Raw genomic sequence first — 55,598 nt, forward strand, 5'->3', positions numbered from 1 at the left:
CTCCACCACCAGCAGGGGTACGCCGGCCGGTGCCCGGTCCGCGCCCGCCGGATCGGTCAGCACCGCGACCGCGCCGGCGGCGACCGCCTGGTCCGCGAAGTCGATCCCGTGGGCGCGCGCGCCCGGCAGGGCGGCGTACAGGTCACCGGGGCTGATCCGCTGGGAGCTCAGCGACACCCCCGTCACGACCGCCTCGGCCGCGGGGGCGGGCACGCCCAGGAAGGCGGCCAGGGCGGTCGTCGAGGTGCGGGGTGGGTGCAGGGGGCGTGGCAGGAGGGGGTCGGTCATGACCGCACGAGGCTATCCGGCCCGGGAGCGGACCCGGTCACCACTCGACGGGGAGCGTGGACGGTGCGGCCCCGGTGGGCGCCACGCCGTACTGGCGCAGGGCGTAGCCCATGATCTTGGCGAACGCGGGACCCGCGACCGAGCCGCCGCCGCTGCCCTTGCGGGGCTGCTGGACCACGACGTAGACCGTGAACTGCGGGTCGTCGGCCGGGGCGAACCCGGCGAAGGAGACGGTCGTGGAGCCGTCGTAGCAGGCGCACTCGTCGCCGACGCGCTGCGCGGTGCCGGTCTTGCCCGCGACGCGGTAGCCGGGCACGGCCGCCCCGGGGGCGACTCCGGCGTCGGGGTCGATGACCCGCTCCATCATCCGCGCCATCTGGTCGGCGGCGCGCTCGCTGATCACGCGCTCCTTGGTGGTCGTGTCGGTGCCGACCACGGTCCCGTCCGCCATCGTCGCCGAGCCCTTGACCATCTCGGGGTCGACCCGGACGCCGCCGTTCGCGATGGTGTTGACGGCCGCCGCCATCTGCACGGCGTTCACGGAGACGGACTGGCCGAAGCTGATCCGGTCCTCGGCCTGGCTGGTCCAGGCGCCCGGTCCGGGCAGGATGCCCCCGGTCTCGCCGAGCACGCCGATCCCCGTCTTGGCGCCCAGCCCGAAGCGCTCCAGGTACGAGCGCAGCTCGCCGTCCTCGAACTGGTCGGTGGCGAGCACGGTGCCGATGTTGGAGGACTTCGCCAGCACGCCGGCCAGGGTGAGCCGGATGGTGCCGTGGTCGAACCAGTCGCCGATCGGCCGGTCCTGGCGCTGCAGCTGGCCCGGCACGGTCATCCGCAGCCGCGGACCCACCCGGCCGGTGTCGAGCAGCGCCCCGATGGACAGGACCTTGCCCACCGAGCCGGGCTCGTACGGGTCGCTCAGCGCCCGGGAGATCCGGTTCGACCGGGGCGAGTCGGCCGGCTTGTTGGCGTTGAAGGTCGGGTAGTCGGCCACCGTCAGGAGCTCGCCGGTCCGGGAGTCCATCACGATCGCGTAGCCGGAGGAGCCGCCCGCCGACTCCACGGTCTGGCGCAGCACCCGCTGGGTGTACCACTGCAGGTCGCGGTCGATCGTGGTGGTGATGTCCTGCCCGTCGACCGCCGGCACGGTGGTGTTGTCGCCGAGCGGGATCTTGTTGCCGGCGCCGCGCTGGTACGTCGCCTCGCCGTCGGTGCCGGAGAGGATCTTGTCGAACGCGAGCTCCATGCCGGCCAGCGGCTGCTCGCCCTTGGTCGGGTCCGGGGTGCCGAGGAAGCCGATCAGGTTGGCCGCCACGTCGTCCGCGGGGTACTGGCGCACCGGGTCGCGCTCGGTCCAGAGGCCGTCGAAGTCCTCCTCCTTGGCGGCCTCGACGACCGCGGTGGCCTGGGCGGCCGGGATCTGCCGGGCGATGTACTCGTAGCGGCTGCCCTTCTCGCGCAGGCGCGGGAGGATCGTGAAGTAGTCGACGTCGAGGCGCGTGGCCAGGAACTTCGCGAGGGCCGGCGCCTTCTCGGTGGTGAGCGAGGGATCGGCGACCACCATCGCGCCGTCGACGGAGTCGGCGAGGGGCTCGCCGTTGCGGTCGAGGATGTCGCCCCGCTCGGCCGGCAGCACGACCTCGGTCAGCCCCTCGGCGGCCGCCATGGCGGCGTACCCGTTCGGGTCCAGCCCCTGCAGCTGCACCAGGCGGGCACCGAAGGCCGAGAGCACCATGGCGATCAGGATGAACCCGATCCGCAGGCGCACCTGGGGAGAGCCCCGCAGGCTCCCCCGGCCGGGGGCCGGCTGGCGGTCTCGACTCACGTTGCTCCCTCGGCCCATCAGTGTCGGCGGTTCCCGGACGTGCGCTCCCTCTGCTTATCCCCCGCGGCGTCCGCGGCGGTGGAGGACACGCCCGGGTCCGTCGAGGGGACGCGGACGACGATGGGGTCGGGGTCGACCGCCTTCGGCACCGGCGGCACCCGGTCGCCCAGCCGGAGGTTCGTGCCCTGCTCCGCCGCGCAGAGCTCGCCGGTGACCAGGCCCGAGTCCTGGTGCAGGTAGCCCGTGCAGGTCGGCAGGACCATGCCCTCGCGCTGCGCCTTGCGGCCGAGCTTCTCGGGGTCGCGCAGGTCCTCCAGCTCGGCCGTCAGCTGCTCCTCGCGCGCGGCCAGGCTGGTCGCGCGCTCCTGGTAGGTGCCCATGGTGAACGACGCCTGCTGCATCGAGGTGTTGAACATCAGCAGGCCCACCACGCCGAGCAGCAGGATCAGGCTGACGAACAGCACGAACGGCACGCGGGCGGCGCGCACCGCGCGGGTGCGCGGGACGACGGTCAGGCGGGCGCGCTCGACGGCGGCGCCGGCGATCCGCGGGACGCGGGACCGCAGCTGGGTGGCTGGGCTGCTCATGGTGCACTGCTCATGACGTGGCTCCCGGGGAAGAGGGACGGACTCGTTCGACGGCCCGCAGCCGCACGGAGGCGGCTCGGGGGTTCTGCTCTGTCTCGGTGGCGTCGGCCTTCTCGGCCCCGCGGGTGACCAGCCGCAGCGCGGGTTCGCTGCCCTCGGGCACGAAGGGCAGGTCGGGCGGGACCTCGGAGCGGGTCACGGCGGAGAACGCCTGCTTGACCAGCCGGTCCTCCAGGGAGTGGTACGACTCCACCACCACCCGGCCCCCGACCCCGATGGCCACGATCGCGGCGGGCATGGCCCGCCGGAGCACGGCCAGCTCGTCGTTGACCTCCATCCGCAGCGCCTGGAAGGTGCGCTTCGCCGGGTGTCCGCCGGTACGACGGGCCGGCGCGGGGATCTCGGCGTACAGCAGCTCGACCAGGCGGCCGGAGGTGGTGAACGGCCGGACCTCGCGCTCGCGGACCACGGCGGCGGCGATCTTGCGGGCGAACTTCTCCTCGCCGTAGTCGCGCAGCACGCGGGTCAGCTCGGCCGCGGAGTAGGAGTTGAGCACGTCGGCGGCGGTCGGGCCGGTCGTGCCGTCCATCCGCATGTCGAGCGGCGCGTCCTCGGCGTACGCGAACCCGCGCTCGCGGACGTCGAGCTGCATCGAGGAGACGCCGAGGTCGAACAGGACGGCGTCCACGTGGTCCAGGCCCTGGCCGGCGACCACGTCGGCCAGCTCGTCGTACACCGCGTGCACGCCGGTGAACCGGTCGCCGTACGGCGCGAGGCGGGCGCCCGCCAGCTCGAGGGCGGCCGGGTCGCGGTCGACGCCGATGACGCGGGCGGTCGGGATCCGCTCCAGGACCGCCTCGCTGTGACCTCCGAGGCCGAGCGTGCAGTCGACGAGGACGGCACCCTCCCGGCCCAGGGCCGGCTCGAGGAGGGCGACGACCCGGTCCAGCAGGACCGGGACGTGCTGGGGACGCGTCATGCTCCGTGCCCGCTCAGTGTCCGAGGTGGGTCAGGACGACGACGGCGAGGGCGGCTCCGACCGACACGAACGCGGAGAAGGTCATCAGCACGACGGCGTCGCGCGCCTGGTGGCGCACCCGCCGGACGTCGTCCACTGGCGTGCTGCTCATCTCGACCCCTCCCGTGAACCACTGGTGACGCTGTCTGGAAACGAATCCGCAGGGCCAGGTCCCTGCCCGCTCTCCCGGGGAAGTCGCCGTCTGGAACCGGGGAAGTGATCCCAGCTGGCGGTGAGAGAGCGGGCACGAGACCTGGCCCTGCGCGTCCGTTGTGCTGCTGTGTCGGTGCTGCGGTGGTGGAGCTAGTTGCTGCTCGGCTCCTCGTCGAGCTCGGCGAACTTCTGCTGGGCACCGGTGGAGTACTCCCGCCAGCGGGCGGGGTCCCAGATCTCGATCCGGTCCATGACGCCGATGACGACGACGTCCTTGTCGAGACCGGCGTAGTCCCGCAGGTTCGCGGGGATGCCGATCCGGCCCTGCTTGTCGAGCGCGCCCTCGTCGGCGCCCGCGAAGAGGACTCGCGCGTACTCACGCGCGCTCTTCACGGTCATCGGCGTGGCCCGTGCCCGGTTGGCCTCCTCCATGAAGACGTCCGTGGGCCACACGACCAGGCAGTTCTCCTGACCTTGCGTCACCACGATCCCCTCCGCGAGTCGGTCCCTGAACTTCGCCGGGAGGAAGAGACGGCCCTTGTCATCGAGCTTCGGCGTGTAGGTGCCCATGAAGAACATGGCGGCACCTCCACTCCCTATTCCCCCACTTCGCTCCACATTACCCCACAACTCCCCACCGTCAACCACATTGAGCGTGTCCGCGCGCCTGATTCGGGCGAATGTCGCCGGCCGCGGCTCGCTCGCTCCCTCCCCCGCCCTCACGCATCCGTGCAGGTCAGCCGCGTACGGCGCCGCGCGGCGCAGCCCCGGTGGGGCGTGGTGGGGGAAACCGGGGCTCAGGTGGAGCGCGGGTGGGGGACGACGACGAGGCGCGCCACCTGTCGGGCGTTCACCCGCGCGCCGGCGCCGTACCGCGTAAGTTGCGCGAACGTCCTACGGTTGGAGAACCGAGGTGGGGACCGACGGGGAAGGACCGCACGTGGACACTCCGAGTGGAGGAGCCGACCTGGAGACGCTGGCCCGCGTGGTCGGCCGGATCCGGGGCAACATCGAGAGGGTCATCGAGGGCAAGCCCGACGTGGTGAGCTCCGCGCTCGTCGTCCTGCTCGCCGAGGGGCACCTGCTCATCGAGGACGTGCCGGGCGTCGGCAAGACGATGCTCAGCAAGGCGCTCGCGCGCAGCATCGACTCGACGGTACGCCGGATCCAGTTCACCCCCGACCTGCTGCCCTCGGACGTCACGGGGGTCTCGGTGTTCAACCAGGACACCCGGCAGTTCGAGTTCCGCCCCGGCGGGGTGTTCGCCAACATCGTGGTCGGGGACGAGATCAACCGCGCCTCCCCCAAGACGCAGTCGGCGCTGCTGGAGTGCATGGAGGAGCGCCAGGTCACCGTCGACAACACGACGTACACGCTCGAGACGCCGTTCATGGTGATCGCGACCCAGAACCCGGTCGAGATGGAGGGCACCTACGCCCTGCCCGAGGCCCAGCGCGACCGGTTCATGTGCCGGGTCTCGGTCGGCTACCCCGTCGAGGCCGCCGAGATCGCGATGATCGCGAGCCACACCAGCGCCAACCCGCTCGACGACCTGGAGGCGGTGACCGACGCCGCCGAGATCCGCAAGCTCACCGCGATCGTCGGCCAGGTGCACGTCTCCGAAGCGGTGCAGCGCTACGTCGTCGCGCTCGCGGCGGCCACCCGGCGTACGGACGACCTGACGCTGGGCGCGTCCCCGCGTGCCACCCTGCACCTGGTCCGCGCGGCCAAGGCGTACGCCGCCATGCACGGACGCGACTACGTCCTGCCCGACGACGTGCTCAGCCTGACCAAGCCCGTGCTGGCGCACCGGCTCCTGCCCAGCGTCGAGGCGGCGATGAGCGGCCGGTCGACCGGGGCGATCCTCGACGGCATCGTGGCGAGCGTCCCGGTGCCGGACGCGCGGCCGAGCCAGGGCTGACTCGTGCGCGAGGCACTCGCCGGTCTCACCGTCCGCGGGCGGGCCTTCCTGGCCGCGGGGCTCACGGCGGTCGTGTGCGCGGTGCTCCTCGGCCAGCCCGCGCTGACCCGGGTCGGCATCCTGGTGCTGACCCTGCCTCTCGTCACCGCGTTCGTCATCGGCCGCAGCCGCTACAAGCTGGCGCTGGTGCGGACCGTCAGCCCGCAGCTGGTCACCGCCGGACAGCCCGCCCGGGTCAACCTCACCCTCACCAACGAGGGACGCAGCCCGAGCGGGGTCCTGCTGCTGGAGGACCACGTCCCGTACGTCCTCGGCACCCGGCCGCGCTTCGTGCTGGAGGGCATCGGCCACGGCTGGCGCCGGCACGTCACCTACCAGGTCCGCTCCGACGTCCGCGGCCGGTTCGAGATCGGCCCGATGACGGTGCGCGTCGCCGACCCGTTCGGGTTCGTGGAGCTCGGGCGGGCCTTCCGCACGACGGTCCCGCTGACCGTGACGCCGCGGACGGTGCCGCTGCCCGGCATCCCCCTCGGCGGGGCCTGGACCGGCTCGGGCGACAACCGTCCGCGCGCCTTCGCCACCGGCTCGGCGGAGGACGTGACCGTCCGCGAGTACCGCCGCGGCGACGACCTGCGCCGCGTGCACTGGCGCAGCTCGGCGCGGATGGGCGAGCTGATGGTGCGCCGCGAGGAGCAGCCGTGGCAGTCGCGGGCGACCCTCTTCCTCGACAACCGGCTGCGGGCGCACCGCGGCCAGGGCATCGCGTCGTCGTTCGAGGCGGCGGTCTCCGCCGCCGCCTCGATCGCCCTGCATCTGAGCCAGCGCGGGTTCACCGTCCGGCTGGTCACCGCCGCCGGTGAGGAGCGCGGCGCCACCTGGCATCTCCGCGACGCGGACCTCAACGCCGCCGCCCTGCTGGAGGCGCTCGCCGTCGTCCAGGCCGTCCACGCCCCCCAGCTCGATTCCGGCTGGCTGACCGAGCAGTCCCACGGCGGGCTCACCGTCGCCGTACTCGGCAGCATCGAGGCCGCCGACATGCCCGTGCTGCGCCGGATGCACCACCACACCGGCTCGGCCGTCGCCGTCGCGCTCGACGTCGACGCCTGGGGCTCCAGCGGCTCCACCGATGGCGGAGCCACGCCGATCCTGGCGCAGCAGGGCTGGCGGGCGGTTCCCCTCGGCCCCCGCGACCGCCTGGAGACGGCGTGGCAGGAGCTCGCCCGGCGCAGCACCCGCGCCCCGGCCCGGACGGCCTCGCGATGAGACGCGCGACGACCCGGCTCACCGGTGCCCTGCTGACCTCCGTCGTCGCCGCGGCGACGACCTGGGTCTCGATGCTCTCGTGGCGGGGCTTCACCGCCGACCCCGCCGACTTCCTCCGGCCGCTGCTGCTGCTCGCCACCGTCGTCGCCGTCACCGGCGCGGTCGCGCGCTGGCGCCGGCTCCCCGGCGCCGCCGTGTTCGCCCTGCAGCTGGTGCTCTCCGCCGCGACGGCGTGCTGGATCCTTACCGGGTCACCACTGCCGGTCGGACCGGCGTACGCCGAGCTCGTCGACGTCTTCGCCGCCGCCGGCAACAGCGCGAACCGCTACGCGCCCCCGGTGCCGGGCGGGGTGCCCCCGGTCGACCCGCTCCTGATCAGCGGCGGCCTGGCCTGCCTGCTCCTCGTCGACCTGCTCGCCTGCACCCTCCGGCGGGTGCCGCTCGCCGGGCTCCCCCTCCTCGCCGTCTACACCGTGCCGGTCTCGATGCTCGACGGCGGCCTGGCCTGGTGGATCTTCGCCCTCTCGGCGGTCGGGTTCCTGGCCCTGCTCTTCCTGCACGAGAACGAGCAGATCGCCCGCTGGGGCCGACCGCTCGGCTCCGACCCGACGCTCACCGACCCCAGCACCTTCACCGTGCGCACCGGGACCGCACGCGCCAGCGCCGGGGCGATCGGCGGGGTGGCGACCGCGCTCGCCATCACGGTCCCGCTCGCCATCCCGACCCTCGACCTGCACGTGTTCGACTTCGGACCCGGATCCGGCGGCGACGACGAGATCACCCTCGAGAACCCGATGACGGACCTGCGCCGCGACCTCAAGCGCGAGACCGACATCCCCCTCCTCCGGGTCACGACCGACGACCCGACCCCGTCGTACCTGCGGATCTCGGTGCTCAACCGGTTCAGCGACGAGGAGTGGACCTCCGGCGACCGGGCCATCCCCACCGACCAGGTGGCCGACGGGGCGATGCCCGACCTCGACGGCGTCTCCGACACGGTGCCGCGCCGGGAGTACGACTACGAGGTCTCGGTCGGATCGGCCTTCCGCTCCACCTGGCTCCCGACGCAGGCGCCGGTCAGCGCGATCAGCGCCGAGGGCGACTGGCGCTACGACGACTCGACCATGGACTTCCTCGCCGGCCGGAAGGGCCTCGACACCGCCGGACTCGACTACTCGATGACGGCGGTCGACCTCGACCTGGACCCCGAGAAGATGGCCGTCGCGCCCTCGGTGCCCACCGCGGTCGGCAGCAGCTTCATCGAGGTGCCCGACGACCTGTCGAAGCTCGCGCGCGACCTCGCCGCCGAGGTCACCGCCACCGCCTCGTCCCCCTTCGAGAAGGCCGTCGCGCTGCAGAACTGGTTCCGCGACGGCGGTGGGTTCACCTACTCCCTCGAGGTCGAGCTCGGCAACGGCTCCGACGACCTCGACGCCTTCCTGACCGACAAGGTCGGCTACTGCGAGCAGTTCGCCTCGGCCATGGCGGTGATGGCCCGCGAGGTCGGCATCCCCGCCCGGGTGGCGGTCGGGTTCCTGGCGCCGCAGCGGCTCGACGGGTCGACCTACGAGTACAGCTCCTTCGACCTGCACGCGTGGCCCGAGATCTTCATCCCCGGCTCCGGCTGGGTCGCCTTCGAGCCGACGCCCGCGGACCGGGCCAGCGGCGTGCCGTCGTACACGCGGATCGACCTGTCGGACGACGGCCCCGACAACCTCCCCTCGGCGACCGCCTCGGCCGGCGACGACCGCCCGACGCGCGGTTCGTCGGCCAGCGCGGAGCCCACCGAGACGGCCGACCCGGAGGCGGGCGCCGGGGGCGGCGGCGACGACGGCTTCCCGTGGCTGACCGTCGGCGGCGCGCTCGGCGGAGTGCTCCTGCTCGCGGGCGCGCTCGTCGTACCCCGCACGGTGCGGCGCGCGCGGCGCGAGCGCCGACTCGACGGCGATCCGGAGACCGTGTGGGCCGAGCTGCGCGACACCGCGCTCGACCTCGGGGTGCCGTGGCCGGCGCAGCGCTCGCCGCGCGAGACCCGCGAGCACCTGGTCGAGTACCTCGCCACCCCGACCGACGGCCCGCCCGTCGAACGGCCTGCCCACGGCCGGCACCTGGCCCCCGGACCGGTCCGCTCCCTGGACCGGATCGTCGTGGCCCTCGAGCAGGCGCGCTACTCCCGCGACGGCGCCGCTGACGCCTCCCCGCTGCGCGCCGACCTCGAGGACACCATCGCGGGTCTGCGCGCCGGCGCCACGCCCCGCGCCGTACGCCGCGCCGAGTGGTGGCCCCGCTCGCTGTTCCGCACCGACCCGTCGGCGTCCCGACGCACCGACGCCACCCGCCCCGCCGAGTCGGTCCACGGCGGGGTCGTCGACCGCGTCCGCTGACCGCCGAGCCGGCAGAACTTGCCCGCCGAGTCGGCAGAACTTGCCCGCCGAGTCGGCAGAACTTGCGCGCCGAGTCGGCAGACGCTCGGCGGGGCTCGGTGAGCGGCGGCCCGAGCGGGCTGCGGAACGGGTGACCGGGCGGGCGAAGGCGGCGCGCGACAGAGCCCAGCTTCGGGTGTGGAGCAGCAACTGCCCGAGGAGTGGGCAGAGCGAGCGCGCCGACTCGGCGAGTGACTTCTGCCGACTCGGCGAGCAACTACTGCCGGCTCGGCGAGCAACTACTGCCGACTGGGCGGGTGAGCTAGAAGCCGCCCTCGATGTCGCGGCGGCGGCGCCAGCGCTCCTCCATGCGGGACATGAAGGGGGCGGAGGAACGGGGGGACTTGGCACGACCGGTGCGGCCTCGGCGACCGCCCTCGATCACCGTGAACCCGCGCGACGGGTGGCCGGCGGTGCGGGCCGCGTCGGCGGCAGCGGCCGCCTGCTGACCCCGGATCGCGTTCAGTCCGATGACGGCAGAGCCCAGCATGATCACGAAGCCGACGATGCCGACGGCGATCAGGTTGGTCATGGCGCCCGACAGCAGCACTGCCATGCCCAGCACGAAGACCACGCCCGCGGCGATGGCCCGGCGACGAGCAGTTCGACGTAGCGACGTACCGCGCAACGTGGAGGCGAACTTGGGATCCTCCTCGACGAGGGCGCGCTCCATCTGCTCGAGCAGCCGCAACTCCTCTTCCGAGAGTGGCACCGGTACCTCCAAGGGGGGTCGAACTGGCCGTCCAGGCTCCCCATGCCTGGCCTGAGGCCAAGTCTAGGCAGGCCCGAGGAGACAACGGTAGCCGTGTTCGTGATTTTGCTACTGATCGGTCCGTTCCGTCTCACCGGATCGCCGGTCCGCGGCTCCTCCGGTCGTGTTTCAGCAGGCTCGCGGGCCCCACGACGGCGCTCCCGAAACGCTCGACGGCGCGGTCGACCGCGCGGTCGGCATCGGCCCAGCCGTGGGCGCGTTCGCCCAGCAGGTGCTGGTGGTGGACGCCCGTACGTGGGACCAGACCCTCGACGCGTACGCCGACCAGGCGGAGGCGCTCGCGATGGTCACCGAGGGCGTCGTACAGCGAGACGGCCGTGCCGTAGACCTCCTGGGTCACGTCGGTCGGCTCCGGCAGCGTGCGGGAGCGGTTGAGGGTGCGGAAGTCGGCGTAGCGGACGGTGATGGCCACGGTCGGCCCGACCTTGCCCGCGGCACGCATCCGGCGGCACACGCGCGCGGAGAGGCGCAGCAGCTGGCGCCGCACGAACCCCCGGTCGGCGGAGTCCCGTCCGAACGTCTCCTGTGCCCCCATCGACCGGTCGGGCTCCCCCAGCCCGAAGCCGGCGGCGTTGCGGGCCACGACCTCGCGCCGGTCCTGGCCCCACGCGAGTGCCATCAGGTGGGCACCGGAGCTGGGACCCAGGTGGTGCTGGAGTGCCGCGAGCGGCATCCGGGCCACGTCGCCCACCGTCCGCAGGCCGATCCGCTGGAGCGCGGCACGGGTGCTCGCGCCGACGCCGTACAGCTCACCGACGTCGAGGGGGTGGAGATAGTCGGCGACCGCCTCCGGCTCGATGGTGAGTACGCCGTCCGGCTTGGCGCGGCGGCTGGCGAGCTTGGCGACGGACAGCGAGGCGGCGATCCCGACCGAGCACGTGATGCCCTGCTCGTCGTGGATCCGCGAGCGCAGCTGCTCGGCGATCTCCACCGGCGGCCCGAGCCGGCGTACGGAGCCGCGGACGTCGAGGAACGCCTCGTCCAGGGAGACGACCTCGACCTGCGGCGTCACCCTGCGGAAGGTCTCCATCACCGCTCGCGAGACCGTCGAGAAGGCCTGGAAGTCCGGCGTCAGCCTCACCGCCTGCGGGCACAGCCGGCGGGCCTGGGCGCCGGGCATGCCGGAGCGGACCCCGAAGGCCCGCGCCTGGTACGACGCGGACAGCACGACGCCGCGGTGCCCGCCGCCGACGATCACCGGGACGTCCCGCAGGTCGGGCCGGTCCCGGGTCGCGACCGAGGCGTAGAACGCGTCCATGTCGACGTGCAGGATCGGCGTCGACACGGGCGACCCGGCCGTCACGGCCGGTCCCGGCGAGGATCAGCGGGTCGCGACGAGGTGCAGCTGCGTGGCGAGCGGGAGGTACTCGGGGCGCTCGGCCACCGCGTGCTCGAGGGCGACGAGCGCCGAGGTGGCGCCGGGCTCCAGGTCGAGCAGCGAGCCGGGCACGAGGTCGGCGAAGACCCGGACGCCGTGCACCTGGGGCGTGCCGAAGCCGGCGGCCGCGAGCAGCTCGACCAGCTCGACCTGGGTGAACCGCCGGCCCGACCGACCGGTGGGCGTCGGGTCGTCGAGCATGGCGAGCGCCTGCTGGAAGTGCCCGGCCATCGCCCGGGCCACCACGGCGGCGTGCCGCTGCGCGACCAGGAGGCTGAGCGTCCCGCCCGGACGCAGCACGTCGCGCAGGGCGGCCAGGGCGGCCGCGGGGTCGTCGACGACCTCCAGGACGCCGTGGCACAGCACGAGGTCGGCAGCCGCCGGACCGGTGACGTCGAGCAGGGACGAGAGGTCGCCCTGCTGGCCGACGACCTCGACGCCCTGCTCGCGAGCCCGGCGAGCCAGGGCCGCCAGGGCGTCCGGGCTCGGATCCACGACGACCACGCGGTGGCCGGACTCGGCGATCCGGACCGCGAAGCCGCCGGTGCCGCCGCCGATGTCGAGGACGTCGAGGCCGGAGTCGGAGCGAGCCAGGACCGGACGCAGCGACTCCCAGACCACGGCGGTGCGGGCGGCACCCCGCCGTTCGCTGGGTCGGTCGACGGGCCGCTCGCTCGGACGCTCGGTGGCTGGCATGCGGCCCAGCCTAGGGGGCTTCGGGGGGCCATGCGGATCGGGCGGTGTCAGCCGGCCCGGGTGACGAGCGCGCCGGAGCCGACGTGCGGCACCAGGCCGAGGGTGCGCTCGACGACACCCAGGAACCGGTCGGCGTCACGCACCAGGTCGTCGGCCTCGCGGGCGCTGACCGCCCGCGAGGAGCCCGCCTCGGCGGCGGCCCGCTTGGCGGCGCCCGCGGCGAAGAAGGCGGCCCACTCGCTGAGCTCGGGGGCGACCTCGGTCAGCAGCACCCAGGCGTTCTTCTGCGGCCGGCGGCGCGCCGGCTCCGGCCGGGCGCGGGCGGCCAGCAGGGCCGCCGCCGCTCGCAGCGCCGCCACGTGGGCGCAGGCGTAGCGGGTCGGGACGTCGGCCGCCGCCACCGCCTCGCTCAGCGACTCCGCGGCGCGGGCGAGGTAGGAGTGCGTCGTCGCCGGCAGGGCGTACGGGTTGGGAAGGGTCGGTCCGTCGTACATGCAGGTCTCCTCGCGCCACCGACCCCCGAAGGTCCGACGGGAACGGGGGTCGAGGTCGCTCCCGCCGGACCGTTCGAACATCTGTTCGAACACCGCAAAGGTACACCGCGGCACCGACAGGGCGTCAAGACCTCACTCGACGGCACTCCGCGTCGACTCGGCGTCGCGCAGGAACGCGGACGTGTCGGGGTGGTAGAGGTAGTAGACGATCGCGGCCTCGATGAGCAGCGAGACCACCGCGAAGACGAGGTAGACCGTCGGCGGCTCCGTCCGCAGCCCGGCGATCGTGCCGAGCGCGGTGCAACCGACCAGGATCACCAGGCAGATCCGCGCCCAGCCGTGCCGGGCACGCAGGAACGCCAGCAGCACCAGCGCGAGTCCGGCGACCACGATGAAGAGCACCACGGCGACCGGACCGAAGGCCGGGATGTGCACGGAGCTCTCCTTGACGGCATCCAGTCCCCCGGCCTCGAAGGTCTTGCGCACCGAGCGGTTGTGCTCGGCCCACGAGCGGATCAGCGCGTCCTCGAGGACGACCGAGAGCACGGCGGCGACCGCGCCGAGTGCCAGCAACGCACCCAGGGCCTGGGTCGCGCGGGTGACGGTGGTCGGCTGGTGCCCGGCCATGTGGGTCCTTTCCGGAGGGGGTGCCACGGGGAGTACGACGTCTGCGAAACCGGTCCCGGCACGCGCCGGGGGCTGGCTAGGGTCGCAGCATGACGCCGGAGCACCCCACGATCGCGCACTTCCGAGACGAGCACGCACGCCGCGGAGGCACCGGCGAGGTCGTCATTCTGCCGGACTCGGTCCACACGGCCGCACTGGCCGCCGAGGCGCTCGGCTGCGAGGTGGGCGCGATCGCCAACAGCCTGCTCTTCGACGCGGGCGGGCGACCGGTGCTGATCCTGACCTCCGGGGCGCACCGGGTGGACACCGCGAAGGTCGCCGCCGCGATCGGCGTGGACGCCCTGCGCCGGGCCAAGCCGGAGTTCGTCCGCGAGCACACCGGCCAGGTCATCGGCGGGGTCTCCCCCATCGGCCACCCCGCACCGGTGCCGACGTACCTCGATCCCTGGCTGCGCCGGCACGAGGTCGTCTGGGCGGCGGCGGGCCACCCCGCCGCGGTGTTCTCGACCACGGTCGAGGAGCTCCTCGCGCTGACCGGCGCGGAGGAGATCGAGGTCGAGTAGCACCCGGGACCCGGCTCGAGGGCCGGTCCCCTAGGGTCACCGCCATGGCACGCGTGGTGGTCGTCGGCGGCGGGTACGGCGGACTGGCGTCCGCGGCACGGCTCGCGAAGCTGGGCCACCAGGTCACCCTCGTCGAGCGCCTGCCCGAGCTGGGCGGCGCACTGGAACGGGTCGAGGCCGACGGTTTCGGCTGGGACGCGGGACCGACGTACACGCTGCTGCCGGCGGTGCTGCGCGACCTGTTCCGCAAGTCCGGCCGGCCGCTGGAGCGCGAGTTGGAGCTGGAGCAGCTCGAGGTGGTGCGCGAGCACCGCTTCGAGGACGACACCCGCGTGCGCGTCCCGGCGGGCACGCGCGGCGCCCAGCTCGCGGCCTTCGACGAGCTGGAGCCGGGGCTGGGTCAGCGCTGGGTCGACCACGTGGCGTCGTACACGGACGACTGGGAGGTGCTGCGCCGCGGCTACCTCGAGGAGCCGTGGACGCCGGGGGCGCTCCCCCGCGAGGTCGCCGCCCGCCTGGACAGCCGCGAGACCCTGCACAAGCGGCTGCGCCGGACGTTCCGGGACGAGCGGCTGCGGTTGGTCGCCGGCCATCCGTTCGTGGCGGACGGGCACGAGCTGCGCAACGTCCCGGCCTGGGCGGGCCTGCAGGCGTACGTCGAGCAGCGCTTCGGCGCCTGGACCGTGCCCGGTGGGATGTCGGAGCTGGCCGGAGCGCTCCGTGCACGGCTCGCCACCCGGAAGGTCGAGGTCCTGACGTCGACCACCGCTCTCGACCTGGTGCTGCGCGAGGGTCGGGCAGTGGCCGTCGCGACCGATGCCGGCGAGCTCGACGCCGACGTCGTCGTCTGTGCCGTCGACCCGCGCCGCCTGCCAGCGCTCGCGCCGTACGTCGCGCGCACCACGCCCGCGATCCCGCCCGTGGTCTGCCACGTCGGCGTCGAGGGCGACCTGCCGGCCCTCGCCGACCTGCCGCCGGAGCTGGTGCTGCACGGCGACCCCATGCTCGTGGTGCGAACCGGCGGGACCGCACCCGACGGCGCCACCGCGCTCACGGTCCACGGCCGCGGCCGGCTCGCCGAGGACATCCTGCGGGCGCTGGCCCGGCACCGGATCGACCTGCGGCACGGCCTCGTCACCCGGGTCGACCGATCCCCGCGGGACCTCGTCGAGCACTGGGGCGGCTCCCCGCTCGGCGTGCTCTGGCAGGGCCGCTCCACCGTGCGGCAGCGGCTGGGACCGCGGACCCCGGTCGAGGGCGTGTACGCCGCGGGCGCGTCGGCGACCCCCGGCAGCGGACTGCCGTTCGTGGGCCTCTCCGCCGCGCTGGTCGCGCAGGCGGTCGGCCCGGCCTGAGCCTCGCTCAGACGCCGACGTTGAGCGCCGCGAAGATCTCCAGCGTCGCCTTCGAACGGTTCAGCGTGTAGAAGTGCAGGCCGGGCGCGCCACCCGCGAGCAGGTCCTCGCACAGCTCGGCGGCCACCTTGATGCCCTCGGCCCGCAGCGCGACGGGGTCGCCGTCGTACGCCGAGATCCGGTCGACGACCTCGGACGGGACGTCGGCGCCGATCAGCTCGCCCTGGCGGCGGATCGCGTTGAGGTTCAGGATCGGCATGATGCCGGGCAGGATCGGCAGGTCGACGCCGCGGGCGCGGACCCGCTCGACCAGGGCGAAGTAGTCGGCCGCCCGGAAGAACATCTGGGTGACGGCGAACTCCGCCCCCGCCCGGGCCTTGGCGACCAGCACGTCGGCGTCGTGGTCGAGCGACTCGGCGGTCGGGTGGCCCTCCGGGAAGGCGGCCACGCCGATCCGGAAGTCCCCGCGGCGGCGTACGAGGTCGACCAGCTCGGTGGCGTACGTCAGCCCGCCCTCGGTGGGCGTCCAGGGCGCGCGCGGGCCGTCGCTCGGGTCGCCGCGCAGCGCCATCACGTGGTTGACCCCGGCGGCGGCGTACGTGTCGAGGATGCCCTCGATCTCCTGCTCGGTGTGGCCGACGCAGGTCAGGTGGGCGACCGGGAGCATCGAGGTCTCGTGGGCGATCCGGCTGGTGACGCGGACCGTGGTGTCGCGCGTGGCGCCGCCGGCGCCGTACGTCACCGAGACGAACGTGGGCCGGTAGGGCTCCAGGTCGTTGATCGCCCGCCAGAGCTGCTCCTCGCCCGCCTCGTCCTTCGGGGGGAAGAACTCGAACGAGAAGGACCGGTCGCCCTGGGCGATCAGGTCGGCCATGCTGCGTCCGCGCTCGGAGGTCATGGCGCGAAGTCTAGGTACGGCGGCCGGTCGGGGACCGAATCGTCCGGCCTCCGGGCGCCCGTCTAGGCTCGCCGGGTGACTGTGAGCGGGTGGGACGACGCCGGTTTCCGCGACCAGGTCCAGGGGGTGCTCGACGAGTTCGTCGACGAGCAGGCCGCCCGGCTCGCACCGCTCGGCGACGACGCGGCCCGGCTGCTGGCCGAGGTCCGCGAGGTCATTGCCGGAGGCAAGCGCTTCCGGGCCGCCTTCTGCTGGTGGGGCCACCGGGCGATCGCCGCGCCGTCCGACGAGAGGGCGTTGCTGCGGGCCTGCGCGGCCCTCGAGCTGCTGCACGCGAGCGCACTGGTCCACGACGACCTGATGGACGCCTCCGACACCCGCCGCGGCCGCCCCGCGACCCACCGCGGCTTCGCGACCGCGCACCGCCGCTCGCGCTGGCGCGGCGACCCGGCCCAGTACGGCGCCGCCGCCGCGATCCTGCTCGGTGACCTGCTGCTGTCCTGGTCCGACGAGCTGCTGCGCCGCTGCGGCCTCCCGCTGGCGCAGGTGGCGCCGGCGCTCGAGGTGTTCGACCTGTGCCGCTCCGAGGTGGTCGCGGGACAGTTCCTGGACGTCTCGGTGCAGGCGCGCGGCGAGGCGGACGTCGACACGGCGATGACCGTGCTGCGCTACAAGTCCGCCAAGTACTCCATCGAGCGGCCGATCCACGTCGGTGCCGCCCTGGCCGGCGCCGGTCCGGAGACCCTGGCGACCCTGTCGGCGTTCGGGCTGCCGCTGGGCGAGGCGTTCCAGCTGCGCGACGACCTTCTCGGCGTCTTCGGCGACCCCGCCACGACGGGCAAGCCCGCGGGCGACGACCTCGTCGAGGGCAAGCGCACGGTGCTGGTCGCCCTCGCTCTGGACGCGGCCCCGCCCGCGGATGCGGAGCTGCTCGACCACTCCCTCGGCAGCCCGCTGGAGGCGGACGAGGTCGCCGGGCTGCGCCGGATCATCGCCGACTCCGGCGCCCAGGCGCAGGTGGAGGCGGTCATCGAGCAGCTGGCCGAGAAGGCCGTGACCGCACTGCGTCGCGGGGACTTCGACACCGAGGCGACCCGGGTGCTCGAGGGGCTCGCCTCCGCGGCGACCCAGCGGGTGGTGTGACCTGATCTCGGCGGGGTAGTCCGTCACACCAGGGGGTCCAGCCGAGGGCGGAACCCCGCTGGTGTGACGGACTATCCCGCCAGGCGCGTCTCCGCTACAGCGCCATCGCCTGCGCGCGGCGCTTGACCTCGCTGCCGCGGTTCTCCCGCAGCGCGTCGATGGGGCGGCCCGGGTAGGCGTCGTCGGTGAACAGCCACGCGATGATCTCGCGGTCGGTGTAACGGCCGTCGTGGAGCATCGTCAGCAGGCCCGGCAGGCCCTTGACGACGAGGCCGTCCTGGATGAAGTCGGCGGGGACCTGCTGGCCGGCGCCGGGGGTGGGAACGGCCGCCGCGAGCTCATGGTCGCGGATCATCGTCTTCACCTTGGCGACGGTGACGCCCAGCTGCTTGGCGGTCGCGGCCCAGTCCAGCCAGTCGGGCACCAGCGCGGCGAGGTCGGCGTCAGCGAGTCGTTCGGTCATGGCTCCCACTGTCCCACGCAGCGACCCGGACGCCACGCCGGGGACGTGCGAACCCGGTACGGCGGCCTCTCGACCGTACGATTGGCCCGACGGATCCTTCCCCATCCGTCTCGCAGGAGGGTCGTTGTGGCGTCGGACGGGCACACCCGCGCGCCTGCCGGCGCGCCCGCGGACGCCCTGACCGGACGGCTGCTCGACGGCCGCTACCGGATCGGCGCCCGGGTGGCGCGTGGTGGCATGGCCAGCGTCTACGAGGCCACCGACCTCCGGCTCGACCGGACCGTCGCGGTCAAGGTGATGCATCCCGGGCTGGGCGACGACGAGGAGTTCGCGGCCCGGTTCGTCCGCGAGGCGCGGGCGGCGGCCCGCCTGTCGCACCCCAACGTCGTCGCGGTCTACGACCAGGGCCAGGACGACGGCGTCGTCTTCCTCGCCATGGAGCTGGTCGCCGGCCACACCCTGCGCGACACCATCGGCAAGGAGAGCCCGATGTCCCCGGCTCGGGCGCTCGCGCTGCTCGAGCCGGTGCTCTCCGCGCTCGCGTCCGCCCACCGGGCCGGGCTGGTGCACCGCGACGTGAAGCCCGAGAACGTGCTGATCGCGGACGACGGCCGGGTCAAGGTCGCCGACTTCGGCCTCGCGAAGGCCGTCAGCGCCGACACCCAGCACACGGCCACCGGCGGCGTGCTGATCGGCACCGTCTCCTACCTCGCCCCCGAACTGGTCGTCGACGGCCGCGCCGACGCGCGCGCCGACGTGTACGCCGCCGGCGTGCTGCTCTACGAGCTCCTCACCGGCCGCAAGCCGCACGAGGGCGAGTCGCCGATCCAGGTCGCCTACAAGCACGTCCACGACGACGTACCGCCCCCGAGCGCGCTCGCGCCCGGTCTGCCGGCGTACGTCGACGCGCTGGTCGCCCGCGCGACCGCCCGCGACCGGGGTCAGCGGCCCGCCGACGCGGCAGTGCTGCTGCGCCACGTGCACCGCGTCAACCAGGCCCTGGCCGCGGGCGTCCGGGAGGACGACGAGCTGACCGCCGACCTGCTCCCCCGCACGGTGGCCGGGCCCGAGCCGACCGTGATGCTGGAGCGGAGCGGGGACACCGCCCCCGAGATCTGGGACGCGGAGGAGCTCGGCCGGATCCTGGGTCCCTCGGTCAGCGACGCCACGCAGGTGCGCGCGGCCGCACCCGACGCCGCACCCGCCGGTCCGGAGACCGTGCCTCCCGCCCCGGAGTGGGCCGAGCCCGCCGAGCGTCCCGCCCGTCCCCGCCGGTCCCGCCGCGGCCTGGTCCTGCTGCTGGTGGCCGTGCTGATCGCGGGCGCCGTCGGCGCCGGCGCCTGGTGGTTCGGGTCGGGCCGCTACGTGAACGTCCCGGGCGTCGTCAGCCTCGACGAGGCCGCCGCGGTCGACAAGCTGGAGGCCGCCGGCCTGGAGGCCGAGGTCGGCGACCCGGCGTACTCCGAGTCGGTCCCCGCGGGAGTCGTGATCGCCACGGACCCGGGCGCCGGCTCGCAGGTCCTCGACGGGGGCACCGTCACGCTCACGGTCTCGCTCGGCAAGGAGCGCTACACGCTCCCCGACCTCGCCGGGCTCAGCGAGGAGCAGGCTCGCGCCCAGGTCGCCGAGCTCAACCTGTCGTTCGGCACCGTCAAGGAGCGCTTCTCCGAGACGGTGCCGGAGGGGACGGTTATCGCCAGCGCTCCGGTGCCGGGCACCGTGCTCACCCGCGGCGCCAACGTCGACGTCTCGGTCAGCAAGGGCCGCCGGCCGATCAAGGTCGGCGACTGGACCGACAAGTCGTACGACGACGCCCGGCGGACCCTGGAGAAGCGCGGCCTGGTCGCGAAGGTCGGCGACGAGCAGTACTCCGACGACGTCGACAAGGGCGACGTCATCGGCCAGGACCCCAGCGAGGGCACCCTGTTCAAGGGCGACACCGTCACCTTCACCGTCTCCCTGGGTCCCGAGCTCGTCGAGGTCCCGAGCGTCCGCGCGTCCGGCGTCGAGGCCGCGCGCCAGCAGTTGGAGGACCTCGGCTTCGTCGTGAGGACCCGGGAGGCCGCGGGCTACCTCGGCCTCGGCTACGTCTTCTCCACGGACCCCGGCGCGGGCGAGAAGGTGCCGAAGGGCAGCACGATCACCCTGTCCCTGATCTGATTTCCGACCCGTGCTCGACCGCGGATAGCCTCGCCCGGTGCTGCCCTCCCCCTCCGCGCTCCGCAACCCCGTCGGCACCCACGTGACGGTCGGCAAGGGACTGGTCGCGGGCGCGCTCGCCTCGGCCGAGGAGCTCGGCTGCGAGACCTTCCAGGTCTTCGTCGGCAACCCGCGCGGGTGGGCGCTGTCGGCGGGCAAGCCGGCGGACGACGCCGCGTTCCGCGCCGCGATCGCCGAGCGCGGGATGCGGGTCTTCGTGCACGCGCCGTACCTGGTCAACCTCGGCTCGCCGACCCCGGCGACGTACGAGAAGTCGGTCGCGACGGTCGCCCACAACCTGAAGCGGGCCGCCGAGATCGGCGCCGAGGGCGTGGTCGTGCACACCGGCTCGTTCGTGGACCCCTCCGACGGCGACTCCTCGGCGCGGTACGACGCCGCGATGCGCCAGGTCCGCGAGGGACTGCTGCCGCTGCTCGACGCCTTGGGCGACTCCGACGACTCCCCCTGGCTGCTGCTCGAGCCGACCGCCGGGCAGGGCCGGTCGCTGTGCGCGGGCGTCGAGGACCTGGCGCCGTACCTCGCCGCCCTCGACGACCACCCGAAGGCCGGGATCTGCCTGGACACCTGCCACGTCTTCGCCGCCGGCGCGCCGCTCGACGAGCCGGGCGGCACCGCGGCGACCGTCGACCGGATCGTCGAGATCGGCGGGCCCGGGCGCCTGCGCCTCGTCCACGCGAACGACTCGATGGACGTGCGTGGCGCGTTCAAGGACCGCCACCAGCAGCTCGGGCAGGGGCACATCGGCGTCGAGTCGTTCGCGGAGCTGCTCGCCCACCCGGCGACAGCGGGCGTCCCGTTCGTGCTGGAGACGCCGGGCTCGCGCGACCCCGGCAACCCCGATATCGCGCTGCTGAAGAAGCTCCGGGACGCGTGAGCACGACCCGTCGCACCTCGCTGGTCGCGACGCTCGTCCTGCTCGCCATGACGGCGAGCTGGGGCAGCACGTTCTTCCTGATCAAGGACCTGCTGGACCGGGTGCCGACGCTGGACTTCCTGGCGGTGCGGTTCGCGATCGCGGGCCTGGTGATGGCGGCGGTCGCGCCGCGGGCGCTGGCGCGGCTCTCCGCGGAGTCGCGGCGGCGGGCCGTCGTCCTCGGCGGGGTGTACGGCGTCGCGCAGATCCTGCAGACCGCGGGTCTCGCGCACACCCCGGCGAGCGTGTCGGGGTTCATCACCGGCATGTACGTCGTGTGCACGCCGCTGCTCGCCGCCGTGCTGCTGCGGGCCCGGATCACGCCGCTGGCCTGGGCAGCCGTCGCGCTCGCCACCCTGGGCCTGGGCGTGCTGACCCTGGACGGTCTCTCCGTGGGGTACGGCGAGGCGATCACGCTGGTCGCGGCGGTGCTGTACGCGCTGCACATCGTCGCGCTCGGCGCCTGGGCCAACGCGCGCGAGGCGCTCGGGATCTCGATCGTGCAGCTGCTGGTGATCGCGGCGATCTGGCTGGTCGCGACCGCGCCGGACGGCGTCGTCCTGCCCGACAACGGCCGCGACTGGCTCTCTGTCGTCTACATGGCCCTGGTGGCCGGCGCCCTCGCCCTGCTCGGCCAGACCTGGGCGCAGTCCCACCTGCCCCCGACCCGCAGCGCCATCGTGATGAGCATGGAGCCGGTCTTCGCCGCGTTCTTCGCGGTCCTGCTGGGCGGCGAGTCGGTCACCGGCCGGATGGTGACCGGCGGGCTGCTCGTGCTGGCCGCGATGCTGGTCGTCGAGGCCGCACCCCGGCGCAAGGTCGAGGGCGAGGTCCAGCACCTCGCGGTGTGAGCGACCTCAGTGGCTCGCGTCCGCCCACGCGAACCCGTCCGGGTCGGTGACCCGGCCGCCGCCGAGCAGGATCCGGTGCGACCCGCTCCCCTCGGGGGACACTCCCGCGTCCTTGGCGAGCGCGCTTCGGCGGTAGAGCGCCAGCTTCACCGGGCTGCCGGGGGTGTCGAACTCGACGTACCTACGCCCGAAGCTGCGCGCGACCTCGATCCCGTGCTCGACGTAGAAGCGCTTGCTGGCCGCGACGTCCTCGACGCCGAGCAGCAGCACCAGGTCCTCGATGTCGCGGCTCGCGGGCCGGGTGTCCTTCTTCGTCGAGGTCGCGACCTTCCAGATCACCCCGTCGGAGGCCTGTACCACGCCGCCGTACCCCCACAGCGACCTGGACGCCGGCTTCAGCCAGGTCGCGCCGGCAGCGAGCGCGGCGTCGAGCAGCAGGTCGGCGTCGGCCGGCTGGGCGACGAGGACGGAGAGGGTGAAGCCGCGGAAGCCGGTCGTGGCCGCGTCGGACACCGCGACGCCGATCCGGTCCTGGAGGCCGAACGCGTCGGCCAGGAAGCGCTCCGACCCGGCGGGGTCGGGCGTCTGGAGCGTGAGCGAGCTGAGGGAGAGCGTGAGAGTCGTCATGTGGTTCACGCTAGGGACGGGTCCGGGTCGGGCGCTTCTCGAAACCTGATCGATGGAGCAGCGGACGTCCGTGGCCGCGTCCGTGGGCCGCCGCAGGCTGCACAAGCGCCGCAATTGCGGCCGTTGGACGGGCTGGCGCGACCAGAAGCTGCCCCACGGCCGCAATTGCAGCGGTAGTGCGCGCCGCGCTCAGCCATCTCCGTGAAGTGACCGCTCGCCCCCGCGACCCGTGCCAGCATGTGCGCGTGCGTACCCGTCTCCTCGTCGTCCTGCTGTCGCTCGTCTCCGCCGCCGGACTCCTCGGCTCCCCGGCACCGGCGAGCGCCGCGGCCCCGGACTGGCGGGGCGATCGGCACGCACAGCCCTCGGCGTACTCGTGGCTCAACGACTACACGCCTAGCGACACCTACGGCCTGACCGTGGTGCGGGGGCTCCGGCCGAAGGCGGTCCTGCGCGCCCTCGGGCCGGTCCGGCGGGACCTCGGCGACCGTACTCCGGCACAGGCGTTCGCCTACCTCGACCGGCACACCACGGACGACCTGGAATGGCCGACCGTCGTCCAGGTGCAGCGGCTCGGACGCGCAGTCGTGGTCTACCTGCCCTACAACTTTCTCACCGAGCAGCACGTCCGGCGGCTCTCGCGGCGCGGGGTGGCCGTGGACTTCTCGACGACGGTGGAGCTCGACACCTACCTCACCGTCGCCCGCAGGGGCCGGGTGATCCGGACCTTCGACGCCGGCTTCCGACCGCCCCGCAAGGGCGCGCTCCCGCAGGAGCGCGGCCTGGACTGGGGAGCTCGCGACCAGAACGTCTGGTCGACCGCCTGGGCGTTCAGCGAGCGGGTGAGTCGCACCCGCATCAGTCAGGAGTGGTTCGAGGGCGACCACCCGACGTACGTGCTGCGGAACGCGCCGTACTGACCCCCTGTCCGCACTCTGAAAACCAGGGGCGGGCGTCGGTGCCGTCGCCTACGGTTTCCCACGTGGCACCGACCTACTTCTTTCGACACCTGCCGGGAGCTCCCGTGCGGGCCGTCGTGACGTAGACGCGCCGCACCACCAACGCCCCCGGCTTCCGGCCCGGGGCGTTTCGTCTGTCCGGGGTCCAGCCGGCCAGAGAAGGGAAGCAGCACATGGTCGTCGTCATGTCCCCGGACGCCACCGACGAGGACGTCGCGCACGTCGTCGCCCGGGTCGAGGGAGTCGGAGGCGAGGCCTTCGTGAGCAAGGGTGTCGTCCGCACCATCATCGGCCTGGTCGGTGACATCGACTCCTTCCACCACCTCAACCTGCGCACCCTGAAGGGTGTCGCGGACGTGCACCGCATCTCGGACCCCTACAAGCTGGTCAGCCGCCAGCACCACCCCGACCGGTCCACGGTCTGGGTGGGCGGCGCGGGCCACCGGGTGCCGATCGGGCCGGACAGCTTCACCTTCCTCGCGGGGCCGTGCGCGGTCGAGACGGCCGAGCAGACGATGGAGTCGGCGCTGATGGCGAAGTCGGCCGGCGCCACGATCCTGCGCGGCGGCGCGTACAAGCCGCGGACCTCGCCGTACGCCTTCCAGGGCCTCGGCGTGCCCGGCCTGGAGATCCTCGCGAGCGTCCGGGAGGCCACCGGCCTCCCCGTGGTGACCGAGGTGGTCGACGCCCGCGACGTCCCGATCGTCGCGGAGTACGCCGACATGCTGCAGATCGGCACCCGCAACATGGCCAACTTCGGGCTGCTCCAGGCGGCCGGCGACGCGGGCAAGCCGGTGCTGCTCAAGCGCGGGATGACGGCGACCATCGAGGAGTGGCTGATGGCGGCCGAGTACATCGCCCAGCGCGGCAACCTCGACGTCGTGCTGTGCGAGCGCGGGATCCGCACCTTCGAGCCCGCCACCCGCAACACCCTCGACATCTCCGCGGTGCCGGTGGTCCAGGCGGCCAGCCACCTGCCGGTGATCGTCGACCCCTCGCACGCCGCGGGCCGCAAGGACCTCGTGGTGCCGCTGTCGCGGGCGGCCATCGCCGTCGGTGCCGACGGCGCCATCGTCGACGTGCACCCGGACCCCGAGACCGCGCTCTGCGACGGGCCGCAGGCACTGCTCGGCACCGAGCTGCGTGAGCTCGCGCAGGCCGTACGACGGCTCCCGGCGATGGTCGGCCGGGTGGACGCGAGGAACCTGGTCCGGACCGACTGAGCCGGTGTCGCCTAATCTTTCGCTCGCGAGACCTGCACGGCCGGCCGGCGAAGGAGCGAGATGACGACCTGCACGAGGTGCGGCCACCAGATCGAGGTGGGCCGGTTCTGCACCAACTGCGGCTCGGCACTCGAGTCGGACGGCCCGGGGGCGACCCGCCCCGGGCCGACCGACACGGCCGAGCGGCCCGCCGTACGCCCCTCCGCGAGTCCGGTCCCCCCGCCTCCGCCGCTGCCGCCCGCTCCGACGACGGCCCGGTTCCCGCTGTTCGCCGACGAGGTCAGCGGCGACGCTCCCCCGCCGAGCCCGCCCACGCCCACTCCTGCGCCCACTCCTGCGCCCGCTCCCGAGGAGCCGGCGCACCGGGGCCGCACGAACTGGCTCGTCTGGGGCACGCTCGCCGCCGTCCTGGTCGTCGTGGCCCTGGTGGGAGCGACCCTCCTGCTGGTCGGCAACGGCGACGACACGGCCGACGACACGGCCGACGACCCGGCCGCGGCGGCGAGCTCGACCCCGCCCGACGACGATGCCGAGGCCCCCGCGGAGGAGTCGCCCGAGGCTCCCGACACCGAGGCGACGCCCCCCACGGGCGAGCCGGTCGAGGTGGCGGGCGCGGCCTCGGCCCAGGTCCCCGCGACCGCCCCGCCGGGCACGGACGTCGACGGGACCCGGATCCGGTACGGCGCCGCGAAGCTGCTCGACGGCGACGCGAGCACCTGCTGGCGGATGACGGGCGACGGCACCGGCCGGGAGATCGTCCTGACCCTGGCCGAGCCGACGACGCTCACGGAGCTCGGCCTGGTCAACGGCTATGCGAAGACCGCCCAGGACGCCCGCGGCCGGCCGCTGGACTGGTACGCCGGCAACCGCCGCGTGCTGCGCGTCGAGTGGCAGCTCGACGACGGCACGGTGGTGCCGCAGGACCTCGCGGAGACGCGGGAGATGCAGACCCTTCCGATCGACCCGGTCGAGACGTCGACCGTCGTGCTGCGCCTGGTCGAGGTCAGCGAGCCGGGCCGGGGCCGGGCCGCCCGCGACAACACCGCCATCGGCGAGATCTCGATCGTCGGCACCCCCGCGGGCTGAGCTCTCCTAGGATCGCCGCTCGCGCTGGGGCACCCGCGCCAGCGCGGCGGCCAGGGCGTCCAGCACGACGGGCTTGCTGAGGTAGTCGTCCATCCCCGCGGCCAGGAACCGCTCGCGGTCGCCACCGAGCGCGTTCGCGGTCAGGGCCACCAGCCACGGCCGGTCCTCGCCGGCCTGCTCCCGGATCAGGCTCGCGGCGCGCAGGCCGTCCATCACCGGCATCTGGACGTCCATGAGGACCACGTCGAAGAAGCCGCGCCGTACGGCGTCGACGGCCTGCTGGCCGTTCACGACCACGGTCGGCGCGGCGATGCCCAGCCGGTCCAGCATCCGGGTGACGACCTTCCGGTTGACCGGGTCGTCCTCGACGACGAGCACGGCGAGGCCGGCCGCGGGCTCGGGTCGCTGGTCGGCCACCGGCTCCGGCGACACCGGGCAGATGTCGTGCGTCATCCGGATGTCGACCCGGGTGCCGCTGCCGACCGCGGACGACAGCTCGATCTCGCCGCCCATCGCCTCCACCAGGCCCCGGGAGATGGCGAGGCCGAGACCGGTGCCCCCGTGCTCACGGGTGGACGAGGCGTCGACGCGCACGAACGAGCGGAACAGCTCCGGCACCCGCTCGGGCGGGATGCCGATGCCGGTGTCCTGGACGGAGGTGACGACCTCGACGCGGCCGTCGGGGAGGTCGCGCGCCTCGCAGCGCACCACGACCGCGCCCTCCGGGGTGAACTTCACCGCGTTCCCGATGACGTTGACGAGGACCTGGCGCAGGCGGGTGGTGTCGCCGCGCAGGGTCGGCGGGAGGTCGGGGGCGCAGCGCAGCGACAGGGCGATGTTCTGCTGGTCCGCGGAGGCAGCGAACATCCCGACCGTCTCGTCGAGCAGCTCGCGCATCGAGAACGGCTCGTCGGCGTACGCCATCCGGCCCGACTCCAGGCTCGAGTAGTCCAGGACGTCGTTGATCAGGGCGAGCAGGTGGCTGCCGCTGCGCTGGGCGGTCTGGACGAAGTCGCGCTGCTCCTCGTCGAGCTCGGTCATCAGCAGCAGGTCGGTGAGCCCCAGGACCGCGTTGAGCGGGGTCCGGATCTCGTGGCTCATGGTGGCCAGGAACGTCGCCTTCTCCTGCGCCGCGAGCTCGGCCGCCCGCCGCGCCGTGGCGTGCAGCTGCTCCAGCTCGTGCCGCTCGGTGATGTCGGTCATCACCGCGAAGTAGCCCTCGATGACGCCCTCGGGGTCGAGCAGCGGCGAGGCGTCCAGGCTGAGCCAGGCCTCCCGGCCGTCGGCACCGTGCAGGACGAGCTCGACCTGCCGGCGCTCGCCGCGGTCCATCGCCTCGTCGAGCAGCTGCAGGGCCTCCGGGTCCGTGCCCGGACCCCGCAGGACGTCCATCGCGTGCTGGCCGCGCATGACGTCCAGGGTCCAGCCGGTCGCCCGCTCGAAGGCCTCGTTGACCCAGAGGATCTTGCCCCGCTCGTCGGTCGCGGCCAGGGCGCTGTCGGTGGCGCGCAGGACCCGCGAGTAGAACGACAGGTCGTCGTTGACCTCGCGGAGCTCGGCGAGCGCCTGCTCGCGGTGCCGGTCGATGCGGACCAGCACCCAGGCGCCGGCGACGCCCAGCGCGATTCCCGCGAGCAGGATCGCGGTCAGCAGCACCAGCAGCCGCCGCAGGTCCTCGACCAGCTCACCGTCGATGGTGGCCGCGTCGTCGCCGAACTGGCGCTCGTGCTCCTGGGCGTGGGTCAGCAGGTCGTAGCCCAGCTTGACGCTCACCGCGATCAGCACGATCCCCAGCACGGCGAGACCCACCGCCAGCCACCGCCAGCGGCGCGGGGCCCCGCTCAGCACGACGACCCCGCCGGACCCGACGGCGCCGGCGCTGCGCACCGGGCGCAGGAGGCGTCGAGGCGTCGGGCTAGCACGACGGAAACCCTTCCACGCGCTGCGCAAGCGAGCCCTTAGAGATGATGTGGATTTGATCAAGGTTGCCGTGACGGCCCGGATCGACGCTCAGGGCGCCGTCTCCAGCCGGTAGCCCGTGCCCCGCACGGTGACGATCGGGTCCGGTGCGCCGAGCGCCGTGCGGAGCTTGCGACGCAGGTTTCCGATGTGGACGTCGACGACCCGGAGGTCGCCGTACCCGTCGCCCCAGACGTCCTCCTGGAGCTCCTGACGGCTCCGGACCCGTCCGGGGGCGGCCGACAGGGCGGACAGCAGGTCGAACTCGGTCCGGGTGAGGGTCAGCGGCGCGCCCGCCACGCTCGCCTCACGACCGGCGACGTCGACCACGATCTCCCCGGCCCGGCGGACCGGATCGGTCCTCGGCGCACGGGGGCGGCGGCGTACGGCGCGGATGCGCGCGGCCAGCTCGACCGGCGAGTACGGCTTGGTCACGTAGTCGTCGGCGCCGAGCCGGAAGCCGATCACCTTCTCCACCTCGGAGTCGTGGGCGGTCACGATCACCACGTGGGCGTCGGTGAAGGTGCGTAGCCGCCGGCACACCTCGAAGCCGTCCATGCCGGGCAGCGCGACGTCGATGAGGAGCAGGTCGAAGTCGTGCACCCGGGCCACGTCGAGCCCCCGTTCGCCGGACCGGGCGACGTGCACCTCGAACCCGCAGCCCGCCAGGATCCGCGACGAGAGCCGGGCGAACTCCTCGGCGTCCTCGATCACCAGCGCGGTCGGCCGCCCGGCGGCGATGCCGCGGGTCCGGGTGGGCAGCGCGGTCGGGGCGGGAGCAGGCACGGGCGACCCATCGGCAGCGACGCGGTCCTGCTGAGCCGCGACCGGAAGTCAGCCGAGCCGCTCGATCTTGCGCCGCAGCAGGCCCCGCTCACGCTCGTTGGCACAGAGGGCGACGGCCGCCTCCAGCTCGGCACGGGCGTCGTCCGTGCGGCCGAGCCTGGCCAGCAGCTCGCCGCGGACGCTCGGCAGCAGGTGGGAGCCGGCGAGGCTGCCGGACGCGACCAGCTCGTCGACCGCGTCCAGCGCGGCGGCCGGTCCCGCGGCCATCGCCAGGGCGACCGCCCGGTTGAGCTCGACCACCGGCGACGGCGCCAGCCGGCCGAGCACCTCGTAGAGCAGCACCACCCGCTCCCAGTCGGTGGCCGCCACCGAGGGGGCGTCCGCGTGGCAGGCGGCGATCGCGGCCTGGACGCCGTACGCCCCGAGGCCGCGGCCGACCCGGCCCGCCTGGTCCAGCGCCGCCCGGCCCCGCCGGATCGCGGCGCGGTCCCACCGGCCTCGGTCCTGGTCCTCCAGCAGCACCGGGTCGCCGGCAGGGTCGAGCCGGGCGGGGAAGCGGGCGGCGGTCAGCTCCAGCAGCGCGAGCAGGCCGTGGGCCTCCGGCTCGTCGGGCACCAGCCGGGCCAGCACCCGGGCCAGCCGGACCGCCTCCCCCGCGAGGTCGACGCGGATCAGGTCCCTCCCGGACGTGGCCGTCGAGCCCTCGGTGAAGATCACGTAGAGGACGCTGAGCACCGACCCGAGCCGCTCGCGCCGCTCGGGTCCCGGCGGCACCTCGAACGGCACCCGCGCAGCCGCGAGGGTCTTCTTGGCCCGGGTGATGCGGGCTTGGACGGTCGCGGTCGGCACCAGGAACGCGCGAGCGATCTCGTCGCTGGTCAGACCACCCAGGACCCGGAGGGTGAGCGCGACCTGCGACTCCGGGGACAGCGCCGGGTGGCAGGAGACGAACATCAGCGCGAGGGCGTCGTCCTCGATCCGGTCCGGGTCCCACAACAGGTCGGGGTCGGTCTCCTCCTCGGACCGCTCCCGCTCGAGCGCGGCGTACCGCTCGTCGCGGGCCGCGCGCCGGCGGAAGCCGTCGATCGCGCGGCGCCGGCCGACGGTGAGCAGCCAGCCCGCCGGGTTGGCGGGTACGCCGTCGCGCGGCCAGCTGACCAGCGCCTCGGCGAACGCCTCCTGGGCGAGGTCCTCCGCGAGCGTGAAGTCGCCGGTGTAGCGGGCCAGGGTGCCGACGATGTGGGCGGACTCGATCCGCCACACCGCCGCCACCGCCTCCCGCCCGGTGCCCGTCGCGCTCACCGCGCGGAGCCCCGCCGGCGCCTCAGAGCTGGCCGGTCGACTCGCGCCAGGCCCGCTCCTTCTGGATCCACGGGTTGTCCTGCGGGAACTCGTCGATGCTGGGCACCCGGCGGATCTCGGTCTGGAAGCCGGCCCCGGCTGCGGGCATCCGCTTGGCCCACTCGACCGCCTCCTCCTGCGAGGCGACGTCGAGGATGTAGAAGCCGCCGAACAGCTCCTTGGTCTCGCCGTACGGCCCGTCGGTGACGACCGGGGGCTGCGAGGAGTAGTCGACGACGACCCCACCGCTCGCGTCGTCGAGGCCCTCCGCGGCGACCAGCACGCCGGCGTTGATCAGCTCGTCGTTGAAGCGGCCCATCGTCTCCAGCATCTGGTCCATGTCGACGTCCGCGAAGGCGGCGTACGCCTCGGCGGAGGTGGCGCGCATGATGAGCATGTACTTCATGATGATCTCCTCGGGTTCGGGGTCCCGAGTGGGACCCTCTCACCCGTCAGTCGAACGGGGAACGCCCCGATCGACATCGCGTGGAGAAAAGTTCGTCAGAGTCCCGCGAGGATCCCGGCCGCGCGCTCGGCGTAGGCCCGGGAGACGTCGAGATGGGTCACCATCCGGACCGTGCGGGGACCGACCGCGGAGACCAGGACGCCCGCCTCGCCGGCCCGCTGGACGTACGACGCCGCGTCGGGCCGCTCGACCACGACGATGTTGGTGTCGACCTCCGCAGGGTCGCCGCCGCTCGCCTCGGCGAGCAGCCGCGCGTGGTCGTGGTCCTCGGCCAGGCGCTCGACGTGGTGGTCGAGCGCGTGCAGGCCGGCCGCGGCCAGGATGCCGACCTGCCGCATCCCGCCGCCCATCCGCTTGCGCCACACCCGGGCCTCGGCCACCGCGTCGGCGGAGCCGACCATCAACGAGCCGACCGGCGCCCCGAGGCCCTTCGACAGGCAGACGGCCAGCACGTCCGCGACCGCGCCGTACTCCGCGAGCGGGGTGCCGGTGGCGACGTGGGCGTTCCAGATCCGGGCGCCGTCCACGTGCACCTTGGTCCCCGCGGCCGTGGCGAACTCGCGCAGGTCGAGGAGATCGGTCAGCGGCAGCACCGCTCCCCCGGCGAAGTTGTGGGTGTTCTCGACGGAGATCGCCGCGGTGGGCACGAAGAACGGCCCCAGGTCCGGGGCGAAGAGGTCCCGCAGCACGGGCAGGTCGACCTGGCCGCGCGGGTGGATCCAGGTGCGCATGGTGATGCCGGAGTACGCCGCGTGCGCCCCCAGCTCGGCCCGCGCGATGTGGGCGCGGGACTCGCAGAGCACCTCTTGGCCCGGCTGCACCACCGAGCGGACCGCCAGCACGTTGGCCATCGACCCGGTCGGCGTGAACAGCGCCGCCTCGTGACCGAACAGCCCGGCCACCCGCTCCTCGAGCGCACGGACGGTGGGATCCTCGCCGTACACGTCGTCGCCGACCTCCGCCCGCGCCATCGCAGCGCGCATCGCCTCGGTCGGCTTCGTGAGGGTGTCGGAGCGCAGATCGATCACCCGCCCATCCTCACCGATGGCGGCTCATCGACGCTCGTCGAGGCCTGGTGATCGAGGCCGACCGTCGACAAGACCGGTTTCGAGGCTCAGGACTTCGTCCTTCACACCTCAACCAGCGGTGGGCACCCGACGCCGGTTGAGGTGCGACGAGCGCCAGCGAGGAGCCTCGAAACCCCGTACGCCGAGCGACCGCCTCGACCGACGCCGACTCCCGACAAGACGGGTTTCGAGGCTCAGGACTCCGTCCTTCACACCTCAACCAGCGGTGGTTTCGGGACTTCGTCCTTCGCACCTCAACCACCGGTGGGGACCCGACGCTGGTTGAGGTGCGACGAGCGCCAGCGAGGAGCCTCGAAACCCGGTGAGCCGAGCGACGGCCTCCACCGACGCCGACTCCCGACAAGACGGGTTTCGAGGCTCAGGACTCCGTCCTTCACACCTCAACCAGCGGTGGGTTCAGGACTCGGTCCTTCGCACCTCAACCAGCGGTGGGTTCAGGACTCGGTCCTTCGCACCTCGACCAGCGGCGGGCTCAGGGCTTGCTCTGGCGCAGCATGTCCGCGACGAGGAAGGCGAGCTCGAGGCTCTGCACCCGGTTCAGCCGGGGGTCGCAGACCGACTCGTAGCGTGCGGAGAGGTCCATGTCGGTGAGCTCCTCACCGCCGCCGACGCACTCGGTGACGTCGTCGCCGGTGAGCTCGACGTGCAGGCCGCCGGGCCAGGTGCCGAGCGAGCGGTGCACGTCGAAGAAGCCCTGCACCTCGTCGATGACGTCGCCGAAGCGGCGGGTCTTGTAGCCCGAGCTCGCCTCGAAGGTGTTGCCGTGCATCGGGTCGCAGATCCACGCGACCTGGAGGCCCTCGGCGGTGACCTTCTCGATCAGGGACGGCAGGCCGTCGCGGATCTTGCCCGCGCCGAAGCGGGTGATGAAGGTCAGCCGACCGGCCTCGTTGGTCGGGTTCAGCTTCGCGGCCAGCGCGAGCGCGTCGTCGGGGGACGTCGTCGGGCCGAGCTTCACGCCGATCGGGTTCTGGATGTGGCTGAGCAGCTCGACGTGGGCGTTGTCGAGCTGGCGGGTGCGCTCCCCGATCCAGACGAAGTGCCCGGAGACGTCGTACGGCAGCTGCGTGCGGGAGTCGATGCGGGTCATCGCGTGCTCGTACTCCAGCACCAGCGCCTCGTGGCTGGAGTGGAAGTCGACCCGGTGGAACTCGTCGGGGTCGGCACCGATCGCCTTCATGAAGGTCAGCGCGCGCTCGATCTCGTTGGCCATCTGCTCGTACTGCTGGCCGACCGGGGACTCCTTGACGAAGTCGGTGTTCCAGGCGTGCACCTGGCGCAGGTCGGCGTACCCGCCGGTGACGAAGGCGCGCACCAGGTTGAGCGTGGCGGCCGAGGCGTTGTAGACGTCGACGAGACGCTGCGGGTCGGGGACCCGCGCGGCCTCGGTGAACTCGTAGCCGTTGACCGCGTCGCCGCGGTACGCCGGCAGCGTGATGCCATTGCGGGTCTCGTTGTCGCTGGAGCGGGGCTTGGCGTACTGGCCCGCGAGCCGCCCCACCTTCACCACCGGCACCGACGCGGCGTAGGTCAGTACGACGGCCATCTGCAGCAGCACCCGCAGCTTGTTGCGGACGTTGTCGGCGGTCACGCCGGCGAACGTCTCGGCGCAGTCGCCGCCCTGGAGCAGGAACGCCTCGCCGCGCGCGACCGCGCCGATCTTGGCCTTCAGGTCGTCGCACTCACCCGCGAAGACCAGCGGCGGCATCGTGCGCAGGCGGTCGACGGCAGCGTCGACCGCACCCCGGTCGGGGTACGTCGGCTGCTGGGCCGGGCCGAGGGCGTGCAGGTCGGACAGGGAGGGGATGGTGCTCACCCCTCCAGAGTACGGCGGGTCACCGCCGGCCCCCGATTCGCCGAGGAGCGGTGAGACCGATCCCCGGACGGTGCTCAGTCCTCGAGGTGCTCGATGTCGCGGAAGCCGGTCTTCTTGGCCCGGACGCCCCGGTTGGTCAGCCAGGTGAAGGCCCACAGCACGATGCCGAGACCGAGCAGGCCGGCGGCGATCTTGTACTGGACCATGTCCGCCTCCAGCCGCGCCCAGGGACCCAGCAGGTAGGCGCAGGCGACGGCGCCGATGATCGGCACGACGGTGGGCGCACGGAAGGCGCGCTCGGGCGTCGGCTCGCGGCGCAGCACCAGGCAGCAGACGTTGACGATCGTGAAGACCGCGAGCAGCAGGAGCGACGTCGTACCGGACAGCGCGGCCACGACGGTGCTGTCGGACTGGGTGCGGACCACGACGATCAGGGCCAGCGCCAGGACGGTGGTGAACAGGATCGCCATCCAGGGCGAGCGCCGGACGGGCAGCACCCGGCCCAGGGTCCGCGGCAGCACGTCCTGGCGGGCCATGCCGTAGATCAGCCGGCTGGCCATCAGCATGTTGATCAGCGCCGTGTTGGCGACCGCGAAGACCGTGAGGAACGGGAAGATCTTGTCGATGGGCAGGTCGGGAGCGCCGACCCGGACCACGTCGAGGAGTACGCCGGCCTCGGGGTTCTGCGGGTTGGCGATGTCGCCGGGCGGGATGACCGCCACGACGGTGACCGCCACGAGCATGTAGATGATCACCGCGATCCCGAGGCCGGTGAGCATCATCCGCGGGAAGATGCGCAGCGGGTCCTTGGTCTCCTCGACCATGTTGACCGAGTCCTCGAAGCCCACCATCGAGAAGAACGCGATCGCCGTGGCGATCGTGACCGCCATGAACAGGCCCTTGTCGTCGGGGCTCTCGAAGACCGTCACCCGGCCCAGGTCGCCGTCGCCGCCCGTGACGGCGTAGAAGCCGATCCCGATGACGATCGCGAGCGCGGTCATCTCGACCAGGGTCAGCACGACGTTGAACTTCACGCTCTCCCCCACGCCGCGCAGGTTGATCCCGGCGAGCAGCATCATGAACAGCAGCGCCGTGACCAGGCTGGCGGTGTCGCTCGTGGGGATCCCCGGCAGCAGCTCGTCCAGGCCGATGAGCAGGTTCTCGGCGAGCAGTCCCGAGGACGTCGAGGCGCTGGTGATGCCGGAGCACACCACGGTGAAGGCCACCAGGAACGTGACGAAGTGGATGCCGAAGGCCTTGTGCGTGTAGAGCGCCGCGCCCGCCGCCTGGGGGTACTTCGTGACCAGCTCCAGATAGGAGTACGCCGTCAGCGTGGCGACCGCGAACGCCACCAGGAACGGCAGCCAGGCGATGCCGCCGACCTGGCCGGCCAGTCGCCCGGTGACGGCGTACACGCCCGCGCCGAGGATGTCGCCCACGATGAACAGCAGCAGGAGCTTCGGCCCCATCACCCGCTTCAGGTCGGGTTCGGGACCGTTGACGTCGACCTGGTCGCTGCTCGTCGCGCTCATGGGTGGCCAGTTGCCCTCACCCCTTGGGGCGAAACCCTCCCGCCCGGGTGGATCAGACCGGTTCGACGACGCCGAGGCGCTCGAGCAGCACCAGGAAGGCCACGGCGAAGTCGTTGTCCGCCGTCTCGCTGCGCACCTCGCCCCAGTCGACCTGCTCGCGCACCGCCCGGGCGACGGGCAGCAGCCGGCCGAAGTCACAGGCGTGCTCCTCCAGGGCGTTCAGCTTGTGCCCCATCAACACCGTGGCCGCGAGCACCGGCATCTGGACCGACTCGACCTCGATCCGGTCGACCTCTGCCAGCACCTGCCGGGTCATCGACTCCCCGTTCGTGCGGAACAGGACGTCGACCATCGCCTCGTCGACGTACACCTTGAACAGCCAGTCCTCCGGCGGCCGCACGACCTCGAGTCCTCGCCCGGCGAGCAGGTCCGCCGCCGCGTCGGCGTCCTCCTCGGCCACCACGAAGTCGACGTCGTGGTCGGGCTCCGGGCCGCCCCGCGCCCACACGGCGTACCCACCGGCGAGCGCGAAGGGCACCTCGCCCTCCTTGAGCGCGACCGCGACCAGCTTCAGCGCCTCGCGCAGTCCCCGTCGTACGTCGTCGCCGTCGTCGCCCACGCCGCGCGGAGTACCCGACGGCCGGGGCGGGCATGCCGACGCCGAGCGGGTACCGGCCCGGCGATGCGCCTCGTGACCTTCAACATCCTCAACGGCCGGGCTCCCGACGACAGCCAGGTCGACCTGGACGTCTTCGCGGCCGCGATCTCCTCCCTCGACGCCGACGTCCTGGCCCTCCAGGAGGTCGACCGCAACCAGCCCCGCTCCCAGCACGCCGACCTGACGGCGACAGCCGCCGAGGCGATGGGGGCGACCGAGCACCGCTTCGTGGCCGCGCTCAACGGGAGCCCGGGCGCCACCTGGGTCGCCGCCACGGGCGAGGAGCAGCCGGACTCGGCGGCGTACGGAATCGCCCTGCTGAGCCGGCTCCCGGTCACGGCGTGGGAGGTCGTGCGGCTGCCCACGCTGCGCTCCGCCGTGCCGATGCGGTTCCGGGGATCCTGGCGGCCGGTCCTGGTGCGCGACGAGCCCCGGGTCGGACTCGCCGCGGTCATCGACGGACCGGCCGGCCCGATCACCGTGGCCAACACCCACCTCTCCTTCGTGCCCTGGTGGAACACCCGGCAGCTGCGCGCGCTGACCGGTGCCCTGACGGGTACGCCGCGGCCGCTGGTGCTCGTGGGCGACCTGAACATGGAGCCCGACCGGGTCCGCCGCACGACCGGGCTCCGCTCCCTGGTGGACGCCCCGACCTTCCCCGTGCAGGGGCCGACCCAGCAGCTGGACCACGTGCTCGTCGACGGCGACCTGCGGGCGCGGGCGGCCGAGGCGCGCGCCCTGCCGGTCTCGGACCACCGCGCTTTGGTGACGGACCTCGAGTTCGGCTAGTTTGAGACAACTTCGTCTCATTCGAGACGTCTCAGTCTCAGGAGAACAGATGCCCAGCCGCGACGAGCTGCTCGACGGCGCCCTGCGCCACCTCAACGCGGATCCGGCCGCCCCGATGGCGGCCGTGGCCGAGGCGATCGGGGTGAGCCGGGCGACCCTCAACCGCCAGTTCGCCGGTCGCGCCGACCTGGTGCACGCCATCGGCGTGCGCTGCCTGGACCGCTGGGAGGAGACCCAGGCCAGCGCCGGCCTGGCCGCCGCGACCGCCTCCGGCGACGCCGAGCGGATCACCGCCTGCGTGGACACGATGATGCGCGCACTCGCGCGCGACGCCGAGGACTTCGCCTTCGCGCTGACCGAGCACTCGCTGGAGGCCTTCCCCGACCTCGTCGAGCGCACCCGGGCCCTGGTCGCGGTGGAGATCGACCTCCTCGCCGCCGCGCAGCGCGCCGGCGTGCTGCGCCCCGACGTACCTCCGGCGTGGCTGAGCCATGTCGTGTACGGCGTGATGGTCGCCGTCCGCGAGGCGCTGCGCGCAGGCGACATCGGGTCCCGGGCCGCCGGCGACCTCGCCGTCCGCACCTTCCTGGCGGGGGCCTCCGCATGAGCGCCGTGATGACCGAGGCACGCCTGCGGTGGGCCGGGCTCGCCGTACTGTGCACCAGCCTGCTGGTCGTCGTCATGGACATGACGATCCTGAGCCTGGCCCTGCCGGCCATCTCCGCCGACCTTCGCCCCGGCGCCGTCGAGCTGCTCTGGATGGTCGACATCTACGCGCTCGTCCTCGCCGGACTGCTCGTGACCGCCAGCGCGATCGGCGACCGCTGGGGCCGGCGCCGGATGCTCGTCGCGGGCTTCGCGACCTTCGGCCTCGCGTCGCTGGCCGTGCTGGTCGTCGACAGCCCGGCCGGCGTCATCGCCGTACGCGCCCTGCTGGGGGTGGGCGGCGCGATGATCATGCCGTCGACGCTCTCGATGGTGCGGACCATGTTCACCGACCCGCGGGAGCGGGCGACCGCGCTGGGCTGCTGGGGCGCCACCGCCGCGGTCGGCACCGCGCTCGGCCCCATCATCGGCGGCGCGCTGCTGGAGGCGTTCCGCTGGCACTCGGCGTTCCTGGTCAACGTGCCGGTGATGGCCGTGGCGATCGTCGCCGCCCTGCTGCTGCTCCCCGAGAGCCGGTCCGAGCGGCCCGGCACCCTCGACCCGATCGCCACCGTGCTGTCGGTGGTGGGCATGGTCGCGCTCGTCTACGCCGTCAAGCACACCGGCGAGCACGGCCTGACCGGCAAGGGCGTGGTCGCGGCCGTGGTCGCCGTGGTCGGCCTGGTCCTCTTCGTACGCCGCTGCCTGGCCCAGCCGAACCCCGTCCTGGAGATCCGGCTGTTCCGCGAGCGCGCCTTCAGCGCGGGCGTCATCACGGCGCTGTGCAGCAGCATCGCCTCGATCGCCGCGCTGCTGCTGCTCAGCCAGTGGCTGCAGCTGGTGCGCGGCTGGTCCCCGCTCGAGTCCGGCTTCGCCCTGCTCCCGATGGCCGTGGCGGGCGTGCTCTGCTCGCTGCTCGCCCCCGCGCTGGCCGACCGGATCGGCGCCCGGCCCGTGCTCGCGGGCGGTCTGCTCGTGGGCGGCATCGGCTTCCTGCTGGTCTTCCTGCTCCCCACGCCGCTGACGTACGCCGGCGTCGCCGTCTCCCTCGTCCTGGTCGGCGCGGGCAGCGGCTCGCTCGCCCTGGCCTCCGCGGCGATCATGTCCGGCGCCCCGGCCGACAAGGCCGGCAGCGCCGCCGCGATCGAGGAGTCGAGCTACGAGATCGGCGGCGTGCTGGGGGTCGCCGTGCTCGGCAGCCTGGCCGGCGCGGTCTACCGCGCCGACCTGCCGGTCTCCGACCTCACGGCCGCCGGCCTCGACGCGGCCACCGGGGACGTCGTACGCGACTCACTCGGCGGGGCGCTCGAGGTCTCCGACCTGCTCGGTCCCGGCGGCGCGAGCCTGGCGACGCAGGCGACCGAGGCGTTCACGCACTCGCTGACCTGGACCGGCCTCGCCGGCGGCATCGTGATGCTCGCCGCCGCCGCCCTCGTCTGGTGGCTCGCTCCCCGCGACCTCGACGTCTCCGCCGGCCACTGAGCCGAGTCGGCAGAAGTTGCGCGTCGAGTCGGCAGAACTTGCCGACAGACCGTCGACAAGTTCTGCCGACTCGGCGATGGTCAGCCGAAGAAGACCTGGGCCTCGGCGTACTCCTCGGGGCTGACGAGCTTCAGCTCGCCGGTGCCCTCGATCAGTGGGAGCCGGACGATCTTGGTGCCCTGCAGGGCCATCATCGTGCCGAAGTCGCCGTCGGCGACCGCGTCAATGGCCTGCAGGCCGAAGCGGGTGGCGAGCCAGCGGTCGAAGGCGGTGGGGGTGCCGCCCCGCTGGATGTGCCCGAGTACGACGGCGCGCGCCTCCTTGCCCGTGCGCTGCTCGATCTCGCTGGCCAGCCGGTCGCCGATGCCGCCGAGCCGGACGTGGCCGAAGGCGTCGACCTCGCCGGACTGCAGCGTCATGTCGCCGCCCTCGACGGGGACCGCGCCCTCGGAGACCACGATGATCGGGGCGTACTGGGTCTGGAAGCGGGTCTCGACGTGGGCGCAGATCGCCTCGATGTCGAACGGCTGCTCCGGGATCAGCACCGCGCTGGCGCCACCGGCGATGCCGGCGTGCAGCGCGATCCAGCCGGCGTGCCGGCCCATGACCTCGACCACGAGCACCCGGTGGTGCGACTCGGCCGTGGTGTGCAGCCGGTCGATGGCCTCGGTCGCGACGTTGACCGCGGTGTCGAAGCCGAAGGTGAAGTCGGTGCCGGACAGGTCGTTGTCGATGGTCTTCGGTACGCCGACGACCTGGACGCCGAGGTCGGCCAGCTTGGTCGCGACGCCCAGGGTGTCCTCGCCGCCGATGGCCACCAGCGCGTCGACGCCGTGCGCGGCCAGGTTGTCCTTGATCCGCTCGACGCCGCCGTCGATCTTGAACGGGTTGGTGCGCGAGGAGCCGAGGATCGTGCCGCCGCGCGGCAGGATGCCGCGGCACTGCTCGATGCCGAGCTCCATGGTCAGGCCCTCCAGCGGCCCCTTCCAGCCGTCGCGGAAGCCCACGAACTCGAACCCGTGATCGCGGACCCCCTTGCGGACGACCGCCCGGATGACGGCGTTCAGGCCGGGACAGTCCCCGCCTCCGGTGAGCACTCCGACGCGCATCGACACTCCTCCTACTGACCTCTGCATGACCAGGTGGATGGTTCGTTGGATCGTTCACAGGCGACCCTAGTGGGAGCGCGGTCGCGCGGGCTACGACCTCACGCGGCTGACTGGTCCGCGTGACTACGCTGCGGCCATGACGTTCTCGATCGTGGCCCGGTCCGCCGACGGAGAGTCCTGGGGCGTCGCGGTCGCCTCCCGGTTCCTGGCGGTGGGCGCCAGCGTGCCCGCCGCCGTCGCCCAGGTCGGCGCGATCGCCACCCAGGCCGACGCCAACGTGGCCTACAAGGGTCTGGCCCTCTCCCACCTCGACGACGGCGCGACGGCGTCGGTCGCCCTGCAGCGGCTGCTGGAGGAGGACGAGGGGCGCGACCACCGCCAGGTCGGCATCGTCGACGTCGACGGCGGCGCCGCGACCCACACCGGCCACGCCTGCCTGGACTGGGCCGGCGGTCTCACCGGCGACGGCTACGCCATCCAGGGCAACGTCCTGGCCGGCGAGCACGTCGTCCTGGCCATGCGCGACGCCTGGGAGGCCACCGCCCCCGAGCTGCCGCTCGCCCACCGGCTCCTCGCCGCGCTCGCCGCCGGCGACGACGCGGGCGGCGACCGACGGGGCCGGCAGTCCGCCGCGCTGCTCGTCGTCCGCGACGAGGCGGGGTACGGCGGCCTCGACGACATCGCCGTCGACCTCCGGGTCGACGACCACGCGTCGCCGCTGCCGGAGCTGGCCCGGCTGCTGGACCTCAACGACCTCTACCTCACCGCCTCGACCGAGGAGGAGAAGGTGCCCGTGACGCCCGAGCTCGACGCCGAGCTGGCCGCCTTCGCCGAGGCGCAGGGGCACCGGGACTTCCTGGCCTGGGTCGGCACCGAGAACTACGAGATGCGCGTCGCGCCCGACCTGTCCTGGATCGACGAGAAGGTCCTCGCGATCGTCCGCGACCGGTGACCGCCGACGAGCTCTGGCGGGCCTTCCTCGCCGCGATCCCCGCCGACGCCGACCACGTCGTCGTCGACGGCCCGCCCTCGCTGGTCCTCTGGGACGTCGAGACCCTCGGTTCGCCCCGGCCGCCGATCCTGGCGCCCGACGAACGGGCCGACCCGGCGACCGGGTTGGCCTGGATCGCCGCCCACGAGCCGCACACCTGGGCGCTGGTGCTCGAGGGCCGGTACGCCGCGGGCCCGGTCGCGTCGTACCTCATCGCGCGAGCCACGCGCGGGCTGCTCCACGTCACCACCGACCCCGCCTGGTCGAGCGACCGGGCCGCGGAACTCGGCGTACCGGACGACGTGCTGCCGGAGCTCGTCCCGCCCGGCCCCGTCGGTTCCGCCGACCCGCGGCTCGTGGGACGGGCTGTGTCGCTGGTGGTCTGAGACCGCCCTACGCCAGCCGGTCGACCGCCGCCTGGGCGGCGTCCCGCTCGCGGGTCGCCTCGGCGAGGACGGACTCGGCCTCCGTGCGGGCGTCCTCGGCGTCGGACAGCTCGTCGTCGACCTCCTCGGCGGTCGACTCCAGCTCGGCGAGCCGGCGGCGCAGCTCCTCCATCTCCCCCTGCAGCTGGAGCGCACGCGCCTCCAACTCGGTCACCGAGGCGGCGGCCTCGTCGAGCCCGCCCTGGGCCGCCTCGACCTCCTCCTGCGCCGCCTCGAGCAGCTCCCGGGCGGCGGCCAGCGCCTTGGCGTCGGCGTCGGGGTCGGGGACGACGTGCAGCTCGGGCCGGGCCGCGGGCTCGGCGTCGCGGGCGGTGGCCTGGAAGCCCAGCGCCTCGGGGGCGGCCACGGCGGCGGCGAGGTCCACGTCGTCGACGCCGGTCGCGGTCAGCGCCGTCACCAGCAGCCCGCTGCGTACGGCGGCCGCGCACCCCTCGTCGACCATCGCCGCGGTCAGCGTCGCCTCGACCTGGTCGGCGACGGCCGCGGTGACCTTCAGCCCGCGCTCCTTCGCGACCCCGCGGGCCTGGGTGGTGACGGCGGCGGTCAGCTGGCGCCGCTGCCGGGTCAGCGCCCGCAGCTCGTCGCCCGACATCGCCGCCTGCGCCTCGCGAAGCGCGGCGCCGACGGCGAGCACCTGGTCGACCTGCTCGGTCTCGTGCCGGACCAGCAGGTTGACCACCCACGCGGCCGTCGCCGGCTTGCGCAGGGCCTTGACCTGCTTGCCGAGGTCGGTCCCCTTCAGCGCCTTCGCCCGGGCGTCCCGCGCCGGGGTGAACTCGGCCAGGTCGAGCCCGTAGAGCTCGTCGGCGATCTGGAGCAGCTCACTCATCGCGACCTCGCGACCGTCCGGCCGCCCACTCCAGGTGCGCGGCCCAGCTGCGGGCGTACAGCTCGCGCAACGGATCCTCCGGGAGGTCGTCGAGCGGGACCCGCAGCTCCCCGGTCAGCGCCGCGCGCCAGTCGTCGTACGACGCCAGCACGGTCTCGGTCGCCCCCGTGGGCGTCACCCGGCGCAGCAGGCAGCCGCGCACCTCCCGGATCCCGCCGGCGTCCCGGCGCTGGACGACCACGAGCCGCGCGAACCGGCCCTCGCCCGGCGCGGACAGCTCGGCGTGCGAGGCCACCATCGCGCCGGGGCCGGTGTCGCCGCCGGTCACCTCGATGCCGGCGAACGAGCCTGCCGGGTCGTGCCGGAAGGACCATCCGTCCGGCCCGACGTCGCTGAGGCGGTAGCGGAACCCGTCCTGCACGTGCTCGCCGTCGACCAGCGGCAACGGCAGCCGGAAGCCCTCGCCCAGGCCCACGTCGGCCCACCAGCGACCGGCGGGGTTCTCGGCCGTGGGCAGGCCCGTCACCTCGAGCGCGAGGTGGTTGAGCGGGCCGCTGCGGTGCGCCTCGTCCTGCCACACGTGCGCGTGCCGGCGGCGTACGGCGAACCCGAGGTCGCTCAGCACGAGCTCCAGCGCGGCGTTCTGGTGCAGGCAGTAGCCGGCGCGCCCGACGCGGCCGATGCGATCCAGGCAGGTCTCGGGGTCCACCGACGGCGGCAGGCCGAGCATGATGCCGAGATTCTCGTAGGGCACGTGCGCGAGGTGCCGGTCGTGGACCAGGAACAGCGTGTCCAGGGTCGGCGGCGCCCCGGCGTCGATCTCCAGCCGGCGCAGGTACCTACGCGTCGGCATCGTCGAGCCCCTGCGCGATCGCGTAGCGGGTCAGCTCCACCCGGTTGTGCATCTGGAGCTTGCGCAGGGTGTTCTGCACGTGGTTCTGGACGGTCCGGTGCGAGAGCACCAGCCGCTCGGCGATCTGGCGGTACGACAACCCCTTGGCCACCATCTTCAGCACCTCGGTCTCCCGCTCGGTCAGCTCGGGGAAGCCGTCCGGGGCGGCGGCCGGCTCGCTGAGCCGGCGGTACTCCCCCAGCACGAGGCCGGCCAGACCGGGGGTGAAGACGGTGTCCCCGGCGGCGACGCGGCGTACGGCGTCGAGCAGCTCCTCGCGCGACGCCGACTTCACCAGGTACCCGGTGGCGCCCGCCTTGACCGCCTCCAGGACGTCGGCCTGCTCGCCGGAGGCGGAGAGGATCAGCACCCGCGCCGACGGGTCCTGGCGGAGCACCTCGGCGGTGACCTCGACCCCGTTCGGCGCCGGAATCTGCAGGTCGAGGACCAGCACCTGGGGCCGGGCCGCCGGGAAGCGGGCCAGCGCCTCCGAGCCGTTGGCGGCGACCGCGACGACGTCGAAGCCCGCCGCCTGCAGGTCGCGCTCCACCGCGTCGCGCCACATGGGGTGGTCGTCGACGACCATGACGCGGATCGGCTGCTCGTCCATGCCGGAAATCTAGTTGCTGTCGCCGGGCGCGGGCCGCAGCCACCGCCCCCGGCGGTGCGCCAGCGGGTCGCGGTCGTCGCCGACGACGATCTCCTCGACCACGCAGGTCAGCAGCGCCGACCAGCCGACGGACGCCGTCGTCTCGAGACGTACGCCGGCCCAGGTGCTCGCGCCCGCGAGCCGCGGACCCCACGGCGTCTGCTCGAAGTCGGCCTGGCGGAACGGGCCGCCCGGGGCCGGGGCGGTGCCCGCGAACGCCTCCGCCAGGTCGCGCTCCTCCCAGGCGAGCAGCTGGACGACGCACCGTCCGGTCTCGGCCACCACGTCGGCCAGGTCGGAGTCGGGATCCACCAGCGCCAGGACCCGCGCCGGCTCACCGGCCGCGACCATCAGCGACGTCACCGTCAGCCCCGCGCGCCCGTGCTGGTCCTCGAGGTCGCCCGCGGTCCACAACGAGACGGCGCCGCCGAGCCGGCCGCGCAGGCGGCGTACCGGATCGGGCTCGGGGTCGGCGAACGGGTGGGTGCTGTGAATGGTCATCGAGCCTCCCGGGGGACGGCGATCTCCCACTCGGTGCCGTCGGCACCGGTGGTCAGGGTGGCGGTGCCGCCGAGGTCGGCGACCCGGCCGCGGATCGACTCGCGCACGCCCAGCCGGCCCTGCTCGGCGGCCTCGCCGAGCCGGCCGTCGGGGATGCCCGGGCCGTCGTCGCGCACCGAGACCTCCACCCGGTCGGGCAGGGCCTCCAGGAGCACCCAGGCCGAGGCTCCGGGCGCGTGGCGGTCGGTGTTGTCGAGGCAGGCCGCCACGGCGGCGACGAGCTCGCGGCCGGCGTACGCGGGCAGCTCGACGGGTACGCCGGGGCCGGCGACCACGACGCCGGGCCGCTCGAAGCGGGCGATCTCCGCGGCGATGTCGACGGTGCCCGCCGCGCCGTCCGCCGCGGGCAGCGCGTCCTGGGCGTGGATGAGGCTGCGCAGCACGGCCTCCTGCTCGCCGGCCAGCCGGCCCAGCTCGGCCGCCTCGCCGCCGAGCTCCGCCCCGCGGCGCTGCACGAGCGCGAGCACCTGCAGCACGCCGTCGTGCACGGCTCGCGCGAGCCGTGCCCGCTCCGCCGCCGCGGCCGCCTCGCGCTCGGCAGCGTCACGGCGCTCGGCCATCCGCTGCAGCGACTCGGCCAGCCCGCCGATGACGACGCCCCCGATCACCAGCAGGTAGGCGTTGCCGTAGTTGGTCTGGCTGATGTCCTCGCGGATGGCGAGGTCGGCGACGGCCAGCACCAGGGCGGCGGCCAGCCCGCCCCGCCAGCGCCAGTGCACGGCCCAGGCCAGCAGCGCGCCCATCACCCAGAAGCCCGGCACCGTCGCGCTGAACCCGGCGCCTTTGACCAGCGGGGTGGCCAGGAGGAGGGCGAGCGCCACGGCCAGGTCGAGGCCCAGCACGACGGCGGTACGACGCGCCGGGTCGGCGTACGCCCACACGGTGAAGGCGGTCCAGGCGACCATCACGAGGACCAGCACCAGGCCCGCGACCGGGCGCTGGAAGTTGTCGGCGCGGTAGAGGTTGAGCCCGACCGCGTTGACGAGCAGGACCACCCGCAGCACCGCGAGCGCCCGGAACAGCCGGTCCTCGACCGTCGTCTCCGGCCGGCGCCAGCCGATCTCTCGGCTCAGGACGCCTTCTTCTGCTCGTCGGGGCCGGCCTGCTCGGCCCGCTTCGACTCCTCCTTGGCGCGGGCGGCGTACTGGTCGACGTACTCCTGGCCGGAGAGGCGCATGATCTCGTACATGATCTCGTCGGTGACCGAGCGCAGGATGTAGCGGTCGTTCTCCATGCCCTCGTAGCGGGAGAAGTCCAGCGGCTTGCCGAAGCGCACGACCGGGCGCACCAGTCGGCCGAACTTCTTGCCCGGGGGCGCGACCACGTCGGTGCCGACGACCGCGACCGGGATGACCGGTACGCCGGTCTCCAGGGCCAGCCGGGCGACGCCCGTCTTGCCGCGGTAGAGCTTGCCGTCGTGGGAGCGGGTGCCCTCGGGGTAGATGCCGAACAGGTCCCCGTCGCCGAGGATCCGCTTGGCGGCGCTCAGCGCGCCCTCGGCCGCCGACGCGCCGGAGCGGTCGATCGGCACCTGACCCGCGCCGGAGAAGAAGAGCCGCTGGAACCAGCCCTTCAGGCCCGGGGTGGTGAAGTACTCGGCCTTCGCCACGAACGTCACGCGCCGCGACAGGGTCAGCGGCATGAACAGCCAGTCGGCGTACGAGAGGTGGTTGCTGGCGAGGATCGCCGGCCCCTCCAGGGGGACGTTGTCGGCCCCCCTCACCTGGGGACGGAACACGACCCGGAGCATCGGCCCCAGCGCGATCCACTTCAGGAACCAGTAGAACACCGCACACCCTCCCCGCCGCCGAGCACGTCACCGGAACTGTAGACCCTCCTACAGTGAGCGCCATGACGATGCACCCGCAGGCGACGCCGCTCTCGGTCCCCGCCCGTCCCGAGCTCACCGGCGGCCGGCGCGTCGGCGTGCTGCTCAGCCACGGCTTCACCGGCCAGCCCGCCTCGGTCAAGCCCTGGGGCGAGCACCTCGCCGCGCTCGGGTACGCCGTCGAGGTCCCGCGCCTGCCCGGCCACGGCACCACCTGGCAGGAGATGAACCGCACCACGTGGGTCGACTGGTACGGCGAGCTGACGCGCGTCTTCGACCGGCTCTGCCTCGACAACGACGCGGTCGTCGTCGGCGGGCTCTCGATGGGCGGCGCCCTGAGCCTGCTGCTCGCCGCCGAGCACCCCGACCGCGTCTCCGGGGTGGTCGTCGTCAACCCGGCGGTCGCGACCAAGCGCGTCGACGTCAAGCTGCTGCCCGTGCTCAAGCACGTGCTCCCGTCGATGCCCGGCATCGTCGACGACATCAAGAAGGAGGGCGTGACCGAGCACGGCTACCCGCGCGTCCCGCTGCGGGCCGCCGCCACGATGTTCGGCGCCTGGCCGGCGCTCACCCGCGAGCTGTCGAAGGTGACCGCCCCGCTGCTGTACTTCCGCTCCACCGTCGACCACGTCGTCGACGAGCTGTCCGAGCCGCTGATCACGGGGTCGGTCTCCTCACGCGACGTCTCCGTCGTACGCCTCGAGGACAGCTATCACGTCGCGACCCTCGACAACGACGCGCCGACCATCTTCGCCGGCACCGCCTCGTTCGTGGCCCGGGTGACCACGGCGTAACGAGTCGTTGGTAGGTCCAGGTCCGACCGCCTACCCTCGAGTGGTGCAACGCGACGACGACGAGGACGCCGCCTGGCGCGCCATCGTCGACAACTACGGGACGCGTCCGGAGCTCGACCCCGAGACCGCCCCCGCGCCGGTCCCCGACCCGGCGCAGGACCTGGCCGACCTGGCCGACCTGGCGGACCCGGCCGTCGACGACGACTGGGACACCGACCCGGTCTTCCCCGACGACCGCTTCGTCCCCCCGCCGCCGCCCCCGCTGCCCCGCCCGAGCCGCGACCGGCTGATCGCCTGGCTCGGCGTCTTCGGCGCCCCGGCCGTGCTGCTGGTCTGCCTGATCGCCGGGATCGGCCTGCCCCGGCTGCTGGCCTACGGCCTGGTCGCCGCGTTCGTCGGCGGGTTCGTCTACCTGGTGTGGCGGATGCCCCGCGGCCCGCGGGACCCCTGGGACGACGGCGCCAAGGTGTAGCGAGGACGCGCCTCAGTCGTCCGCGCCCAGCCGCCGCGCGGCCCGTCCGCCGACGCGCGTCGTACGACGGAGCGCGCGGGCGCGCCGTCCGCCGCTGCGGACCGCCGAGCGGGCCTTGTCGGCAGCACCGACGACCCCCGCCTCGGGACCCAGGGTGGCCCGCAGCAGCGGCGGGACGACCCGGTGGCCGGTTCCGACGAGCGAGCGGGCCAGCGCGGCGCGGGCCGGGGCCAGCAGGTGCTCGCCGGCGGCGGAGACGCCTCCGGCGATGACGACCACGTCGGGGTCGAAGGCGGCGACCAGGTTGGCGACGCCGACACCGAGCCAGTCCCCGACCGAAGCGAACGCCTCGAGCGCGACCCGGTCGCCCTGGTCGGCGCCCTGGGTGACCATCGGGCCGACGAGCCGGGCCGGGTCGCCGTCGCAGAGGTCGTCGAGCAGGGTGGGCACCCGGCCCAGCTGCGCGCGAGCGTGCCGGGCGAGCGCGTTGCCGCTGCAGTACTGCTCCCAGCAGCCGGTGCCGCCGCACTCGCAGGCCTGGCCGTCGGGGACCACCTGCATGTGGCCGAACTCCCCCGCCATCCCGTTGCTGCCGCGGTGCACGCGGCCGTTGAGCACGACCGCGCCCCCGATGCCGGTGCCGAGGGTCACCACGATCGCGTCGGTGGCGCCGCGGGCCGCGCCGAAGGCGACCTCGGCCCGGGCCGCGCAGTTGGCGTCGTTGTCGAGGACGACGGTGGTCCCCCAGCGCTCCATCAGCCGGGCACGCACCTGCTCGCCGCGCCAGGGCAGGTGCGGGGCGAACATCACCCGCTCGCCCGCGCCGTCGACGAAGCCGGCCGCGGCCAGGCCCACGCCGTCGATCGCCCGCCGCCCGGCGACCTCCTGGACGGCCTCGGTCAGGGCGTCCTCCACCACGACCGGGTCGACGAGGCGGCCCGGCGTCGAGCGGTGCGCGGTGCGCAGCACCCGGCCGCGGGCGTCGACGGCCGAGGCCATCACCTTGGTGCCGCCGACGTCGACGCCGATGAAGAGGGCCATGGCTACCTGCGGGCGAGGTCGGCGGCGCCGATGAGGCCCGCCCGGTTGCCGAGCCGGGCCTTGCGGATCTCCAGCGACGGGCGGTGCCCCCGACCGGTCAGCTGGGCGGCGAAGGCTCGGCGGGTGGGGCCGAGGAGCAGCTCGCCGGCCTCGCTGACGCCACCGCCGATCACCACGACGGCGGGGTCGAGGATCGCGGTCAGCGAGGCGATGCCCTCACCGAGCCAGCGGCCGAGCTCGGTGAGCTGCTCGATGGCGAACGGGTCTCCGCCGCGGGCGGCCTCGGTGATCAGCGGGCCGGTGATCTTGTCGGGGTCGCCGCCGGCCAGGTCCAGGACGTTCCGCGCGAGCAGCGAGCCGCCGCCGGCCGAGGCCCGGGCCTCGCGGACCAGGGCGTTGCCGCTGGCGTACTGCTCGAAGCAGCCGTGGTTGCCGCAGCCGCACAGGATCCCGCCGGGTACGACGCGCATGTGGCCGATCTCCGCGCCGACGCCGAACGCGCCGCGGTAGAGCTCGCCGTCGAGGACGACCCCGCCCCCGACGCCGGTGCCGACGGTCACCAGCAGCAGGTCGTCGACGTCGTGGCCCGCGCCGTACCGGAACTCGCCCCAGGCGGCGGAGTTCGCGTCGTTCTCGATCACGACCGGCAGGTCGACGCGCTTCTCCAGCTCGGTCTTCAGGTCGACGTTGCGCCAGGCGATGTTCGGGGCGAACATCACGACCGCGCGTGCCTTGTCGATGTAGCCCGCCGCTCCGACGCCCACCGCCGAGATGTCGTGGCGCGAGCTCAGCTCGGTGACCAGCCCCGCGATGGCGTCCTCGATGGCCTCCGCGCTGGTGGCCGGCGAGACCACCCGCAGCTCCTCGACGATGCTGCCGTCCTCGTCGATCACGCCGGCGGCGATCTTGGTGCCGCCCACGTCCACCCCACACGCCAGGGTCATCGGTCCTCCGCCCCTTCGTCGTCCGGGACATCCTCGTCCAGATCGATCCGCTCGACGCCGGTGGCCCCCGAGCGGTGCTCCTCCGGGACGTGCGTGGCCAGCAGGCCGGCCGCGGCCTGCACGAGCGACGACACCGCGGACGTCAGGTGCGCGCGGACCTCCGGGCTGGTCTCCCGGACCAGGTGCACGGCGCGGCAGACCGGGCAGTAGCGGCACTCGGCGCCGCCCGTCGCGACGTGCTCGTCGACGTCGCGGGCCAGGTCGGCGAACGCGCCGAACAGCCGGGCCGCCTCCTCGCCGATGCTGCCCACCCGGTCGTCCCGACCGTCCTGGTCGTCCTTGCTCACGCGCGCTCCTTCTCCGGGGTCTCCTCGCGGAACCTCACCAGCAGCTCCCCCGTCTCGACCCGGGCTCCGGCGACCCGGAGCCGGGCGAGGCCGGACGGCAGGGTGAGGACGCGACGATACGACCCCACCGTCACGACCAGGTCGTCACCGTTGCGGGCGAGGTCGACGTCGGCGCGGGTCACGTGGGGCAGCGCGAGGTGCAGCACCGCCCCCGTGGAGGTACGACGGACCCGGAACGGCCCGTCCCCCTCGGGTGGGGCCAGCGGGTCGGAGTCGCCGTACACCTCGCGGGCGAGGCCGGCCAGGGCCTCGACCCCGACCGGCTCGCGGGGCCGGTAGACCGAGCGCCAGATCGGCAGCCCGTGGAAGGACTGCTCGACCTGCTCGAGGACGTCGTCCTGGGCCAGCACCCAGCCGGCCCGCCAGTCGTCGGCGCCATCCGCCGGGAAGACCCGGTTGGCGACGACCCCGTCGACGCGGTAGCCGTACAGCGACAGCGTCGTGTACGAGCGGCGGGCCTCGGCCAGCACGATCGACTCGGGGGTGAGCACCAGGCGCACGCTCGCGCCGGGTCCGGTCAGCAGCTCGCGCACCTCGTCGAGCTCGGCGTGCAGCCGCTCCACGGCGTCGAAGACGGAGTCACCCGGCATGGGGACGCCGGCGGCCCGGTTGAGCACCGGGCGCAGGGCCTTGACGATCCGGCGCTCGGCGGGGAAGACCCGCTGCATGTACCAGCCGAGCGCCTCGGGCAGCGCGAGCAGCCGCAGCGTCTCGGCGGTGGGGGCGCAGTCGACCACGATCACGTCCCAGTCCCCCGAACGGGCGTGCAGGCGCAGCTCGAGCAGGGCCAGGACCTCCTCCGCGCCCGGGATGACGGTGAGCTCCTCGGCCGCCACGGGATCGAGCCCGGCGACGTCGAGCACGGAGAGCAGGTAGCCCTGGATCTCCGCCCACGACTGCTGGAACCGCAGCTGGGCGTCGACCTGCTGGACGTGGAGCCCGTCGGCGACCTCGGTCGGCTCGGCGCCGACGGCGACGCCGTACGCGTCGGCGAGCGAGTGGGCCGCGTCGGTGGAGAGCACCAGCGTGCGCTGCCCGCCTGCGGCGGCCAGCGCTGCGGTCCCGGCGGCGACGGTCGACTTGCCGACCCCGCCCTTGCCGGTGAACAGGAGGATGCGCAACCGGCGCTACTGCTGCTCGACGCGCTTCTTGAGACCCTTCAGCGCGGTGTCGATGAGGATCTTCTCGCCCTTGCGCTTCAGCATGCCGATCAGCGGGATCGACACGTCGAGGGCGAGGCGGTAGGTCACCTCGGTGCTGCCGTCGCCGAGGTCGCGCAGGACGTACGCCCCGTCGAGGGCGCGCAGCATCTTGCCCTCGACCAGGGTCCAGGTGACCTCGCGGTCGCCGTCCCAGGTGTAGGCCAGGGTGTACTCGTCCTTGATGGGCGACACGTCGAGCGCGAAGAAGACCTGCTCGGCCCGACCGTCGGCGCCCGGGACGGTGACCTCGACGGTCTTCATCCCCTTGGCCCAGGTCGGGTAGGCCTCGAAGTCCGCGATGACCGCCATCACGTCGGCCGGGGCGGCGTCGATCACGATGGAGGACGTGGTCTGCTCGGCCATGGGATGCCCCCTGAGATCAGTGCGCTGGATCAGTGCGTGCGAAGTCGGACCAGACGGTCCGGAGCGTACCGGATACCGGCAGTACGGCCCTCGGCGGTAACCTGCCGAGTGGCGCCCTCGGTGGCGCCGCGAGCCGGCGGTCCTACGCCGGTCGGAGCGGATGAGGAGGAAGCGTGCGGGAGTTCTCCACGCCCCTGACCATCGAGATCCCGGCGACCGGGAATCTCACCGACGACGTGGTGGCCAACGCCGCGGAGGCCCCCGACACGGTCGCCTTCAGCCGGCACACCGGTACGGCGTGGGTCGACGTGACCTGTGCGGAGTTCCTGGCCGAGGTCCGCGCCGTCGCGAAGGGCCTGATCGCCGCCGGTCTCGAGACCGGCGACCGGGTCGCCCTGATCTCCAAGACCCGCTACGAGTGGACGCTGCTCGACTACGCGATCTGGTTCGCCGGCGCCGTGACCGTGCCCGTCTACGAGACCTCGTCCTCCGAGCAGATCGCCTGGATCCTGCGCGACTCCGGCGCCCGCGCCGTGGTCGCCGAGGACGCCGGGCACGTCGCCCGGGTCACCGAGGTCCGCGGCGAGCTCGACCAGCTCAACCACGTCTGGTCGATCACCGACAACGCCGTCGACGTGCTCTCGAGCCTGGGCGCGGACATCAGCGACGAGGAGCTGGAGAAGCGTCGTACGACGGCGACGCCGCTCGACCTGGCGACGCTGATCTACACCTCCGGGACGACCGGCCGGCCCAAGGGCTGCGTCATCACCCACGGCAACTTCATGTTCGAGCTGGGGGTGGCGGTCGACGAGCTGGACATGCTCTTCGACGACGACGCGTCGACGCTGCTGTTCCTGCCGCTGGCCCACGTGTTCGCGCGGATCATCCAGATCGGCTGCGTGATGACCCGCACCCGGTTGGGGCACAGCGCCGACATCAAGAACCTCCTGGTCGACCTGCAGGAGTTCAAGCCGACGTTCATCCTCGCGGTGCCGCGGGTTTTCGAGAAGGTCTTCAACAGCGCCTCGCAGAAGGCGACGGCCGATGGCAAGGGCAAGATCTTCGAGCGCGCTGCCGAGGTCGCCATCGCCTACTCCCGGGGTCTCGACAAGGGTCGTCCCTCGCTCGCCGTACGCGCCCAGCACGCGCTCTTCTCGCGCCTGGTCTACGCGAAGCTGCGCTCCGCCCTGGGCGGCGAGTGCCGCTTCGCCATCTCCGGCGGCGCCCCGCTCGGCGAACGGCTCGGCCACTTCTACCGCGGCCTCGGGCTGATCGTCCTGGAGGGCTACGGCCTCACCGAGACCACCGCCGCACTCACCGCCAACCTCCCCGATGCGCAGAAGATGGGCACGGTCGGTCGGCCGCTGCCCGGCACCGCGGTCCGGGTCGCCGACGACGGCGAGCTGCTCTTCCGCGGCGGTCAGGTGTTCTCCGGCTACTGGGACAACGAGGCCGCGACCGCCGAGGTGATGGAGGGCGACGGCTGGTTCCACACCGGCGACGTCGGCGAGGTCGACGACGAGGGCTTCGTGCGGATCACCGGCCGCAAGAAGGAGATCATCGTGACGGCCGGCGGCAAGAACGTCGCGCCCGCCGTGCTCGAGGACCGGCTGCGGGCACACGCCCTGGTCAGCCAGTGCCTGGTCGTCGGCGACGGGCAGCCGTTCATCGCCGCCCTGGTCACCATCGACGTGGAGTCGTTCCCGCTGTGGGCCGAGGCCAACGGCAAGAGCGGCTCGATCGCCGACCTGGTCGACGACCCGGACCTGCGGGCGGCCGTCGAGGCGGCCGTGGAGGACGCCAACAAGGCGGTCTCGAAGGCCGAGTCGATCCGGAAGTTCACGATCCTGCCCGGCGACTGGACCGAGGAGGGCGGCCAGCTCACCCCGAGCCTGAAGCTGAAGCGCGCCGTGGTGATGCGCGAGCACCGCGTCGAGGTGGAGGCCCTCTACTCCTGACCGGTTCCTCCCGACTCGGACAGCCGCTCGGCCAGCGCGGTGCGCAGCAGGGCCGTCGGGTGGCTGCCGAACCAGAAGTGCGACCACCCGGGCGGCTCCGGATCCGCGATCGAGCGTACGGCGAGCTGCCGCTGCAGCTCGACGAACGCCGCCGGGTCGCCCGTCGCCCGGAGCGCGTCCACGTCGGCGCGGATCTCCACGTGGCGGCTGATGGTGTTCTGGACCGGGCTGCTCAGCACGACGGCGACGGCGTACAGCGCGAGGACCAGCGGGACCACGGCCGGGTCGGCCGGCGAGCCGCCCCGCCGTCGCAGCGCCCCCAGCACCGTCCCCAGCAGACCGATCGCGAAGCAGGCGCCGGCCGCGCCGAGGACCGTCCCGACCACGACGTCGTGGTGCCGGGCGTGGGCGAGCTCGTGCGCGACCACCGACAGGGCCTGGTCCTCGGGCAGGTCGTTCACGAGGTTGTCGTAGAGCACCACCCGACGGCTCCCGCCGATGCCGGAGACGTAGGCGTTGAGCGTCGTCGTACGGCGTGAGGCGTCGGCGACCAGCACCTCATCGACCGCCACGCCCTCCTTCTCGGCCAGCTCGAACACCCCGGTCCGCAGCGGGCCGTCCTCCAGCGGCTCGAAGTCGTTGAACAACGGCTCGACGACCAGCGGGTAGGCGAACGAGCCCAGCACGACCAGCCCGGCCGCGATCGCCCCGGCGATCGCGGGCCAGGCGCGGCGCCAGCGCCGGGCACAGCCGACCAGGACCAGGAGGGCGAGGGAGAGACCCACGACGTCGACGAGCTCGCCCTTCAGCAGGTCGAGCACCCAGGCCGGCCAGGACTGGGTGCTCAGCCCGTAGTCGAGCAGCTGGCGGCGCATCAGCACCGCGAACGGCAGGGTCAGCAGGCGCAGTCCGACCTCGAAGACCGCGACGGCCAGGATCACCGCCGCCCACCACGGGCCGGGCAGGCGCGCGAAGAGCGCGCGGCCGCGCCGCGAGAAGCCGAGCCAGCAGGCGGCCAGCAGGCGGACGACCAGCGAGGCGTAGCCGATCCAGTCGGTGCGGCTCGCGAACTCGGCCGCCCGGTCCAGCTGCTCCGGGGTGAACAGCACGGTCGGGTCCGCCGGCCGGAGGGCACCGCCCGGGACGGGGTCCCACGGCACGAGGACGGCCGCGAGGACGACGAAGACGACCCCACTCACGGCGGCCGTCACGAGCGAGATCCTGCGGGCCGCCTGCGTCACGCGGCCAAGTCTGACAAACGCTCCCGCCAGGCCCCGACGAGCTCCGGCTCCGAGAGGCCGGTGTCGCGCCGCAGCGCCCGCGCCAGCGGCGTACCGGCGGCGACGTGCTCGTACAACGCGACGAGGGCGTCCTCCCCCGCCCGCTCGGCGATCACCTCGCAGACGAGCCAGGCGCTCTCGTAGACGGCGCCGAGGTGGGTGGCCCCCAGGTCGAACTCCGTCGCTCCGGGCAGCGCGTCCGGGACGCCGTCGCGGCGTACCTGCTCGATGATCTGGGCCGCCGTGGTCGTCACCGGGAGCCGGACGTCGCGCAGCGCGACGTAGTCGGCGAACCCCTCCAGCAGCCACAGTGGGGTGCTGGTGCTCGTGGGCGCGTCGGTCGCCACGTGCGCCGCCTCGTGGCTCATCACCACCTGCGCGCCCGCGGGGCGGAGCCGGCCGAGCTCGGCCGGGTTGACCATCACGTGCACCGGCGAGCCGGGCGCCAGCGAGCCGTCGACGCTGGTGGTGACGGCGGCGATGCCGGCGTACGTCCCCGGCTCGGCGTCCAGCGCCCGGTCCAGGCCCTCCGCCGACGCGGGCACCTCCACCACGAGCCGCGGCCGCCAGCCGGTCACCACCCGGCGTACGACGGGCACGGCTCGCTCCGCCAGGCGGGCGTAGCGATCGGCCCCCGCAGCGTCGGCGGTGAGCACGAGCGTCTCGGGAGTACGCCGTACCTCGACGGGGCCGGCCAGCCAGACGGGCGACCGGCCCTCCTCGGCGCCGAACGCGACCAGGCCGACCTCGCCGTCGACGGACCGGAACACGACCGGCACCTCGGCCAGCGCGGGTGCCCGGTCGAAGCCGGCGAAGCGCCAGGCGACGTCGGCCCGGGCGGTCCAGGTGCCGTCCGCGGCCGCGGGGCCGCTCGCCGCCACGTAGCGGGCCGCGAAGTCGCGGACCCGGAGCTCGCCCGCGTTGGTCGCGACGGCGGCCAGCCGGTCACCCGCCGCCCGGTCACCGGCCGGGGCGAGCGCCCGGGCCGCCTCGGGATCGGCCGCCTCGACGGCCGCCACGAGCGCGGTGAGCACCTTGCCGGCCGCCGCGGAGTCCACCGCGCGCACCGCCGGGGCGCCGGGCGGCGGGGCGACGTACGTGTCGTCGGACACGAGCTGCCAGGTCACCACCGCGACGACGACCAGCAGGAACGACGAAAGACCGGCCACCCACCAACGGGGGCGACCGGCCTTCGGGGTCGAAGCGTCAGCCAGGGCGGACGGCGCCGACGTACGGCATGGAGTGCAGGTCGGAGACGACCACGCCGGTGCCGGGGTTCGCGGCGTGCACGATCATGCCGTTGCCGATGTACATGCCGACGTGGCTGATCGGGCTGTAGTAGAAGACCAGGTCGCCCGGCTGCAGGTCACCCTGGGCGATGCGCGGACCCGAGGAGTACTGGGCGCTGGAGGAGTGCGGCAGCGCGACGCCGGCCTGGGCCCACGCCATCATCGTCAGGCCCGAGCAGTCGAAGGCGTTCGGGCCGGCAGCGCCGTAGACGTACGCGTCGCCCACCTGCGCCAT

General features: G+C 73.6%; 57 protein-coding genes (2 of these 57 running past the window's edge). 20 read left to right on the forward strand and 37 right to left on the reverse strand.

What is annotated here, in order from left to right:
* From VMF51_RS08895 to mraZ, 6 genes are all read right to left on the reverse strand, one after another.
* Window positions 1-288, reverse strand: the 5' end (the start) of a protein-coding gene (locus tag VMF51_RS08895) for a UDP-N-acetylmuramoyl-L-alanyl-D-glutamate--2,6-diaminopimelate ligase (protein WP_325474059.1). Its footprint begins 1,260 nt before the window's first position; 288 of the gene's 1,548 nt are visible here — the first part of the coding sequence; the start codon lies at window positions 286-288; its stop codon lies beyond the left edge, outside the window.
* A 37-nt stretch (window positions 289-325) separates the two neighbouring features.
* Window positions 326-2,113 carry a penicillin-binding protein 2 gene (locus VMF51_RS08900; protein WP_325474060.1) on the reverse strand — a complete coding sequence of 596 codons (1,788 nt, stop codon included), beginning with the start codon at window positions 2,111-2,113 and terminating at the stop codon, window positions 326-328.
* A 17-nt stretch (window positions 2,114-2,130) separates the two neighbouring features.
* Window positions 2,131-2,700 carry a hypothetical protein gene (locus tag VMF51_RS08905; RefSeq protein WP_325474061.1) on the reverse strand — a complete coding sequence of 190 codons (570 nt, stop codon included), beginning with the start codon at window positions 2,698-2,700 and terminating at the stop codon, window positions 2,131-2,133.
* 10 nt (window positions 2,701-2,710) lie between these two features.
* Window positions 2,711-3,679 (reverse strand): 16S rRNA (cytosine(1402)-N(4))-methyltransferase RsmH, encoded by a 969-nt coding sequence (rsmH, locus tag VMF51_RS08910; RefSeq protein ID WP_325474062.1) that lies wholly within the window; start codon window positions 3,677-3,679, stop codon window positions 2,711-2,713.
* Window positions 3,680-3,692: 13 nt separating this feature from the next.
* Entirely contained in the window at window positions 3,693-3,830 is a 138-nt protein-coding gene (locus VMF51_RS08915) for a hypothetical protein (RefSeq protein ID WP_325474063.1), read from the reverse strand.
* A gap of 191 nt (window positions 3,831-4,021) precedes the next feature.
* The gene (mraZ, locus tag VMF51_RS08920; RefSeq protein WP_325474064.1) at window positions 4,022-4,450 is read right to left on the reverse strand and encodes a division/cell wall cluster transcriptional repressor MraZ; all 429 of its coding nucleotides are present in this window, start codon (window positions 4,448-4,450) and stop codon (window positions 4,022-4,024) included.
* A 361-nt stretch (window positions 4,451-4,811) separates the two neighbouring features.
* Here mraZ and VMF51_RS08925 point away from each other — a divergent pair, with 361 nt between their 5' ends.
* From VMF51_RS08925 to VMF51_RS08935, 3 genes are read left to right on the forward strand one after another with little or no spacing between them, the layout of a single operon-like run.
* On the forward strand, window positions 4,812-5,792 hold the full coding sequence (locus VMF51_RS08925) for a MoxR family ATPase (protein ID WP_325474065.1): 981 nt from the start codon (window positions 4,812-4,814) through the stop codon (window positions 5,790-5,792).
* A 3-nt stretch (window positions 5,793-5,795) separates the two neighbouring features.
* Window positions 5,796-7,055: a DUF58 domain-containing protein gene (locus tag VMF51_RS08930; RefSeq protein ID WP_325474066.1), complete on the forward strand. Its 1,260-nt coding sequence runs from the start codon at window positions 5,796-5,798 to the stop codon at window positions 7,053-7,055.
* The gene (locus VMF51_RS08935; protein ID WP_325474067.1) at window positions 7,052-9,439 is read left to right on the forward strand and encodes a DUF3488 and transglutaminase-like domain-containing protein; all 2,388 of its coding nucleotides are present in this window, start codon (window positions 7,052-7,054) and stop codon (window positions 9,437-9,439) included. The genes VMF51_RS08930 and VMF51_RS08935 overlap by 4 nt, the downstream gene beginning before the upstream one ends.
* 301 nt (window positions 9,440-9,740) lie before the next feature.
* Here VMF51_RS08935 and VMF51_RS08940 read toward each other — a convergent pair whose 3' ends face one another.
* The 5 genes from VMF51_RS08940 to VMF51_RS08960 form a co-directional block, all read right to left on the reverse strand.
* Window positions 9,741-10,190, reverse strand: a complete 450-nt coding sequence (locus VMF51_RS08940) for a DUF3040 domain-containing protein (protein ID WP_325474068.1) — start codon at window positions 10,188-10,190, stop codon at window positions 9,741-9,743.
* A 130-nt stretch (window positions 10,191-10,320) separates the two neighbouring features.
* Window positions 10,321-11,535 carry a DNA polymerase IV gene (dinB, locus tag VMF51_RS08945; protein ID WP_325474069.1) on the reverse strand — a complete coding sequence of 405 codons (1,215 nt, stop codon included), beginning with the start codon at window positions 11,533-11,535 and terminating at the stop codon, window positions 10,321-10,323.
* A 36-nt stretch (window positions 11,536-11,571) separates the two neighbouring features.
* Window positions 11,572-12,324 (reverse strand): methyltransferase, encoded by a 753-nt coding sequence (locus VMF51_RS08950; RefSeq protein WP_325474070.1) that lies wholly within the window; start codon window positions 12,322-12,324, stop codon window positions 11,572-11,574.
* Between the two features lie 47 nt (window positions 12,325-12,371).
* Window positions 12,372-12,818, reverse strand: a complete 447-nt coding sequence (locus tag VMF51_RS08955) for an SAV_6107 family HEPN domain-containing protein (RefSeq protein WP_325474071.1) — start codon at window positions 12,816-12,818, stop codon at window positions 12,372-12,374.
* 132 nt (window positions 12,819-12,950) lie between these two features.
* Window positions 12,951-13,445 (reverse strand): hypothetical protein, encoded by a 495-nt coding sequence (locus VMF51_RS08960; RefSeq protein WP_325474072.1) that lies wholly within the window; start codon window positions 13,443-13,445, stop codon window positions 12,951-12,953.
* Window positions 13,446-13,534: 89 nt separating this feature from the next.
* Between VMF51_RS08960 and VMF51_RS08965 the strand changes: the two genes are divergently transcribed.
* Window positions 13,535-14,008, forward strand: coding sequence for a YbaK/EbsC family protein (locus VMF51_RS08965; protein ID WP_325474073.1), 474 nt, complete (start codon window positions 13,535-13,537; stop codon window positions 14,006-14,008).
* Between the two features lie 44 nt (window positions 14,009-14,052).
* Window positions 14,053-15,363: an NAD(P)/FAD-dependent oxidoreductase gene (locus VMF51_RS08970; protein ID WP_325474074.1), complete on the forward strand. Its 1,311-nt coding sequence runs from the start codon at window positions 14,053-14,055 to the stop codon at window positions 15,361-15,363.
* A 7-nt stretch (window positions 15,364-15,370) separates the two neighbouring features.
* On the opposite strand, the gene metF is transcribed toward VMF51_RS08970, so the two are convergent.
* Complete coding sequence (gene metF / locus VMF51_RS08975) at window positions 15,371-16,261, reverse strand: methylenetetrahydrofolate reductase [NAD(P)H] (protein ID WP_325474075.1); 891 nt, start codon at window positions 16,259-16,261, stop codon at window positions 15,371-15,373.
* A 75-nt stretch (window positions 16,262-16,336) separates the two neighbouring features.
* On the opposite strand from metF, the gene VMF51_RS08980 reads away from it, so the two are divergent.
* Entirely contained in the window at window positions 16,337-17,404 is a 1,068-nt protein-coding gene (locus VMF51_RS08980) for a polyprenyl synthetase family protein (protein ID WP_325474076.1), read from the forward strand.
* A gap of 94 nt (window positions 17,405-17,498) precedes the next feature.
* On the opposite strand, the gene VMF51_RS08985 is transcribed toward VMF51_RS08980, so the two are convergent.
* Window positions 17,499-17,867 (reverse strand): Rv2175c family DNA-binding protein, encoded by a 369-nt coding sequence (locus VMF51_RS08985; RefSeq protein ID WP_325474077.1) that lies wholly within the window; start codon window positions 17,865-17,867, stop codon window positions 17,499-17,501.
* A gap of 126 nt (window positions 17,868-17,993) precedes the next feature.
* On the opposite strand from VMF51_RS08985, the gene pknB reads away from it, so the two are divergent.
* The 3 genes from pknB to VMF51_RS09000 are packed head-to-tail and all read left to right on the forward strand — an operon-like array spanning window position 17,994 to window position 21,851.
* Window positions 17,994-20,027 (forward strand): Stk1 family PASTA domain-containing Ser/Thr kinase, encoded by a 2,034-nt coding sequence (gene pknB, locus VMF51_RS08990; RefSeq protein ID WP_325474078.1) that lies wholly within the window; start codon window positions 17,994-17,996, stop codon window positions 20,025-20,027.
* A gap of 37 nt (window positions 20,028-20,064) precedes the next feature.
* Entirely contained in the window at window positions 20,065-20,961 is an 897-nt protein-coding gene (locus VMF51_RS08995) for a deoxyribonuclease IV (protein WP_325474079.1), read from the forward strand.
* Complete coding sequence (locus VMF51_RS09000) at window positions 20,958-21,851, forward strand: DMT family transporter (protein WP_325474080.1); 894 nt, start codon at window positions 20,958-20,960, stop codon at window positions 21,849-21,851. The genes VMF51_RS08995 and VMF51_RS09000 overlap by 4 nt, the downstream gene beginning before the upstream one ends.
* Window positions 21,852-21,857: 6 nt before the next feature.
* Here VMF51_RS09000 and VMF51_RS09005 read toward each other — a convergent pair whose 3' ends face one another.
* The gene (locus tag VMF51_RS09005) at window positions 21,858-22,478 is read right to left on the reverse strand and encodes a glyoxalase (RefSeq protein ID WP_325474081.1); all 621 of its coding nucleotides are present in this window, start codon (window positions 22,476-22,478) and stop codon (window positions 21,858-21,860) included.
* Between the two features lie 245 nt (window positions 22,479-22,723).
* On the opposite strand from VMF51_RS09005, the gene VMF51_RS09010 reads away from it, so the two are divergent.
* The 3 genes from VMF51_RS09010 (at window position 22,724) to VMF51_RS09020 (ending at window position 25,746) form a co-directional block, all read left to right on the forward strand.
* Window positions 22,724-23,398, forward strand: coding sequence for a DUF6461 domain-containing protein (locus tag VMF51_RS09010; RefSeq protein WP_325474082.1), 675 nt, complete (start codon window positions 22,724-22,726; stop codon window positions 23,396-23,398).
* A gap of 224 nt (window positions 23,399-23,622) precedes the next feature.
* Window positions 23,623-24,660, forward strand: coding sequence for a 3-deoxy-7-phosphoheptulonate synthase (gene aroF, locus VMF51_RS09015; protein WP_325474083.1), 1,038 nt, complete (start codon window positions 23,623-23,625; stop codon window positions 24,658-24,660).
* Between the two features lie 60 nt (window positions 24,661-24,720).
* Window positions 24,721-25,746, forward strand: a complete 1,026-nt coding sequence (locus VMF51_RS09020) for a zinc ribbon domain-containing protein (RefSeq protein WP_325474084.1) — start codon at window positions 24,721-24,723, stop codon at window positions 25,744-25,746.
* Window positions 25,747-25,752: 6 nt separating this feature from the next.
* Here VMF51_RS09020 and VMF51_RS09025 read toward each other — a convergent pair whose 3' ends face one another.
* The 8 genes from VMF51_RS09025 to VMF51_RS09060 form a co-directional block, all read right to left on the reverse strand.
* A complete protein-coding gene (locus VMF51_RS09025; protein WP_325474085.1) occupies window positions 25,753-27,633 on the reverse strand; it encodes a PAS domain-containing hybrid sensor histidine kinase/response regulator in 1,881 nt (626 codons plus the stop codon).
* 123 nt (window positions 27,634-27,756) lie between these two features.
* Window positions 27,757-28,491 carry a response regulator transcription factor gene (locus VMF51_RS09030; protein ID WP_325474086.1) on the reverse strand — a complete coding sequence of 245 codons (735 nt, stop codon included), beginning with the start codon at window positions 28,489-28,491 and terminating at the stop codon, window positions 27,757-27,759.
* A gap of 48 nt (window positions 28,492-28,539) precedes the next feature.
* Entirely contained in the window at window positions 28,540-29,793 is a 1,254-nt protein-coding gene (locus tag VMF51_RS09035) for an RNA polymerase sigma factor (RefSeq protein WP_325474087.1), read from the reverse strand.
* A gap of 22 nt (window positions 29,794-29,815) precedes the next feature.
* Window positions 29,816-30,238 carry a YciI family protein gene (locus VMF51_RS09040; protein WP_325474088.1) on the reverse strand — a complete coding sequence of 141 codons (423 nt, stop codon included), beginning with the start codon at window positions 30,236-30,238 and terminating at the stop codon, window positions 29,816-29,818.
* A gap of 95 nt (window positions 30,239-30,333) precedes the next feature.
* Window positions 30,334-31,326, reverse strand: coding sequence for a GntG family PLP-dependent aldolase (locus VMF51_RS09045; RefSeq protein WP_325474089.1), 993 nt, complete (start codon window positions 31,324-31,326; stop codon window positions 30,334-30,336).
* Between the two features lie 532 nt (window positions 31,327-31,858).
* Complete coding sequence (locus VMF51_RS09050) at window positions 31,859-33,202, reverse strand: class II 3-deoxy-7-phosphoheptulonate synthase (RefSeq protein WP_325474090.1); 1,344 nt, start codon at window positions 33,200-33,202, stop codon at window positions 31,859-31,861.
* 74 nt (window positions 33,203-33,276) lie between these two features.
* Window positions 33,277-34,734 carry an APC family permease gene (locus VMF51_RS09055; RefSeq protein WP_325474091.1) on the reverse strand — a complete coding sequence of 486 codons (1,458 nt, stop codon included), beginning with the start codon at window positions 34,732-34,734 and terminating at the stop codon, window positions 33,277-33,279.
* Window positions 34,735-34,786: 52 nt separating this feature from the next.
* Window positions 34,787-35,353 (reverse strand): hypothetical protein, encoded by a 567-nt coding sequence (locus tag VMF51_RS09060; RefSeq protein ID WP_325474092.1) that lies wholly within the window; start codon window positions 35,351-35,353, stop codon window positions 34,787-34,789.
* Between the two features lie 63 nt (window positions 35,354-35,416).
* Between VMF51_RS09060 and VMF51_RS09065 the strand changes: the two genes are divergently transcribed.
* The 3 genes from VMF51_RS09065 to VMF51_RS09075 are packed head-to-tail and all read left to right on the forward strand — an operon-like array spanning window position 35,417 to window position 38,308.
* Window positions 35,417-36,181, forward strand: coding sequence for an endonuclease/exonuclease/phosphatase family protein (locus VMF51_RS09065; protein ID WP_325474093.1), 765 nt, complete (start codon window positions 35,417-35,419; stop codon window positions 36,179-36,181).
* 49 nt (window positions 36,182-36,230) lie between these two features.
* Window positions 36,231-36,788, forward strand: a complete 558-nt coding sequence (locus VMF51_RS09070; RefSeq protein ID WP_325474094.1) for a TetR/AcrR family transcriptional regulator — start codon at window positions 36,231-36,233, stop codon at window positions 36,786-36,788.
* An 8-nt stretch (window positions 36,789-36,796) separates the two neighbouring features.
* On the forward strand, window positions 36,797-38,308 hold the full coding sequence (locus VMF51_RS09075) for an MFS transporter (protein ID WP_325474095.1): 1,512 nt from the start codon (window positions 36,797-36,799) through the stop codon (window positions 38,306-38,308).
* An 80-nt stretch (window positions 38,309-38,388) separates the two neighbouring features.
* On the opposite strand, the gene VMF51_RS09080 is transcribed toward VMF51_RS09075, so the two are convergent.
* Window positions 38,389-39,417 (reverse strand): 6-phosphofructokinase, encoded by a 1,029-nt coding sequence (locus tag VMF51_RS09080; protein WP_325474096.1) that lies wholly within the window; start codon window positions 39,415-39,417, stop codon window positions 38,389-38,391.
* A 136-nt stretch (window positions 39,418-39,553) separates the two neighbouring features.
* On the opposite strand from VMF51_RS09080, the gene VMF51_RS09085 reads away from it, so the two are divergent.
* The gene (locus tag VMF51_RS09085) at window positions 39,554-40,369 is read left to right on the forward strand and encodes a DUF1028 domain-containing protein (protein ID WP_325474097.1); all 816 of its coding nucleotides are present in this window, start codon (window positions 39,554-39,556) and stop codon (window positions 40,367-40,369) included.
* Window positions 40,366-40,794 carry a hypothetical protein gene (locus tag VMF51_RS09090; protein WP_325474098.1) on the forward strand — a complete coding sequence of 143 codons (429 nt, stop codon included), beginning with the start codon at window positions 40,366-40,368 and terminating at the stop codon, window positions 40,792-40,794. Before VMF51_RS09085 ends, VMF51_RS09090 begins: the two co-directional genes overlap by 4 nt.
* Before the next feature lie 7 nt (window positions 40,795-40,801).
* Here the strand turns inward: VMF51_RS09090 and VMF51_RS09095 are convergent, their stop codons facing one another.
* From VMF51_RS09095 to VMF51_RS09120, 6 genes are all read right to left on the reverse strand, one after another.
* Window positions 40,802-41,683: a hypothetical protein gene (locus VMF51_RS09095; protein WP_325474099.1), complete on the reverse strand. Its 882-nt coding sequence runs from the start codon at window positions 41,681-41,683 to the stop codon at window positions 40,802-40,804.
* Window positions 41,676-42,536: an arylamine N-acetyltransferase family protein gene (locus tag VMF51_RS09100; protein WP_325474100.1), complete on the reverse strand. Its 861-nt coding sequence runs from the start codon at window positions 42,534-42,536 to the stop codon at window positions 41,676-41,678. The genes VMF51_RS09095 and VMF51_RS09100 overlap by 8 nt, the downstream gene beginning before the upstream one ends.
* Window positions 42,523-43,185, reverse strand: coding sequence for a response regulator transcription factor (locus VMF51_RS09105; RefSeq protein WP_325474101.1), 663 nt, complete (start codon window positions 43,183-43,185; stop codon window positions 42,523-42,525). Before VMF51_RS09105 ends, VMF51_RS09100 begins: the two co-directional genes overlap by 14 nt.
* Before the next feature lie 9 nt (window positions 43,186-43,194).
* Window positions 43,195-43,725: a flavin reductase family protein gene (locus tag VMF51_RS09110; protein ID WP_325474102.1), complete on the reverse strand. Its 531-nt coding sequence runs from the start codon at window positions 43,723-43,725 to the stop codon at window positions 43,195-43,197.
* Window positions 43,722-44,789 (reverse strand): MacS family sensor histidine kinase, encoded by a 1,068-nt coding sequence (macS, locus tag VMF51_RS09115; RefSeq protein ID WP_414689451.1) that lies wholly within the window; start codon window positions 44,787-44,789, stop codon window positions 43,722-43,724. Before macS ends, VMF51_RS09110 begins: the two co-directional genes overlap by 4 nt.
* Before the next feature lie 65 nt (window positions 44,790-44,854).
* A complete protein-coding gene (locus VMF51_RS09120; protein WP_325474103.1) occupies window positions 44,855-45,574 on the reverse strand; it encodes a lysophospholipid acyltransferase family protein in 720 nt (239 codons plus the stop codon).
* 62 nt (window positions 45,575-45,636) lie between these two features.
* Between VMF51_RS09120 and VMF51_RS09125 the strand changes: the two genes are divergently transcribed.
* Both VMF51_RS09125 and VMF51_RS09130 read left to right on the forward strand, forming a co-directional pair.
* Complete coding sequence (locus tag VMF51_RS09125) at window positions 45,637-46,407, forward strand: alpha/beta hydrolase (protein WP_325474104.1); 771 nt, start codon at window positions 45,637-45,639, stop codon at window positions 46,405-46,407.
* A gap of 43 nt (window positions 46,408-46,450) precedes the next feature.
* Entirely contained in the window at window positions 46,451-46,879 is a 429-nt protein-coding gene (locus tag VMF51_RS09130) for a hypothetical protein (RefSeq protein ID WP_325474105.1), read from the forward strand.
* Between the two features lie 12 nt (window positions 46,880-46,891).
* Here the strand turns inward: VMF51_RS09130 and VMF51_RS09135 are convergent, their stop codons facing one another.
* Genes VMF51_RS09135 through VMF51_RS09155 form a run of 5 tightly spaced genes read right to left on the reverse strand, consistent with a single transcriptional unit; the run spans window position 46,892 to window position 50,836 of the window.
* Window positions 46,892-47,920 carry an ROK family protein gene (locus VMF51_RS09135; RefSeq protein ID WP_325474106.1) on the reverse strand — a complete coding sequence of 343 codons (1,029 nt, stop codon included), beginning with the start codon at window positions 47,918-47,920 and terminating at the stop codon, window positions 46,892-46,894.
* 2 nt (window positions 47,921-47,922) lie between these two features.
* Complete coding sequence (locus tag VMF51_RS09140) at window positions 47,923-48,864, reverse strand: ROK family glucokinase (RefSeq protein ID WP_325474107.1); 942 nt, start codon at window positions 48,862-48,864, stop codon at window positions 47,923-47,925.
* Window positions 48,861-49,211: a hypothetical protein gene (locus tag VMF51_RS09145; RefSeq protein ID WP_325474108.1), complete on the reverse strand. Its 351-nt coding sequence runs from the start codon at window positions 49,209-49,211 to the stop codon at window positions 48,861-48,863. Before VMF51_RS09145 ends, VMF51_RS09140 begins: the two co-directional genes overlap by 4 nt.
* Complete coding sequence (locus tag VMF51_RS09150) at window positions 49,208-50,392, reverse strand: ArsA family ATPase (protein WP_325474109.1); 1,185 nt, start codon at window positions 50,390-50,392, stop codon at window positions 49,208-49,210. The genes VMF51_RS09145 and VMF51_RS09150 overlap by 4 nt, the downstream gene beginning before the upstream one ends.
* Window positions 50,393-50,398: 6 nt before the next feature.
* Complete coding sequence (locus VMF51_RS09155) at window positions 50,399-50,836, reverse strand: SRPBCC family protein (RefSeq protein WP_325474110.1); 438 nt, start codon at window positions 50,834-50,836, stop codon at window positions 50,399-50,401.
* A 173-nt stretch (window positions 50,837-51,009) separates the two neighbouring features.
* Here VMF51_RS09155 and VMF51_RS09160 point away from each other — a divergent pair, with 173 nt between their 5' ends.
* The gene (locus VMF51_RS09160; RefSeq protein ID WP_325474111.1) at window positions 51,010-52,794 is read left to right on the forward strand and encodes an AMP-dependent synthetase/ligase; all 1,785 of its coding nucleotides are present in this window, start codon (window positions 51,010-51,012) and stop codon (window positions 52,792-52,794) included.
* Here VMF51_RS09160 and VMF51_RS09165 read toward each other — a convergent pair.
* The 3 genes in view from VMF51_RS09165 to VMF51_RS09175 are tightly spaced (at most 37 nt apart) and all read right to left on the reverse strand, a layout consistent with a single transcriptional unit that may run on beyond the window.
* Entirely contained in the window at window positions 52,785-54,035 is a 1,251-nt protein-coding gene (locus VMF51_RS09165) for a M48 family metallopeptidase (RefSeq protein WP_325474112.1), read from the reverse strand. The two genes, VMF51_RS09160 and VMF51_RS09165, sit on opposite strands and share 10 nt — an antisense overlap.
* A complete protein-coding gene (locus tag VMF51_RS09170; RefSeq protein WP_325474113.1) occupies window positions 54,032-55,243 on the reverse strand; it encodes a hypothetical protein in 1,212 nt (403 codons plus the stop codon). The genes VMF51_RS09165 and VMF51_RS09170 overlap by 4 nt, the downstream gene beginning before the upstream one ends.
* Window positions 55,244-55,280: 37 nt before the next feature.
* Window positions 55,281-55,598, reverse strand: partial view of a C40 family peptidase gene (locus tag VMF51_RS09175; protein WP_325474114.1) — the 3' end only. The gene runs 669 nt beyond the window's last position; only the last 318 of its 987 coding nucleotides appear in the window; the start codon falls outside the window, past its right edge; the stop codon is at window positions 55,281-55,283.

Origin of the sequence: Nocardioides sp. (assembly GCF_035503875.1) — a bacterium.
Classification (GTDB): domain Bacteria; phylum Actinomycetota; class Actinomycetes; order Propionibacteriales; family Nocardioidaceae; genus Nocardioides.

What these genes read in the sequence shown, in the direction of transcription:
- VMF51_RS08905 (WP_325474061.1), bottom strand. Translation starts at nt 2,700, where the DNA reads ATGAGCAGCCCAGCCACCCAGCTGCGGTCCCGCGTCCCGCGGATCGCC.
- rsmH (WP_325474062.1), bottom strand. Translation starts at nt 3,679, where the DNA reads ATGACGCGTCCCCAGCACGTCCCGGTCCTGCTGGACCGGGTCGTCGCC.
- VMF51_RS08915 (WP_325474063.1), bottom strand. Translation starts at nt 3,830, where the DNA reads ATGAGCAGCACGCCAGTGGACGACGTCCGGCGGGTGCGCCACCAGGCG.
- mraZ (WP_325474064.1), bottom strand. Translation starts at nt 4,450, where the DNA reads ATGTTCTTCATGGGCACCTACACGCCGAAGCTCGATGACAAGGGCCGT.
- VMF51_RS08935 (WP_325474067.1), top strand. Translation starts at nt 7,052, where the DNA reads ATGAGACGCGCGACGACCCGGCTCACCGGTGCCCTGCTGACCTCCGTC.
- VMF51_RS08950 (WP_325474070.1), bottom strand. Translation starts at nt 12,324, where the DNA reads ATGCCAGCCACCGAGCGTCCGAGCGAGCGGCCCGTCGACCGACCCAGC.
- VMF51_RS08955 (WP_325474071.1), bottom strand. Translation starts at nt 12,818, where the DNA reads ATGTACGACGGACCGACCCTTCCCAACCCGTACGCCCTGCCGGCGACG.
- VMF51_RS08960 (WP_325474072.1), bottom strand. Translation starts at nt 13,445, where the DNA reads ATGGCCGGGCACCAGCCGACCACCGTCACCCGCGCGACCCAGGCCCTG.
- VMF51_RS08965 (WP_325474073.1), top strand. Translation starts at nt 13,535, where the DNA reads ATGACGCCGGAGCACCCCACGATCGCGCACTTCCGAGACGAGCACGCA.
- VMF51_RS08970 (WP_325474074.1), top strand. Translation starts at nt 14,053, where the DNA reads ATGGCACGCGTGGTGGTCGTCGGCGGCGGGTACGGCGGACTGGCGTCC.
- metF (WP_325474075.1), bottom strand. Translation starts at nt 16,261, where the DNA reads ATGACCTCCGAGCGCGGACGCAGCATGGCCGACCTGATCGCCCAGGGC.
- VMF51_RS08985 (WP_325474077.1), bottom strand. Translation starts at nt 17,867, where the DNA reads ATGACCGAACGACTCGCTGACGCCGACCTCGCCGCGCTGGTGCCCGAC.
- VMF51_RS09005 (WP_325474081.1), bottom strand. Translation starts at nt 22,478, where the DNA reads ATGACGACTCTCACGCTCTCCCTCAGCTCGCTCACGCTCCAGACGCCC.
- aroF (WP_325474083.1), top strand. Translation starts at nt 23,623, where the DNA reads ATGTCCCCGGACGCCACCGACGAGGACGTCGCGCACGTCGTCGCCCGG.
- VMF51_RS09020 (WP_325474084.1), top strand. Translation starts at nt 24,721, where the DNA reads ATGACGACCTGCACGAGGTGCGGCCACCAGATCGAGGTGGGCCGGTTC.
- VMF51_RS09040 (WP_325474088.1), bottom strand. Translation starts at nt 30,238, where the DNA reads ATGAAGTACATGCTCATCATGCGCGCCACCTCCGCCGAGGCGTACGCC.
- VMF51_RS09055 (WP_325474091.1), bottom strand. Translation starts at nt 34,734, where the DNA reads ATGAGCGCGACGAGCAGCGACCAGGTCGACGTCAACGGTCCCGAACCC.
- VMF51_RS09065 (WP_325474093.1), top strand. Translation starts at nt 35,417, where the DNA reads ATGCGCCTCGTGACCTTCAACATCCTCAACGGCCGGGCTCCCGACGAC.
- VMF51_RS09070 (WP_325474094.1), top strand. Translation starts at nt 36,231, where the DNA reads ATGCCCAGCCGCGACGAGCTGCTCGACGGCGCCCTGCGCCACCTCAAC.
- VMF51_RS09075 (WP_325474095.1), top strand. Translation starts at nt 36,797, where the DNA reads ATGACCGAGGCACGCCTGCGGTGGGCCGGGCTCGCCGTACTGTGCACC.
- VMF51_RS09080 (WP_325474096.1), bottom strand. Translation starts at nt 39,417, where the DNA reads ATGCGCGTCGGAGTGCTCACCGGAGGCGGGGACTGTCCCGGCCTGAAC.
- VMF51_RS09085 (WP_325474097.1), top strand. Translation starts at nt 39,554, where the DNA reads ATGACGTTCTCGATCGTGGCCCGGTCCGCCGACGGAGAGTCCTGGGGC.
- VMF51_RS09095 (WP_325474099.1), bottom strand. Translation starts at nt 41,683, where the DNA reads ATGAGTGAGCTGCTCCAGATCGCCGACGAGCTCTACGGGCTCGACCTG.
- VMF51_RS09100 (WP_325474100.1), bottom strand. Translation starts at nt 42,536, where the DNA reads ATGCCGACGCGTAGGTACCTGCGCCGGCTGGAGATCGACGCCGGGGCG.
- VMF51_RS09105 (WP_325474101.1), bottom strand. Translation starts at nt 43,185, where the DNA reads ATGGACGAGCAGCCGATCCGCGTCATGGTCGTCGACGACCACCCCATG.
- VMF51_RS09110 (WP_325474102.1), bottom strand. Translation starts at nt 43,725, where the DNA reads ATGACCATTCACAGCACCCACCCGTTCGCCGACCCCGAGCCCGATCCG.
- VMF51_RS09125 (WP_325474104.1), top strand. Translation starts at nt 45,637, where the DNA reads ATGACGATGCACCCGCAGGCGACGCCGCTCTCGGTCCCCGCCCGTCCC.
- VMF51_RS09135 (WP_325474106.1), bottom strand. Translation starts at nt 47,920, where the DNA reads ATGGCCCTCTTCATCGGCGTCGACGTCGGCGGCACCAAGGTGATGGCC.
- VMF51_RS09140 (WP_325474107.1), bottom strand. Translation starts at nt 48,864, where the DNA reads ATGACCCTGGCGTGTGGGGTGGACGTGGGCGGCACCAAGATCGCCGCC.
- VMF51_RS09155 (WP_325474110.1), bottom strand. Translation starts at nt 50,836, where the DNA reads ATGGCCGAGCAGACCACGTCCTCCATCGTGATCGACGCCGCCCCGGCC.